Genomic DNA, 56,867 nt, shown 5'->3' with positions numbered 1-56,867 from the left:
ACGCGATTCTGTCGAGGTCATCTGCAGGGAAGCCTTGGTCATGCCGATCTCCTTCTGTCTGGCCGCAACGAGGCCGCAGTTGAGCTGTTCCAATTCGTCGCGTCTCAGTTTCAGCTGACAGGAACGCCGGTGTGGGGTGGGGGTTGCTCCGACGCCGAGTGAGGAGAGACGATTTGCAGATTTTGCCGACCCGACTACACGGATTGCTCGATTATCTCGTCTCCATGCTGGTGATCGCGCTGCCGTTCGTCGCAGGGTGGCACGGCGCTGCGCGTTGGAGCTTCATCGCTCTCGGCGGCCTGGGCATCGCCTATAGCCTGATGACCGACTACGAATGGGGCGTGGTTCGCGTGCTGCCGATGCCGCTGCATCTGGCGCTCGATGCGATCTTCGGAGCCGCCATGGTGGTCCTGGCGGCCGTGTTGGACCTGCCGGGCTATGTCTGGCTTGTCGTTGCGATAGGGATCCTGGCCTGGATTCTGGTCTTGATCACCGAGCGGCGACCGGGTTCGCCAGCTCCCGAGATCCGCGGCCGAGCGCCATGACCAAGACGCCCGAGGCAGTTGAGCCGATCAGGGACGCCGCACATCTGTGCATCGACATGCAGCGCATCTTTTCGGTGGGCGGGGTGTGGGAAACTCCCTGGATGGCTCGGGTCGGGCCGGCGATCGTCGACGTCGCATCTCGCTATCGGCATCGGACGATCTTCACGCGCTTCATTCCCCCTGAACGGGCGGAAGATTGTGCCGGACGCTGGCGACGCTACTATGAGCGTTGGAAAGCCGCGACCCGCGAGCAATTGCCGCCGGATCAGCTCGACCTCGTTCCGGAGCTGGCGCGCCTGGTGCCGCCCGGCGTCGTGGTCGACAAGCCCGTGTATTCCGGATTCAAACACTCGGGTCTTGCCGCTCTGCTGGGGCGGCTAGGCATCGGGACCGTCGTTGTCACCGGCGCCGAAACCGACGTGTGCGTTCTCGCCACGGTGCTGGACGCGGTGGATCTCGGCTATCGGGTCGTTCTGGTCGAGGACGCGCTGTGTAGTTCGTCGGATCCCGGGCACGATGCACTGATGACCATGTATCGCACCCGGTTCCACGAACAGATCGACCTCGTCTCCATCGACCAGCTGTCCGAACTGTGGAGGCCGGAGCGCGACGCGGCGTTTGGACCGGTTTGACACAGGAACTGTCGGGTTCAGGGCACGTTGAAGCGCGATCCACTTTCACCATGGCCACGGAGACAACATGGCACAGGACGTACGAGACATCTTCATCACCGGTCTGCGCAATGCTCATGCGATGGAGACCCAGGCGCGCGAGATGATGGAGCGGCAGTCCGAGCGGCTGGACGAGTACCCGGATGTCAAGGCGCGTGTTCAGGAGCATCTGCGCGAAACCGAGACGCAGCTGAAGCGGCTCGACGAGTGTCTCGCCTCGTGCGGCGAGACCGCTTCGACGATGAAGGACGCGACGCAATCACTGATGGGCAACATGGCGGCGTTGGCTCACACCGTGATGCCCGACGAAATCCTCAAGAATACGTTTGCCAACAATGCGTTCGAGCAATTCGAGATCGCTGCCTACAAGTCGCTGCTCTCGCTGGCCGACCTCACGGGTATGTCGTCGGCGAAGCCGCTGCTCGAAGCGTCGTTGAAAGAAGAAGAGGCGATGGCCGCCTGGATCGACAAGAACATCGACAACGTCACGCGGTCTTATGTCCGTGTCGCACAGGCCGCATGATGCGGCCGCGGGCAATCGAGTGATGGAGAAAGGCGCGGCCTCGACGGCCGCGCCTTTCTATTTCGGTTTGTCTGTGTTGGCCTGTTCTTTGCGCTCTGATCAGCGATCGTCCCGAAGCGCGCCTACACGCTACTGTCCCGGACAGTCCCGATCCGGTCGTGACTTTCGAGTTCTGCCATCGTCAGCAGGTATTCCAGATGACGCAACTCCAACTCGCGCGCCAGAGCGATGGCTTGCTGCAAGTGTTGGAGCAGGTCGATCCATTTAGAGCGGTCCAGAGGCATGCCGAAAACCCTTGGTCGTACAGGCGTCCGGCCAGGTCGCCGGACGCTTTGGTCCTAATCCGGGCGTGGGCACCCGTTACTTGGTGGATTGGCCGCTGGTCGGCGCAGCATTTTTCACGCCCAGCGCTTCTGCCATTTCGAGGTGATGCTTCAGTGCTGGCAGTGTCTTGGATGCCCATTCCTTCAATTCAGGGATGTCGCCTGCCTGCGCGTAACGCTGGAATTGCGCGATCGCTTCCTTATGGGCTTCGACCTGTTGCTCGGTATAGAGGACAGCAAAATCTTGGCCGCGCGCGTCGTTCAGCCGGTCGTATTTGGCTTGATGCGCGCTGTCGAGCTGACTCGGGAGGTCGACATTCACCGACCGCACAACCATGATCTGACGCAACTCGGAGGACGTTTTGCCGTGGTCTTCGATCATCTGATTGGCGAACGCCTTCTGCGCCTCGGTCCCCCGCGCCAGAGCCAAGCGCGCGGTGGCAATTTCGAACAAGTCCGAGACTGCCACACGGGTGATGAACTGCTGCGTCGCCGGGCTGACGGCCGGCGCGGTAGCAGCATTGGTTTGGGCCGCAGCGCGGTCAGCCAGCGCAGGGGAAGCGAGCAGGAGACAGCTCAACAGGATCGTGGTTGGTTTCATAGTGGCATCCTCCACTCGGCGGGACGGGGTGACGTATCAATTGATCTGACCGGGCTTTGCAGCAGAAAGATCTTGTGGGCAGTTTTCCGCCCAACGGCAGCCGCACCGCAATGTTCCACCTGAGGTCGGACGCCTAAGGCCATCTGCGACCCTGCGCGCCATGCTCACCATCCTTAGTTAGCCGCCCGTCGGCCGAGGCACTCCGCGCCGGGGCAGGCGGCCCGGTGTAGCGGTCCGTCGATAGGAACAACCGACATCGCCGACGTTTGTCACCGGCAACGCACACACTCGGAGATGACGATGAAGGCGCTGACTTGGCATGGCAAGAGCGATATCCGATGCGAGAGTGTACCGGACCCGAAGATCGAGCACGGCCGCGACGCGATTATCCGAGTGACCGCCTGTGCTATCTGTGGGTCCGATCTGCATTTGTTCGACGGGGTGATGCCGCAGATGAAGAGCGGCGACGTGCTCGGCCACGAAACGATGGGCGAGGTCGTCGAGGTCGGTCCCGATAATAAGAAGCTGAAGGTCGGCGACCGGGTCGTGGTGCCGTTCACCATCTCCTGCGGCGAATGCTTCTTCTGCAAAAACGGCTTTTTCAGTGGATGCGAGCGGTCGAACCGGGATGCCGAGAAGGCGGAAAAGTTGTGGGGGCATTCGCCCGCAGGATTGTTCGGCTACTCACATCTGCTCGGCGGCTACGCGGGCGGGCAGGCCGAGTACATGCGCGTCCCCTATGCGGATGTCGGTCCAATCAAGGTGCCCGACGGCCTCACCGACGAGCAGGTGCTGTTCTTGTCCGATATTTTCCCGACCGGGTTTATGGCGGCTGACTTCTGTGAGCTGAAGGGCGGCGAAACCGTGGCGATCTGGGGTTGTGGGCCGGTCGGTCAGTTCGCCATCAAGAGCGCCTTCATGCTTGGTGCTGAGCGCGTGATCGCGATCGATACGGTGCCAGAGCGTCTTGAAATGGCGCGTGCCTCCGGCGCCATTACGATCGATTTCAGGGCCGACGACGTGTACGATCGCATTCAGGATCTGACCAGCGGTCGTGGCGCCGATGCCTGCATCGATGCGGTCGGTACCGAGCCAGATACGGCCTCGGGCTTCCACGCTGTGGTCGACCGTGTGAAGGTGGCGACGTTCATGGGAACGGATCGACCTCACGTCCTGCGTCAGGCCATTCATTGCTGCCGAAACTTCGGAATCGTTTCCGTCGTCGGGGTCTATGGCGGCCTTCTCGACAAGATCCCGATGGGATCTGCGGTCAATCGCGGATTGACCTTCCGTATGGCCCAGACACCCGTCCAGCGCTATTTGCCGCAGTTGCTGGGGCGGATCGAAAAGGGCGAGATCGATCCGACGTTCGTGATTACACATCGGGCGACGCTCGAGGAAGGCCCCGAGCTCTACAAGACGTTTCGCGACAAGCAGGACGGATGTATCAAGGTGGTCATGAAGCCCTGATCGATGGCGCGTGTTCTGATCGGCACGTCGGGATGGCATTATCCATCCTGGCGCGGACCGTTCTATCCGGCCGGAATGCCGGTGAACCGGCAACTGCAATACTACGCCAGCCAGTTCAGCGCGGCCGAACTCAACGGCGTCTTCTATCGGACGCCGACCCCAGCTGCGGTGTCAGGCTGGCATGACACGACCGGCGACGATTTTGTTTTCGCCTGGAAAGCGTCGAAGTTCATCACGCATTGGAAACGCTTATCGCCGGCCTGCGCCAACAGTCTCGCCCTGATGGAGGCTCGGCTGAGCCTGCTCGGCAATAAAGTTGGACCCATCCTGTTTCAGCTTCCACCTCAATTTGTCGTCGACGAGCCGCGATTGGAATCCTTTCTCGGGATGCTCTCGCCCGGGCGACGCTACGCTTTCGAGTTCCGTCACGCCAGTTGGTACGCCGGGAACATCCAGCGACTGCTTCGGCGCGCCAACGTGTCGCTCTGCCTGTCGGACCATCACGACGCGCCTGCGCCGTGGAGGCGCACCGCAGACTTTGTTTATGTCCGCGGCCATGGTCCAGATGGTCGTTATCACGGGCGCTACAGCCGACAGACCCTCGAAGACTGGTCCACGTCGATCAGGGGCTGGCGGGGACGGGGATACGACGTCTTCGTCTTCTTCGATAACGACCAAAAGAGTGCGGCGCCGCTCGACGCGCTGCGGCTGCAGCAGATGCTCGGATCGCGCTGATCCGATGCAAGGAACGACGCTCGCATTGATCAATTGATACGGCATCCAACGGAGTCCGCCATGACGCAAAACTATCCGACCCCGCCGTTTCCCAAGCAACAGCAGCCAATGCCCGGATCTACTGCGGCAATGAACCCGCGGCCGGATCACGGCGAAACCAGCTACAAAGGGTCGGGGCGGCTGCAGGGTTTGAAGGCGATCATTACCGGTGGCGACAGCGGTATCGGTCGTGCGGTGGCGATCGCTTATGCCCGAGAAGGCGCTGACGTGCTCATTTCCTATCTGAACGAGGGCGAGGATGCCGCCGAGGTCAAAGCGTTGATCGAGCGGGAGGGCCGCAAAGCGGTTCTGGTCGAGGGTGATCTGCAGAACGCGGCGCACTGTCGGGACGTGGTGCAGAAGGCGATCGACGAACTCGGCGGTGTGGACATCCTGGTCAACAACGCTGCGCATCAGGCGACCTTCGGTGACATCGGCGAGATCAGCGATGAGGAGTGGGAGCTGACGTTCCGCGTCAACATCCATGCGATGTTCTACCTGACGAAGGCGGCTGTGCCGCACATGAAGCCGGGCAGCGCCATCGTCAACACGGCGTCGGTCAATTCCGATATGCCGAATCCATCCCTGCTTGCCTATGCGACCACCAAGGGCGCGATCCAAAACTTCACCGCCGGATTGGCACAGATGCTGGCCGAGAAGGGTATTCGCGCCAATGCGGTGGCGCCAGGGCCGATCTGGACGCCGTTGATCCCGTCGACGATGTCGGAAGACTCGGTCGCTAATTTCGGCAAGAACGTGCCGATGCAGCGCGCCGGGCAGCCAGCTGAACTCGCCACTGCCTATGTGATGCTGGCCGACCCGTTGTCGAGCTACACGTCGGGCACGACCGTGGCGGTCACAGGGGGAAGACCGTTTATCTGACGTCGGCGTCAGGTTCGACGTGGTTAGCGGCGGTCTCCCCGCGCGGAACGTCCCGGTTCGGGCCGCGTTGTTTCCTGTTCGGAGGCTTCGATCATGTTGCAGGCCACATCATGAACGATAGAACTCCAGGCGAAACACGGCCTGCCGCACGCGAGCGCCGGGTCTTCGAGAACTCCGAGGCGACAGCGGCCCGCGGCTTACCTAAGGAAGTGCGGTCGGCTGGCCACGGATCGTCGGGGTTCGGCGTCTCAGAACGCTCCGGATTTCACGGGCCGGATGCGGTCCCGAGCCGCAGGCCGCATCGGTTCGCCCCGTTTCTCGCCAAGGTGGCTGGGAGATTGGGCTTGCCGGAGCCCGACCAGGCGGCATTGCTGTCGGTTGCCCGTCCCGCCCGTCTCTTTGAAAAGGGTGAGTTCGTCACACACGAGGGTACGCGTGCTTCGGCACTGATCTTCCTGTGCTCCGGCACCGCATATGCGGTGCGGACGCTGGAGGACGGGAACCAGCAGATTGTGGCCGTCTTTCTGCCGGGCGATATTCTCAATCCGGGCGACCCTGTCTTAGGGGGCGCGAGGGTCTCGATCTACGCTTCGGCTTCCGCGGTCGTGCTGGAGGTGCCCCACGGTGAGCTGCTGCCGTTGATGGACAGCCGCCCGGCGATCATCAGGGGGTTATGGTGCGAGACCGCGCTGCAGGCCGCCATTCAGCGCGAATGGCTGATCTGGCTTGGTCGCCGCTCGGCGCAAGCGCGGCTCGCTCACTTCCTATGTGAGGTTTCGTATCGGATGCAGCAATGGAGCGGGAGCCAGGAGGCGGTAGCGTTTCCTTTCACCCAGCGCCAGCTTGCCGACGCCTTGGGCCTGTCTTACGTCCACATCAACCGCGTCCTGCAGCAGCTTCGAAGCATGGAGCTGATCGAGCTGGTGCAAGGTCGTTTGACCATTCGCAGCCGGCAATTGTTCGCCATCGCCGAGTTTGATCCGGGCTATCTTCACGCGGCGCCACCGGAACTTGCACGGAGACCGAGCAGCCGGTTTGGCGCGGCGGAAATCCGCACGTCGCCCGATCAGTAGTCGCTTGGCCGCGTGGCGCCGTCGCGATTCCACATCTCACGTTAATGCGGTTCCCGCTCCAATCGGCGATGATCCGGTCGGGACAACTGCCGCGAGCCTGCTGCGCCGAGCCGGATCGAAGGCTGGAATATGATGGATGCTCGATGGAACGCTGCAGATGACGATGGATCGACGCCGTGCCTGCCTTCATCAAGCGGAGCTCTGCCTGCAGCGCGCAGAAGTGGAGCCGGCACGGCGCGCATTCTGGACCGCTGAGGCGCGCAAGTGGGCAGCCAGGGCGGACGAGGACCTCGGCCCTGTCGCCGTCGTCGTGGAGCGATCTGCCAACCAGCGGCACTCTGGTCCGGGCCGCGGTCGGCGAACTTAGGTCACCCCGGCTACGGCGGCGCGCTTCATCTCATTTCTCGATCTCGCGCATGACCGCCTCCGGCGCCACGTCCTTTGTCACCTCAGCCAAATCGCCGTTGCGGTCTGCAAGCGCAACTTCCAATTTCTCGGCGATGGCATTCACCAGTCTGATCAAGGTGGTAAGTTCGTGTTCGGCGAGCAGGTTGATGTGAAGATCGAGATCGTCGCGCTTGTCCGTCGCCTTCATTGCCCGATTCTGGCTGATCAGAACGAAGGTCGACAGGAAGATAGCCTCGACAGAAGCCACCATCGCCAGCATGACAAATGACGGATCGAAATGCGGCAGGCCCGGGAGGACGTTGAAGACGATCCACGAGCCGTAGATCAGCAAGTGCAAGTACACGAACCTCATGCTGCCCGTAAAGGACGTGATCGCAGCGGCGACCTTCTCTTCGAGTCCCATGGCCAGATGCTCTTGACGCCGTTTTTCGCGGAGAGCATCGATATTGTGGTGCAGCGTGGCGCTTAGGCCCGCCGATTGATGGCGCTGATTCATTCGACCGCTCCGGTCCTTCGTGAAGTGGGACAAATACAGTTCACCGCCGCCGTTCCATGTTGTCTCTGAAAGCCGGCGGCGCCGGGCTGTAACGAAATTGTGGTGCTCGTTGATTTGGTAATCGTAGTGAGGAGGGACGATGACGGAGGGATGGCCAAGGATTGTTGGACGGGCCCGAACGGCGGTTTCACCCTGGCTGGAGATCATCACACGCGAGGTTCAGTTCGGGCCGGAGACGCCAGCCGAGACGTACTACGCGATCGGCCAGCGAGACTATATCGTTGCGCTCGCGGTTACCCCGCAATCGGAGATTTTGTTGGTCCGACAGTATCGTCCGGCAATCGAGCGAATGTCGCTCGAACTGCCGGCGGGGCTGCTTGAGCACGGCGAGGACCCGGCCGACGCGATGGTCCGGGAATTGAGGGAGGAGACCGGCTACACAACAGGTTCGATTGAGCTCCTCGGACAAGGGGCAACCTGCTCGAGCCGGATCAGCAACATCACTCATTCGTATTTTATTCGCACCCGCGAGCGCCAACCGAGCTTTATCGAGGAGGAGGGTGTCGGCGTCATCCTTGCTACGGCCGCAGAGGTGCGCGAAGCGGCGCTGTCGGGGCAATTCTGCGAGCAGACGCATCTCGGCGTGCTGGCGCTCGCCGTAATGAAAGGTCTGATCAGCATCTGAGAGCGACAGTAGTCCGCGGACCGGCAACGTCCTGTCTATGTCTTGCTGGCGAGGGAAAGTCGCCGGCGCACCGCTTTCCCGGAACGATGATCTGCCGGTGGCACCGAGGCGTCCGGCGTTGCGATGCGCAGCGCAAAGTGGGCGATCGTTGCCTCTAGCCCGTCTTGGAGAGCCACTTCCGGCCGCCAGCCCAGGGTTCGCATGGCGGTGTCGATCGCCGGCTTGCGGCGCTTGGGATCGTCCACCGGGAGCGGCTCGAACTGCAAAAGCGACGTCGATTGCGTGCGTTCGACGATCTCGCGGGCGATCGCCTCGACGGTCACCTCGTGCGGATTGCCGAGATTGCAGGGGCCTATGACTTCGGCGGGCGATTCCATCAGAAGCTCCAGGCCTCGAATCAGATCCGCGACGAAACAGAAGCTGCGTGTCTGTGATCCGTTGCCGTATATCGTAATCGGCTCGCCCCGCAGCGCCTGAACGATGAAGTTGGAAACGACCCGACCGTCGTTCTCCAGCATTCGGGGTCCATAGGTATTGAAGATGCGCGCCACCTTGATCTCGACGCCGTGGACACGATGGTAGTCGAACATCAGGGTCTCGGCGGCACGCTTGCCCTCGTCGTAGCAAGCACGCGGACCCGTGGCATTGACGTGCCCGACATAGTCTTCGGTCTGCGGATGGACTTCGGGATCGCCGTAAATTTCGCTGGTGGAAGCTTGCAGCACCCGAGAGCCTTTTGCCCGCGCGAGGTCCAGCACGTTGATGGTGCCGAGAACGCATGTCTTCATCGTTCCCACCGGATCGCGTTGATAATGCCGCGGCGACGCCGGACAGGCCATATTGAAGATGCGATCGAACTCGCCGTCGAGTTCAAGCGGTTCGCGAACGTCGTGCTCGATGAATTGGAAGTTCGGGTGATTGAGGAGCGGCCGAATATTGTGCATCGTGCCGGTGAAGAGATTGTCCAGGCATACGACCGTGTCGCCCCGCTGCAGCAGCGAATCGCACAGATGCGATCCGATAAAGCCGGCGCCGCCTGTCACTAGCGTTCGACGAGCGTGATCCGCTCGTGCGTGCCCGTTTCGATATTGGATTGTCATCACGCCTCCTTCAGAGTTCGGCCGCTTGCATCGGGCGCTCGACCGGACGAAGCGACTTCGTGCGGCGACGGCCTGAGGCTTCGGCGTAGTAGGCGACCAACTGGCGAGCACGATGAGCGGGTGTGTGGTCGGCCAGGATGCGTCGTCTGGCGGCTTCGCCAATGGCTGATCGTCGTTCGTCGGGCATGTCGCGAAGGATCTCGATCACGTCGCGGGCCTCGGACGCGAGCAGGATTTCGCTCGCCGGCTTGAAAACCGTCTCCAGTCCTGGCCAACGGTCGGAGATCACCGGCACGCCGCAAGCCGCGGCTTCGAACAGACGCACGCTGGGAGAATAGCCAAGAGCGCGCATGTCGGCGCGGGTGAGGTTCAGTGTGAAACGCTGCGCTCCATAGAAATCGGCGTGATGATCGGGAGACAGGTGCGCGATGCGCTCGACATTCTCCGGCCAAATGATCGCAGGCGGATATTGCGACCCGGCGACGACGAAATTCTGATCGTCGAGCGACGTGGCGGGCGCGATCAACAAACTCTCTAGTCCGGACTGACGGTCGTCACTGTAGGTGCCGAGATAGCCGAGAGACCACCGCTTTGCGATCTGACGAGGCTGATAGAGATCCGGATCGGCACTGCAGGGGAGCACGCATGCAAGCGGGCTGCCGTACTGTTTTTCGAGGAGTTCGGGGATCGGGCCGCCCGCGAACGAGAGATAGAGATCGAATCGTGGGATCAGCGGCGCGGTGAGATAGCTCAGCCCACGTGGCAGCCCCGCCAACGTCACCGGCGTGTCGATATCGTAGAATGCGGTGACGCCTTGGGCGGTACATGTCACCCAGTCGGCGATAGCGATGCCGTCCGGCACGTAGGAGCCGACGATCACCAGGTCGGCGTCGCGGATCAGCGCGGTGTGACGCTGCGGCAGCTCGGGCAGGGTCTCGTACAGCTCGATGTTCCAGTCTGCCGGTTCGACCAGATCGCGATGCGACCGATACCACGGCACGTCACGCTCCAGGAAGGTCGCGCGATGGCCTTCGCGCGCCAATGCGTTGATCAGCGCGCGGAAGGTCGTGGCATGGCCGTTGCCCCACGACGAGGTGACGGATAATCCGATGATGACGATGTCGAGGTTCATTCGGCGGCCTCGGTGGTTGCCAGGGTGGCGCCCTTGAACAGGCGATTGAACTGTTGCGCGCGGCGGGCGTAGGTGTGGTCGGCCAGGATGCGCCGCCGGGCTCGCTCGGCGATCTCGGCAGCGCGCTGCGGGCTCAGCTCGCGCAGATGCCGCACCACGTCGTCCGTGCTGGCTGCGACCAGCACGTCGCGGCCGGGGTCGAGAAACAGCTCGACACCTTCCCAGGCGTCGGTGATCAGGCAGGCGCCGCAGCCGATCGCCTCGAACACCCGGGTGGGTGGCGAGAAGCCGTATCGGGCCATGCTGTCGCGATTGACGTTGAGCGTCGCGCGCCCCGACGCAAAGAACGCGTTGTGATCGCCGGTGCCGACGTGGCCGACCGCTCGCACATTGGACGGCATCGCCTTCGACGCCCAGCCAGAGCCGCCGAGCACGAACTGCTTGTCCGGCAATTGCTGCGCGACGTCGAAGAAGAACCGCTCGATCCGCGTCTCGCGATCGGGCAAGCGATTGGCGAGCAGGCCAAGGTCGCAGGCGAAGCGCGGATCGGGGGTGGCGGGAAAATGCGTCGCCGGGTCGAGCGCGTTGTACAGCGGCACGCAGTCGCGCGCGCCGAAGCGGCGATAGGCGCTGATCACCGGCTCGCCGCCGCCGTAAGTCAACACTAGATCGAAGCGCGGAATGGCGTCGCGCAGATGGTGCATGGCATCGCGCTCGATGGCGTCGAGCGTCGCCGGCGCGTCGACGTCCCAATAGAACCGCATCGCCGGGCCGGGCGCCTGTGCGATGGCAGTTTCGAGGTCGGCATCGAACACGCCGACGCCGCTGGCCTTGATCAACAGATCGGCGGAGCCGACCGCCTCGGCCAGCGCACGCTGCCAGCCGTCTTTGGTGGCCGGGTAGACGTGAACGCGCGCGTAGCTCGGGTCCGGGATGTCGCGGTTAGCCTGGCGGTCAAACGCGTCCGGCTCGTAGAACGTGATGCTGTGGCCGAGCGCCGCGATCTCCTTGAGCATGCCGCGATAATAGGTCGCCGCGCCGTTCCAGTAGGAGGAGACCAGGCTCGAGCCGAAGAATGCGATTCTCATAGGTGAGCCTCTTCAAGTCGCGTGGGCCGTGCCTGCCGGCCGCGAATATTCTCGGTCAGCGTCAGCAATTCGAGGGCGCGGTGGCGGCAGGAGTGCCGCTCTGCGATGACCTGCAGGCCTGCGGCGGAGATGTCGGTCGCAAGGTCCGGGTCGGCGAGCAGCGTCCGCAGCACATCTTGCATCTCGCGGCCGGTCCGCGCCTTCAGGTAGCTGCCGTCCGGAAACAATCCTTCCGCGTCGTCCCATGGCGCCGACACCAGCGGGATGCCGCAAGCCATCGCCTCGAACATCCGGATGGTCGGGATACCCGGCAGTGCCTTGGCGTAAGGCGCGCGCGGCACATGCACGGTGACGTGCGCGGCTGCGAAGGCCTCGGGCACGCGGTGCGCCGGCAGCCAGCCGCGATAGGCGATGCCGGCGGCTTTGATGGCGCTGAGCGCCTCGCGCGAGTAGCGCACGCCGTGGATCGCGGCGCGCAGGCCGAGCGCTGCGACCGGACCAATCAAAAACTCCGCGAGCTCGGCGCTGCGCTCGCCGTCGCCCCAGTTGCCGATCCACACCAGATCGTCGGTGCGGGCGACGTCGGGCAGCGGGTGATACAGCGCGGTGTCGGCGGCTTCGTGCCAGGTGAAAGCGCGCCGCGCCCAGCCGCGCTGCTGATAGATCTGCCGCAGCGCCTCACCAAACGCCAGCACGCCATCGAAGCCGTCGAGCTCGAACCGCGCCATCTCGTCGGGCGCGGTGACGGCGCGGTGGTGGGTGTCGTGAAACAGCGCCACGAACGAGCCGCTCAGTCGCCGGCGGCCGATCTCGGCGATCAGCTCCGGGGGATTCCACTCATGGACGAGCACGAGATCAGCGCCGTCGAGGGCCTCATCGAGGTCGAGCGTCGGTTCGTAGACCCGGATTTCGACGTCGGCGAACAACTCCGTCACTTCAACCAACGCGTCTGCACCGCCATCCGCCAGCGCATTGCTGCGGCTCCAGCCGTCGCCAGGCTCATACACCACGACCTGGTGGCCGAGACTGGCGAGCTCCCGCGCGACGCCGCGGACAAAGTGCGCGTTGCCGTTATTCCAGCAGGAGCTGAAGGCGTGATAGAACAGGACGCATTTCATGCGGGCACCTTGAGATCGCGGGCGGCTGCGGCGACGAGCCTGTGATACAGCGCGTGATACGCGTCGGCCGTGCGGGTGAGGGCATAGCGGCGGGCGCGCTCGGCGGCCGCGTACTGCAGACGCTCGCGCTCGGCCCGGTCGGCGCACAGCTCCGCCAGCGCCTTGTGGAGCACCTGGGGATCTGACGCCGGCACAAACCGCGCCGCGCCGTCCCATAATTCGCGGAAGCTGGCGATGTCGGACAGCACCAGCGCGCAGCCAGCGGCCGCCGCTTCGAGAACCGCGAGGCCGAACGGCTCGTACTTGGCGGGGCTGGCGAAGATCGCCGCGCGCTGCATCCGGGCCGTGAGAGCCGCGTGCGGCAACCTACCAAGGCACGCCAGATTTTCCGCGCTCGCGGGTTCCGATGACTCGTCGCCGGCGACCAGCACCGGCCACGGCAGGCCGGCGGCAGCCTCGGCGAGCGCCGACAAATTCTTCGCCGCATCCCACATCCGGCCGGCCGCCAGGATAAAGTTGCGCTTAGGCGGCATCGCCGCCAAGGTATGATCGATGCCGTTCCAAATCACCTCGCTCGGCGAGCCCGGCTGATAGATCGCAAGGATCTCTTTGCGCAGAGCGGTCGTGGGGGCGACCCAGGCGTTCGCAGCGGCGAGGCCGGCCGCCACCGCGTGCGTGTAGTTCCGCCAGTGCGGCTGCTGCAGCCATCCGCCGTCGCCGCAGGCGCGGGACCAGGAGTTGACGCAGGAATGCGCGACGAGCAAGGTCGGCGCATGCCAGTCGTAGCTGGCTTCGCGGAAGCTGTTGAGGTGGACGACGGCTGGCCGCACCCGCGGCTCGATCCGGCGCAACAAACCGCGCGCCCGTGCGACATCGTCGCCGCCGGGATCGCGCCACTCCAGGTCGAGTTCGCTGTCGATCAACTCGATCCGCGCATCGGAGATCATCGCCCGCTGATCCGGCCGCGCCGGCGGTCCCATCGTCACCAGGTGAACCTTGACGTCGCGCTGCGCCAGCGCGCGGGCCAGGCTCGCCGCATAGGTCCACACGCCGCCCACGGTGTCGGCCGTCATCAGCAGCGTGAGGGGTGAGCCGTTCATCGCGCGGCCTGCAATTCGAGTTCGGCGAGCGGCACGGGACGCTGCTCCTGCACGTCGCTGAAGCGATCAAACAGCGCAAGATAATGCTGATGCGCGCGCTCCCAGGCGGAGTCGTCGGGCATGCCCCACAGCTTGCGATAGTCCGGCGAGCCCGGGTAGGGATACAGCGGCACCGGATCGTTGGCCCACACCCCGGCGTCGAGCATCCGGGCGCGCCAGCGCTGCACCACGGGGTCGTCGTCCTGCGGCATCTCGATCAGATTGGCCTGCACGAACGGCACGTGCCGCCGCGCCTCGATGAGGCGGTCGGCGAGCTGATTGGTGGTCATCCGGCAATTCTTGGCGAGCGCCTCGCGGCCCTCGGGCGTCAGGCTCTCGATGCCGGCTTCGATCGAGACGCAGCCGGCGCGGCCGAGCAATTGGAGCATTTCGGGCTTCCAGAGATCGATCCGGGTCTGCACGCCAAACTTCAGGCCGCGGCCGACCAGGCCCTGCAACAGCTCGGCGTTCGGAAGGAAGATCTCGTCGATGAAGTACACATATTCGGTGCCCTGGTCGCGTAGCGCCGCAACCTCGTCCAGCACCACGGCGGGCGGGCGCCGGCGATAGGCGTCGCGGAAATTCTCCTTGGCGCAGAACGTGCAGTGATATGGGCAACCGCGCGAAGCCTCGACCTCGGCGCCGGGACCGACCGGCTCCGCCTCGAAGCGGTGATGATGATGGTGATGGCGCCGGATCATCTCGTCCGGCCAGCTCAATGCCGGCTGGTCGATGAAAGGCGCCGCTTGCGGGCCGCCATTGACGCGGACGTCCTCACCTTCGGCGTAGCACAGGCCGGCGAAGCCGCGTTCGCCATTGGCCAGCCGCAGCACCGAGTGCTCGCATTCGCCCATCACCACGAACTCGGCGCCGAGCTTGCGCAATGCGGCGCGGGGCGTGGTCGAGCCGTGCGGGCCGACCGCGACGATCGTTGGCGCCAGATCGCGGATCGCCGTGATCAGCTGCTGCGGCACGCGAAGTTCGGGCGGCGCACAGCGCCAGAACAGATAGGTCGGCGCGGTGGTGATGACCACCAGATCCGGCTCGAACGACGCCAGCTCGGCGCGAATGTCGGAGGTGGTCAGCTCGAACATGTGGGCGTCGAGCAGCAGCGTCGCGTGACCGGCCCGCTGCAGCAGATGCTGCGAGACGCCGAGTTCGATCGGCAAATGCGGCGAGCGGCAGCCGAAATAGATGCTGCCTTCGAACTGCCAATGCGGGTTGATCAGCGCGACACGGCTCATGCGCTGGCCTCGCGCTTTGAAGAGGAGCCGAACCGGGTGGAGAGCCAGTCGTGCAGCGATGCGAGGCCTTCAGACAGGCCGATCTGCGGGCGCCAGCTTAGCGCGTCCTCGAGCGCGCGAGTGTCGGTGACGTACCAAGGCTGGTCGCCGGGGCGCCACTCGGCGAAGGAGTGCTGCACCTCGCGCCCGGTCATGCGGGCGATCCCCGCAATCAGCTCGCGCAGACTGGTGGAGTGCGCCGGCCCGCCGCCGAGATTGAACACGCGGCCTCTGAGCCGCTCGGCATGCTCCAGCGCGCCGAGCCAGGCGTCGACGGCCTCCGCGACGTGCAGGGCATCGCGCACCTGATAGCCGTCGCCGAAGATCGTCAGCGGCTGGCCCCGCAAGACGCTGAGCAGGAAGTGCGCGATCCAGCCCTGATCTTCCGTGCCGAATTGCCGCGGCCCGTAGATGCAGCTCATCCGCAGCACGATCGTTGTCAGCCCGTAAACGCGGGCATAGTCGTGTACGTATTGATCAGCGGTGCCTTTCGAGCAGCCATAGGGGCTGTAAAAGTCGAGCGGGGTGGCTTCCGAGACGCCGTTCGCCAGCGCTTCGGCGCGGGGCACGTAGCGGTCGCCGCGGCGCTCGACTTCGGAATCCTCGATCAGGCGGCCGTAGACCTTGTTGGTCGACGCGAACAGCAGTGGAGCATCGGGATTATGCAGCCGGATCGCCTCGAGTACATTCAGCGTGCCGCGGGCGTTGATCTCGAAATCCGTCACCGGGTCGTCGACACTGTCGGTGACCGCGACTTGCGCGGCGAGATGCAGGACGGCACGGCTGTCGCGCACCGCGTCGATCAACGGGGTCGGATCGCGAATGTCGGCATGGACGATCTCGACGCGATCGCCATGGCGCGCCTTCAGCCAGGTCGCGTTTTCCTGCACGCCGGCGCGGGCAAAGCTGTCCAGCGCGATGACGCGGCCACCCTGGCCGGCGAGACGATCCGCCAGATTGCAGCCGATGAAGCCGCAGCCGCCGGTGATCAGGGTCGGTTTGTCGAGGTCATGCCGGTTCACGCGACTAATCCCCGACGCAGCAACTCTTCGGTGGCCTGTTCGGCGCGATCTTCGGCGATCTGATCGGCCAGATAGGTGGCGAGTTCGTCGAGCCCTGTATCGAACGAAACGCTGGGGGCGAAGCCAAGTTCTGCCTTGCTGTGGCTGATGTCGGCGAAGCAATGCCGAATGTCGCCGGCACGATACTTGCCGGTGACCTCGGCCTGCAGGTTCGGCCGTCCCATCACCCGAGCGAGGTCCTGCGCGATCGACAGAATCGACCGGGACTGACCCGAGCCGACGTTGTAGACCGCGTCGGTCTGCTGGCTTTCCAGCGCCAGCACGCAGGCGCGGGCGACGTCGCGGACATGCACGAAGTCGCGCCGCTGCAGGCCGTCTTCGAATACGAGAGGCGGGCGCTCGTTGAGCAGCCGCGATGCGAAGATCGCCAGCACGCCGGTGTAGGGATTTGACAGCGCCTGGCGCGGGCCGAACACGTTGAAGAATCGCAGCGCCAGGGTGGAGATGCCGTAGGCCTTGCCGGTGATCAGGCTCATCCGCTCCTGCGCGTATTTGTTGAGCGCGTAGATCGAGCTGAGCGCAGGTTGCTTGGTTTCCGGGGTCGGAACTGGCTCGAGCGGCTGGCCGTCGTCGGCATGTAGCTCCCAATCGCCCTGGCGTAGTCGGCCGATCGGCCGCTCGGCAGGGGCAACCGTCGTGCCGTCCGATGCGCGGCACAGCCCTTCGCCGTAGATGCTCATCGACGAGGCGACGACGAGTTTGCCGACCGGGCGCTTGGCCAGCGCTTCGAGCAGCACCGCAGTGCCGAGCTCGTTGATCTGCACGTAGGATGCGATGTCGTACATGCTCTGGCCGACGCCGACCGCGGAGGCGAGGTGCAGCACCTTGTCGACCCCGCGCAGCGCGCGTTCCACCGCGATCGGATCGGTGACATCGCCGACGATCAGCTCGGCATCGTCGGCCAGATAGTCGGGCCGCTTGCGCGTCGTGCCGTGCACCTGCGGCGACAGATTATCGAGCACGCGGATATCGTAGCCGGCACCCAGCAGAGCGTCGGCGGCGTGCGAACCGATGAACCCAGCGCCTCCTGTAATCAGCACCCGTGCCACTGCGCGCATCTCCCTTGTCGTTGAAACTTTGCACGCACCCTGGGAGGGCGCGAACGCTCGTGCTCGGCGCACGCATCGTGGTACTTACATGAAGGTGAGAAGAGAGCGGCGGTGTGTTCGTTCCTATCGAACAGCTGATCTGACGCTTCCTTCATCTGGTTTACTAACCTGAGTGAAGTTCACGGCGCTGGCGCATCGGCCAGGATTGGAACGGGTGGGGCGCTGGCGCGGGTGCTGCTATCGCAATAGCGCTCGATCATCCGGCCGCAGAACTCCGCGAATGCTTCGGGCTGCTTCGGCGCGCTGGTGTGATGCGGCGCGACGCCGAGATGTTCGGGCGTGAAGCAGAACGTGACAGTGACGTCGAATTCGGCCAGCGCCTCCATCTGCCGGTCGAACCAGGACAGCGCATCGGGACGGAAGCTGTCGGCCCAGGACAGCCCGGTCCGCAATTGCTTCACGCCGAGACGGCGCAGCCAGCGCACCGCCTCGTCGAGGCGGTGGTCCTGATAGTGAAACCACTGGCACAGGCCGATGGCATGCGCATGCTGCTCGTACACGCTCAGCGCCTTCTTCGGGGTGCCGTCTTCGCGCAGCAGCCCCATGTGGAAGTGCCGATAATAACTGGAGCCTTCGGCTTCGCGATGCCGCGTGGTCGCTTCCCACGCGGTCGGCAGATCATACAGGCTGTACCAGTGGATCCGCGGCGCACGGCCGCCGAGCAGTTCCGCGGTGCGTTGCAGGCCCCAGGCTTGGACTTCTTCGGCGCCGAACGACGACACGCCAACCTCGGTCACCCACACCGGCAGTGCCACCAGCGCCTGGATCTCGGCGAGCTTCGCCGGCCATTCGTCGATCTGCCAGAGATTCCAGTCGAGCGGGAAGCCGTGCACCGCGACGACGTCGACATGCTCGAGGACGCCGCGTTCCTTCATGTTGATGATGAAGGCCGGATCGATCGGCGAAATGCCGCCGAGCACGCGCGGCAGCGTCGGATGCACCGCGCGGATCGCACGCCCCGCCGCGATCGCCATCTCGGCGAATTTCTCCCAGGCCGGGTCGAGTTCGAGATCCCAATGCGATTTGTTGTTGGGCTCGTTCCAGATCTTGGCGGCTTCGATCATCCGTGGCTCCTTCGCGCGGGATAGACGGCCCCGTCGGCCTGCGGGCGCGGCGCGGTCCGGCACAGATAGACTTCCTCTTCCGGATGCGCGGCGATCGCAAAGCCGGCGCTGCGCAGCATGGCTTCAACGCAGGCGCGGTTCGGCGCCCACCAATTGGTGGGATCCTCGGCGTAGCGCTGCTCGATGAAGTGCATCTTCGGATAGCCGGGGCTGTCGAACTGCGACACCGTCCAGAAATCATAGTCGGCATCGACGGCATCGACCTGCGGGCTGCCGCGCAGCATCGACTGGAACAGCATCATGTCGCCGGCGACGTGTTCGCGGATCAGGTCGAGCGCCAGCAATGGGTGACGCAGGTGGTAGAGCACGCCCATGAAGATCACGAGGTCGAAGGTCTCGCCGAGCTGACCGACGTCGTAAGTCGACATCTTGCGAAACTCGATGTCGAGGCCGTTGACGTCGGCGGCGAACTTCGCCTGCGCCAGATATTCGTCGTCGGTGTCGAGACCCAGCACACGATCGGCGCCGCGGCGCTTCATCTCCATGGCGTAGAAACCCGCGTTGCAGCCGATGTCGAGCACCGTCTTGCCGGCGAGCGTGTCGGGGATGACGCCGGCGAAGCGCTGCCATTTCACCCGCGGATAATCGCCGAGGAAATGCTTCGGCGCGGTCGGAACGCCGTTCAGCTCGATATTGTGAAACCACGGCCCCAGCTCGCTGACGCGGCGGCGAATTTCTTCGATCGACAAAGTGGTTGTCATGTCAGGCTCCCGCCGTTGGCAGTGGGGCGTCAGATCAGCCGCAGCATCACGCCGGGACCTGCCGGTTGATGTCGCGGATGCTGATCCGGTCCGGCCAGACCAGCAGCGTCGAGATGCTGGCGGGCTCGACCTCGACCGACAGGAAGTCGTCGAGCGATCGGTTCAGGTAGTACAGCAGCGCCGCGCGGATCGGCTCGGCATGGCTGACGATCGCGATCGTGTCGCTGGGGTCGTCGCGTAGCGCCTCGATGTGCCGGACGATCCGGCGCTGCAACTCGGCCATGCTTTCACCACCGGGCGGGCGGGCCGTGCCGCGCTGCTCGTTCCATGTCCGCCATCTGGGATCGCGCGCCAGATCGGCGAACCCCACTCCCGTCCAGGCGCCGACATCAATCTCGTCCGCGGCGCCGACGATCTCGATCGGCAGATCGAATTGCGCCGCCAGCAGCGAAGCGGACTGCCGGGTGCGCGGCTGCGGGCTGCTCTGGATCGCGTCGGGCGGCGGCGTCATCAGCTCGGCGCAGCGCCACATCTGCTCGCGGCCGCAATCGTCGAGATCGACGCCGGGCATCCGGCCGCACAGCTTCTTGCCGAGCAGGGCGTGATGACCGTGGCGGACGAGGTGCATGACCTTCACCATCGCGGCCTCACGCCTTGCCCTCGATGAAATCCTGGGTGGCGAGGCGGGCTTCTTCGTCGGTGAACTGGCGCGGCGGCGACTTCATGAAATAGCTCGACGGGCCGGTGAGGGCGCCGCCGATGCCGCGATCCATCGCCAGCTTGGCGCAGCGCACCGCGTCGATCACCACGCCGGCGGAGTTCGGCGAATCCCACACTTCCAGCTTGAGCTCGGCGCTGAGCGGCACGCCGCCGAAGGTGGTGCCTTCGAGCCGGATGTAAGCGAGCTTGCGATCGCTCAGCCACGGCACGAAGTCGCTCGGGCCGACGTGGACGTTGTCCGCCTCGAGCGGCACGTCGAACTGGCTGGTGACCGCCTGGGTCTTGGAGATTTTCTTCGACGCCAGCCGCTCACGCTCCAGCATGTTCTTGAAGTCGGCGTTGCCGCCGACATTGAGCTGGTAGGTGCGGTCGAGCTGGACCCCGCGCTCGCGGAACAAATTGGCGAGCATGCGATGCAGGATGGTGGCGCCGAGCTGGCTTTTGATGTCGTCGCCGACGATCGGCAGATTGGCGACCTCGAAGCGCGCGCGCCAGGCCGGATCCGAGGCGATGAACACCGGAATGCAGTTGACGAAGGCGCAGCCGGCGTGGAGCGCGCGCTCGGCGTACCATTCGGTCGCCTTCTGCGAGCCGACCGGCAGATAGGAGACCAGCACATCCGTGCGTGACTTGCGCAGCGTATCCACGACATCGGCTTCGGCGGCGTCGGAGAGCGGAATGTCGTCGTCCATGTAGCGGCCGACGCCGTCGAGCGTCGGGCCGCGGGCCACGATGGTTCCGGTCGGCGGCACCTGCGCGAAACGATGCGTGTTGTTGGGTTTGATCAGGATTGCGTCGGCGACGTCGCGGCCGACCTTGTCGGCGTGGATGTCGAACGCCGCGGCGATCTCGATGTCGCTGATGTGGTAGCCGCCGAGATCGACGTGCATCAGGCCGGGCACCGGCTCGTTCGACCGCGCGTCGCTGTAGTAGGATAAGCCCTGGACGAACGAACTCGCGCAATTGCCGACGCCGACGATGCCGACCCGGACGCGGCGCCGGTCTTGGAGACGTGAATGCATCGCGGGACGCCCTCCGAATGGCAGCACGGAGCGGCCGTGGACAAGGTAAGTACCTTCGCGAACGTGAGCATCTTGCGATCGTTCCTATCGCGAAGGCGGCAAATCGGCCGCGTCAGGCTCACCAGCGATGAATCCGCGCCATAACTTAACGCCGGATAAGTTTGCCGGCGAGCTAAGTAGAAGATGCGCGTGGGCCGACTGCCGCGACATTGTAGTAGAAGAAGCTGCACGCGAGGGCGTCAGCTTCGTTGCGCCGCGCTAGAACAAACCCGATTGCACCGCGTTCGAGTGGCGATGAGCATCCCAGGTGAAGCGCAGAGCGGCGAGGAGGGCGGTGATTGGACCGCCGCAATGCGCGCGGGCGATTTTGCGCGCGCCTGGCACATCACCGATCGCGACCTGCCGGAACTATGCCTCGCGGCACCGGACAAGCATGCCGGGCCTCGGCATCTGCAGCGGATCTGGCGCGGCGAACCGCTGGCGGGCCGGCGCGTGCTGGTGCGCTGTTATCATGGGCTCGGCGACACCATGCAGTTCGCGCGGTTCCTGCCGGCGCTTAGCGACATCGCCGCGGAGGTGATCGTGTGGTGCCAGCCGGAGTTGCTGCCGCTGATGCAAGCCGTTGCATCGGGGCGTGTGGTGCCACTGCATGACGGCACTCCGGACGTCGCATTCGACGTCGACATCGAGATCATGGAGATCCCGCACGCGATCCGTGCCGACGCCGACCTGGTCGGCATGCGGCAGCCTTATCTGCGACTGCCGACGACGTCGACCGCGTCATCGGCGGTTGCCAAAGACTGTTTTGCCGTCGGACTGATGTGGGAGGTCGGCAACTGGGACAAGCGGCGCGCCGTGCCGCCCGATCAACTCGCGATGTTGAACATCGGTGGAGTGGCTTTGTATTCGCTGCAACTGGGTGGAGGCGCCGCGGCGGCTCAGATCGGGGCGCTCGATATCAGCACATCGGATCTGATGGCTCTCGCGCAGCGGATCTGCGAGCTCGATCTGGTGATCACGGTCGACACGATGGTTGCGCACTTGGCCGGCGCGCTGGGGCGGCCGTGTTGGGTGATGTTGCATGCCGACTGCGATTGGCGATGGCCGCTGACTGGCGAGCGTTCGATTTGGTATCCGAGCTTACGTTTGTTCCACCAGCCCGAGCCGGGGGACTGGTCGAGCGTTGTAATCGAGGTGCGCGCGGCGCTCATGGCAGCGCGAGGCTGAAGTCACCGAGGCGAGGTCGCTGCGCTGCCGTTTCCCGCGGCGATGCCGCACCTATTGTCTCGGTGCCGCGCAACTGCAGGTAATCCGGCGTGAAACCCGACAGCCGCAGCAGCGCGTTCCAATCGGTGATGGTGATCGTTTTCGAGCGCCACTGCAGCGAGCCGGCGCGGCGCAGGTCCTGGACGATTCGATTGGCGTGGACGGCGGAGATCCCACACGCCGCGGCGAGATCCGACTGCGTGAACGGCGACGGGAACTGGTAATTGCCGGCGTGGCCGACGGCTTGAAGGCGAGTGACGATTTCACATAGAAGATGCGTGACCCGCATCATCGCGTTGCGGGTGCCGAGATTCACCACCCAGTTGCGCAGCACGCCGATATCGGCGAGGCTGAGCATCGACAGCGCATGCGCCATCTTGCGGGACTGCCCGGCGATGCGGTGGAAGAACACATGCGGCACCAGGGCCACCACGGCCGGCCCGAGCGCCGTCAGGGTGGCGTCGGCGCAGGGCATCAGTATCGCGTGCAGATCCGGAACATCGCCCGGGACGTGGATTGCGGTGATCTGGCGGTCTCGCCCGCTGCCGTCGCGCCAGCACAGATAGCCTTGTAGCAGCACACAGCAGTGCTCGGCCCGATCGCCTTTGCGCAGCAGGATTTCGCGCGGCGCGAAGTGATGGATCGCAGCCGGCATCTCCGCCAGCAATTGCAAGTCGGAATCGGTCAGGTCCGCGAGGCTCGTCAGTCGTTTGGCGAATTGAGAGAATGCGAAACCCGACTGCATCTGCTGATTGTTCCAACCGACGACCAAAATGTCGCGGCAGAGTAGTCGTTCGGTCGTCTGCGTCATTAACTTGTGACACTGTCAGCGCAGGTCGTTCCGGTTGGAACCATCCGACCCAGGTCGGTGCGCCACCGTGCGAGCGGGCCTTGATATTCGCGTCACCTCGTGGGTGCAGCAGTCGGCCGCGACGCCTAGCCGCTGCGGAGTTTGCGCAGGCGCAAACGCGAGGGGCGTTCCTGAGCTAGATTAAGCGAGTTCTGCCGTCAAAGCGGTGTGCCATGACGGTGAGTGCGCGACGCTATTGCTTCGACAGGGGACGACGACACTTGCCTGCCAACAGCGAGGCCGTCGGCATGTGATCAAATGATTGACTGGCCCGCCGCAGCCCGCGCCGTTCATGTGTTGTCCGTCGTGCATTGGATCGGCGGGCTGGCGTTCGTGACCTTTGTCATCCTGCCGAGCTTGCGCGAGTTCGAGGTCGAGCGCCGGCTTGCGGTGTTCGACGCGCTGGAGCGGCGCTTTGCCTGGCAGGCGCGCATCTCGGTGCTGCTGGCGGGAATCTCCGGCTTCTATTTGTTCGCTGTGTTCGGCCATTGGGATCGCATCACCGATGCGGGCTTCTGGTGGCTCCACGCCATGATCGCGTTGTGGGCGATGTTCATGCTGATGCTGTTCGTCGCCGAGCCGCTGTTTCTACACGCCTGGTTCGACGCCCGTGCGCGCCGGGATCCTGATGGCGCATTTCGCGTCGCGCTGCGCGGCCACCGCGTGCTGAGCACGCTGGCGCTGATCACCGTCGCCGGCGCCGTGGGCGGCGTGCACGGGCTGTTCTGACGGCGCTGCCGATCAGAAACGGCGGCTCGCGTCGGAGGGAAACGACGCGGCAAGCAAATGCGTGACCTTCGGCTCGGCGGCGGCGTGAAAGCGCCGCACTGAATCTTGGACGATGCGATCCGCATTGGTGACGCGCTGGTGCTGGCGCAGATGTTCGAGCCATGACGCGACCTGAAACACTTCCAGAAAGCGTCCCTTGTCGGCGGCGTCCTCGAACACGTCCCAGGCGTAGGCGCCGTCGCGGCGGCGCTGATGGCTGAGCTTGTGCAGCGCGCGCAGGAAGTCGTCGCGCTCGTCCGCAGCGATACGGTACTCGACCGTGATCAGCACCGGGCCCTGATCGGGCTCGGCGTCGATCGCCAGCACCGGCGCAGGCCAATGCATCGACGGCGCCAGATCCCGCGTAGCACCGCCGCGCAGTTTCCAGCGCCAGGTCAGCGCCACGCCGAGCACCGCGCCGGCGGCCGCCAGGAAATGCGCGAGCGGCAGACCGTAGGATGAAGCGAGCTGGCCCCAGAGCGCGCTGCCGGCCGTCATCGCGCCGAAAAACACCGTGACGAACATGGCGAGGCCGCGGCCACGCACCCAATCGGGCAGGGAGACCTGGACCGAGACGTTGAGATTGGCTAGCACTGCGATCCACGAGATGCCGGCCAGCATGCAGGCAGCGAAGCCGAGTTCGACCCTTGTGACGCTGCCGAGCAGCACCAAACTGATCGCGGTGCCGAGCGTGCCGGCGGCGACCATGCGGTCCGGGCCGAGGCGCTTCTTCAACGAAGGCAGCAGGAAGGCGCCGACGATGGCGCCGAGCCCGATCGCGCCGAGCAGGATGCCGTAGAGTTCGGGACCGCCAGCGATCTGCCGTCGCGCGACCAGCGGCAGCAGCGCCCAATAGGCGCTGGCGAAGAAGAAGAACGCCACCGCGCGTACCAGCGTGGCGCGCAGATCGGGGTTGTAGCGCGCGTGGCGGAAACCGATCACGATCGCGCTCATCAGCCGCTCCGCCGGCAGATTGGCAGTCCGCGTCGACACCGGACGCCACCACAGCAGCGCGCCGATCACCGCGAAATTGCTGAGCGCGTTGATCCAGAACGGCGCCGCCATGCCCATCACGCCGATCACCACGCCGCCGAGCGCCGGGCCGAGGGCGCGGCTGATATTAATGCCGACGCCGTTGCTGGCGACCGCCGAGGCAAGGTCCTGCTTCGGCACCAGATCCGGCACGATCGCCTGCCAGGCCGGTGCCGCGAACGCCGCGCCGGCGCCGAGCAGGAAAGTGAACAGCAACAGCAGCGTCGGGTTCATCAGTCCGAGCCACACCAGCAGCGCGCTGGCGACGGCGAACACGGTGAGGACGATCTCGATCAGAATCAGGAAGTGCCGCTTGTCGATGATGTCCGATAGTGCGCCGGCCGGGATCGCGAACAGAAACATTGGCAGGCTGGATGCGACTTGCACCAGCGAGACGGTGAGGGGATCGGCCTCCAGACTGGTCATCAGCCAGCCGGACGCCGCGTTGTACATCCAGGTGCCGACATTGGCGACAACGGTCGCGGTCCACACCACCGTAAAAGCGGTGTGGCGAAACGCCACCCACGCCGAGTTGCTGGCCTCGACCTGGGTTGAGCGTTCGCCGGCTGGCTGCATGCGGTCCTCGATCGGCGAACGCCGCGGCCGTGCGGCAGGGGTTGGCGGTCGTTCTCGGCAGAGTATCGGCGCCGCCGATCGCAGACTTGCAGGCTTCTGCGATGGTTTGAACGTTTGGGTGATCCGCGCCCACCGCGCGTTCGTGCAATCGGCGACGGGTTCGTCCAAGCCCTGTACGTCGATCTTGCGCAAGGTAGTGAACGAACCTGGCGCAGCCGCGTCGCTCACCCCACTTGGAGACCTTCGATGTCGAAACTGGATATGCTGACGCCCGACAACAGCGCGATCGCGTTGATCGATTATCAGCCGGCGATGTATCAGGGCGTGCAGTCCCACGATCGCCTGGGCGTGTTCAACAACATCCAGATTCTCGCCAAGGCGGCGAAGCTGTTCAAGATCCCGACGGTGATCTCGACGGTCGCCAAGGATTCGTTCTCTGGCCCGTTCATGCCGGAAGTCACCGACCTGTTTCCGAACCACGACATCATTGACCGCACCTCGATGAACTCGTGGCTCGACCCGAACTTCCGCAAGGCGGTGGCCGCCACCGGCCGCAAGAAGTTCGTCATCGCCGGCCTTTGGACCGAGGCCTGCGTGATGTTCCCCACGCTCGACATGCTCAAGGAAGGCTACGAGATCTACATCCCGGCCGATGCGTGCGGCGACCTGTCGATCGAAGCGCACAATCGCGCGATGGAGCGGGCGATCCAGGCCGGCGCGGTGCCGATCACCTCGTGCCAGTACGCCTTCGAATTGCAGCAGGATTGGGCGCGCTCGGAGACCTACGACGGCATGATGGACATCCTGCGCGCGCATTCGCCCTACGGTATCCAGGTTCGCTTCTCGAAGTGGGCGCTTGGCGAGCATGCCTCCGAGGGCGGCACCAAGGCCGCGTAACTCCGGCTTCACGCGGGAGAGCGCGATGAAAGTCTATCTGCTGTCCCTCGGCGCCGGCCTGCTGGTCGGCGTCATCTACAGCCTGATCAACGTGCGCTCGCCGGCGCCACCTCTGGTGGCGCTGGTCGGGCTGCTCGGGATTCTGGCGGGCGAACAGATCGTGCCGGTGGCGCGGCAGGTGATGGCCGGTCACGGCCTCGCTGCCGCTTGGCGGCAGGCGAAATGCGCGCCGCACATGTTCGGGATGCTGCCGGGCCAGGACGACGCATCGTCCAAGTCAGCCGCGCATCCCAATCCACCGGAGAAGACCTCATGACCGATGCACCGGATCTCATTCTGCACCGCGGCCTGTTCACGACGCTCGACCGCTCCAACCCGACTGCCAGCGCGGTGGCAATCAGCGGCGGCCGCTTCGTCGCGGTGGGACACGATCACGAGGTGCTGCCGCTGGCCGGGCCGTCGACCAAGGTGATCGACCTCAAGGGCCGGCGTGTGCTGCCGGGCCTGATCGACAACCATCTCCACATCATCCGCGGCGGTCTCAACTTCAACATGGAGCTGCGCTGGGACGGCGTGCGCTCGCTCGCCGACGCGATGAACATGCTGAAGCGCCAGGTGGCGATCACCCCGCCGCCGCAATGGGTGCGCGTTGTCGGCGGCTTCACCGAGCATCAGTTCGAAGAGAAGCGGCTGCCGACCATCGACGAGCTCAACGCGGTGGCGCCGGATACGCCGGTGTTCCTGCTGCATCTCTACGACCGCGCGCTCCTCAATGGCGCGGCGCTGCGCGCCGTCGGCTACACCAAGGATACGCCGGAGCCGCCCGGCGGCGAGATCATCCGCGACGCCGCCGGCAATCCGACGGGTCTGCTGCTCGCCAAGCCGAACGCCAACATCCTCTACGCGACCCTGGCAAAGGGCCCGAAGCTGCCGTTCGACTATCAGGTCAACTCGACCCGGCATTTCATGCGCGAGCTCAATCGGCTCGGCGTCACCGGCGCGATCGATGCCGGCGGTGGCTTCCAGAATTATCCCGACGATTATGCGGTGATCCAGAAGCTCGACGAGGAAGGGCAGCTGACGATCCGGCTTGCCTACAATCTGTTCACGCAGAAGCCGAAGGGCGAGAAGGACGACTTTCTCAACTGGACCAAGACGTCGAAATACCAGCAGGGCAACGACTACTTCCGCCACAACGGCGCCGGCGAGATGCTGGTGTTCTCGGCGGCGGACTTCGAGGATTTCCGCGTGCCGCGGCCCGACATGCCGCCGGAAATGGAGGGCGAGCTCGAGGAGGTCGTGCGCGTCCTGGTGCAGAACAAATGGCCGTGGCGGCTGCACGCGACCTATGACGAGACCATCTCGCGGGCGCTCGACGTGTTCGAGAAGGTGAATCAGGAGATGCCGCTGGAGGGGCTGCACTGGTTCTTCGATCACGCTGAAACGATTTCCGATCAGTCGATCGACCGCATCGCCGCGCTCGGCGGCGGCATTGCGGTGCAGCACCGCATGGCCTACCAGGGCGAGTATTTCGTCGAACGCTATGGCCTCGGCGCGGCGGAAGCGACGCCGCCGGTGAAGAAGATCCTCGACAAGGGCGTCAAGGTGTCGGCCGGCACCGACGCGACCCGCGTGGCGTCGTATAATCCGTGGGTGTCGCTGTCCTGGCTGGTCACCGGCCGCACCGTCGGCGGCCTGCGGATCACACCGCAGCGCAACTGCCTGGATCGCGAGACGGCGCTGCGGATGTGGACCGAGAACGTCACCTGGTTCTCCAATGAAGAAGGCAAGAAGGGCCGCATTGCCGTCGGCCAGCTCGCCGATGTGGTGGTTCCTGACCGCGATTACTTCGCCTGCAGCGAGGCGGAGATCGCCGACACGACGTCGCTGCTGACGGTGGTCGGCGGCAAGGTGGTGTATGGCGCCGGTGATTTCGCCAAGCTCGACGACTCCGCCCCGCCGCCGGCGATGCCGGACTGGTCGCCGGTGCGGCGGTTCGGTGGCTATGCGGCCTGGGCGGACGAGCCCGCCTCGGGCAACGCGGTAGCGCGGCAGGCGATCGCCTCCTGCGGTTGCGCCAATTCCTGCGGCGTTCACGGCCACGATCATGCGACAGCATGGTCGAGCAAGCTGCCGATCGCCGACCTCAAGAGCTTCTGGGGCGCGCTCGGCTGCGCGTGCTGGGCGGTGTGAGGTGAGACCGGCGGACCAGCCGCGGTGGGTGGCGACGCTGCTGGCGTCGCCGCTGCTGTGGCACGCCGCAAGGCTCGCGCTGGTCTCCGCCTATCTGCTCGGCGGCGTCGTGAAGCTGCTCGACTTCGCCGGCGCCGTCGCCGAGCAAGAGGCATTCGGCCTGCGTCCCGGCTGGTTGTGGGCGTCGCTGGCGATCGGGATCGAACTCGGGGGCTCGGCGCTGGTGCTCGCCGATCGTCTGGTCTGGCTCGGCGCCGGCGCGCTGGGCGTGCTGACTTTGGTGGCGATGCTGGCGGCGAATGCGTTCTGGACAGCTCCGGCCGCGGACCGCTGGATGCTGACCAATGCCTTCTTCGAACATCTCGGACTGATCGCCGGATTTGTCCTGGTGGCGATGCTGTCCTCCGGATGCGGCCGGCGTCCTGACATTTGCAAGGAGACTTCTATGAAACAGCTGTCGAAACCGATTCTGCTGCTGGCCCTCGCCGCGGCGCTGAGTTCGCCGGTGGCGGCGAAGCAAGCCAAGCCTGCCGTGGCGGTGGCGCCGCAATACGACACCACGCACGTCTATGTGGCCCCCGATGACGTCGACAAGTTCGTGGCGAGCTTCCTGGCGACCTTTGGCGGCAAGAGCACCAAGCAGGTGGTCGCCACGGTGACGCCGACCCCGAGCAGCACCACGTCGCAGCTGTTGCAGACCCCGGTCGGCACGGTCTCGCTGTTCGGCTTCAAGACGCCGATTCCGTATCCGTTCGGCGCCGAACGTAACGGCTATCTGGTTAGCGACATCGATGTGGCGATCAAGCAGGCACGAGCCGCCGGCGCTTCGGTGGTCGTATCGACCTTCCCAGACCCGATCGGGCGCGACGCGGTGGTGCAGTGGCCCGGCGGCGTCAACATGCAGCTGTACTGGCACACGACCAAGCCGGACTACGCGGCGTTCGAGAAAATTCCGGAGAACCGAGTCTATGTGCCGGCGGACCGCGCCGACGCCTTCGTGCGAAGCTTCCTGGCCTTCTCGCGCGGCAAGATCGTATCGGAGACGGACAAGGCGGCCGGCGCTGAGGTCGGCAAGCCGGCCGCGTCTATCAAGCGGGTGCGAATTGAATCCGCGTTCGGCAAGATGGTGGTGCTCGTCACCGACGGCCATCTGCCTTATCCTTACGGGCACGAGACCACCGGCTACGAGGTCGCGGATCTCGACGCGACCCTCGCGAAGGCGAAGGCGGCCGGCGTAACAGTGCTGGGTGAACCGGTGGCATTCGAGGATCGGAAGTCCGCCATGGTGCAGTTTCCCGGTGGCTATGTGGCGGAGATTCACGCGGTGACTGCCAAGCACGCCGCGGCAAAGTGATGGGGGACCGGGTGCGGAAGAGCGCGAGGTGAGGGGACGGATCAAGACTGGTGCCATGCGCGTGCTGCCCCTGGCAGGTGCGCTGGCGCTGGCCGTTCCTGCGCACGCTGCCGACGACGCGGCTGCCGCGACGCCCGCGCCGGCGACGCGTCCTGCGATTCAATCCAATCGCTGGGCAGAGGACTGGTCGGTGCTGGCCGACCCCAAGCTGCGCACCGAGCCGCTCGATGCACTGAAATATATCCCGCTGTGGGCGAGCGATCCGAAGAGCTACGTCTCGCTCGGCGCCACCTTCCGGCAACGCTTCGAGTCCAACGATGCGGCCGGCTTCGGCACGGCCGGGACGCGCTCGGACAGCTATTTCATCCAGCGTCTGCAGGTGCACGCCGACGTGCATTTCGACGAAAACTGGCGGGCTTTCGTCCAGCTCGAGGACGACCGTGCCCTCGATAAGCTGGTGGTCACCTCGGCCGACCAGGACCGCGCCGATCTGCGGCTGGCATTTTTGGAATACACGCGGCAGTTCGACAGCGGTCTGCTCAAGGCGCGCATCGGCCGGCAGGATTTCGCGTTCGACCTGCAGCGCTTCGTGTCGTCGCGCGACGGCCCGAACGTGCGGCAGTCATTCGACGCGATCTGGGCGGACTGGGAGACGGGGGCGTGGCGGTTCATCGGCTTCGTCAGCCGGCCGGTGCAGTATTTCGACGAGCGCCCATTCGACGATCGCTCCAACGATCAGTTCCGCTTCAGCACGATCCGCATCGAGCGCAAGGTGTTCGGAAGTGATGAACTGTCCGGCTATTACTCGTTCTACGAAAAAGCAGGCGCCAAATATCTCGACGCTTTCGGCGACGAACGGCGTCATGTGTTCGATATCCGATTCGCCGGCAAGGCCGAGCAGCTCGACTGGGATCTCGAGGCGATGGGGCAGCTCGGCCAGGTCGGCGCCAGCACGGCGCGGGCCTGGGCGGTCGGCGCGCGCGCCGGCTACACGTTGAACGCGACTTGGCAGCCGCGACTGGGGCTGCAGTTCGACGCGGCCTCGGGCGACAATCGGCCCGGCGACGGCGTGCTCGGCACCTTCAATCCGCTGTTCCCGAACGGCTATTACTTCACGCTAGCGGGCTACACCGGCTATGCGAACCTGGTTCACCTCAAGCCATCGCTCACCATCAGCCCTGCCGCCAAGTTGAAGGTGATGGCGGCGGCCGGCTTGCAATGGCGCACAACGACGGCGGACGCGGTGTACGTCCAGCCGAGTAATCCGGTGCCCGGAACGGCCGGCACCGGCAGCAGCTGGACCGGCGCCTACGGCCAACTCCGCGTCGACTACGCTTTCGATGCGCACCTCACCGGCGCGATCGAGGCGGTGCATTTCGAGATCGGCGACACGCTTCGCAACGCCGGCGGACGCAGCAGCGACTATCTCGGCGCGCAATTGCAGTATGGGTGGTGATCAGTGTACCAGTCCTCATCCTGAGGAGCCCGGCGCAGCCGGGCGTCTCGAAGGATGGGCCACGAGCGCCTGCGGCGCATGGTTCGAGACGGCGCTTCGCGCCTCCTCACCATGAGGTCGTGCTTGTTGCGAAGCTGAATGTTGGCGCCGGATGCCCGGCCTTGTGCCGGGCATCCACGCCTTGCTGAAGGAAATGCAGGAATGGCGTGGATGGCTGGGACAAGCCCGGCCATGACGAGTTCGTGAGCGCCTGGGCGACGGAAGGGCCGGCCGGAGAGAGGGATCTGGCTCCGGCCTCTCAGTCGCTCACTCTTTGACAAAGGCCAGTAGATCGGCGTTGAGCACGTCGGCATGGGTGGTTAGCATGCCGTGCGGATAGCCCGGATAGGTCTTGAGCTTGCCGTTCTTCAGCAGCTTGACCGAGAGGCGGGCGGAGTCGTCGATCGGCACGATCTGATCGTCCTCGCCGTGCAGCACCAACGTCGGCACGCTGATCGCCTTGAGATCGTCGGTCTGGTCGGTCTCGGAGAACGCCTTGATGCCGTCGTAGTGCGCGTTGGCGCCGCCCATCATGCCTTGCCGCCACCAATTGTCGACGACGCCCGGCATGGTTTTTACGCCGTCGCGGTTGAAGCCGTAGAACGGGCCGGCCGGCACATCGACAAAGAACTGCGCGCGGTTGTCGGCGAGCGCCTTGCGGAAACCGTCGAACACCTCGATCGGCAGACCGCCGGGGTTCTTCTCGGTCTTCAGCATCAGCGGTGGCACCGCCGACACCAGCACGGCTTTCGCGACGCGGCCGTGCGGCTCGCCGAACTTCGCGACGTAGCGGGCGACTTCGCCGCCGCCGGTGGAGTGGCCGATATGCACTGCCTTCTTGAGGTCGAGATGTTCGGCGACCGCGAAAGCGTCGGCCGCGTAGTGATCCATGTCGTGGCCGGTGTCGACCTGCGCCGACCGGCCATGGCCGCGGCGGTCATGGGCAACGACGCGATAGCCGTGGGCGCGGAAGAACAGCATCTGCGCATCCCAGTCATCGGACGATAGCGGCCAGCCGTGATGAAACACGATCGGCTGCGCCGATTTCGGGCCCCAATCCTTGTAGAAGATGTCGACGCCGTCCTTGGTCTTCACAAATCCGCTGCTCATCGGGTGGTCTCCATGCGAGGGGCCAGAAGGATGCGCAGGCTGCGCGACGGCGCTGCCTGGCAAAAGTGCGATACAGGCGGCACCGGCCATCATCTCCCGGCGGGAGAGTAAAGGACCGTGCTGCGCGTGGGCATCGGGTAGTCTGACGCCATCGTCGGCGGCGGTTTTGGTCACGTCAACCTCCGGGAGGGCGAGGAGCAGGTCACGATGCCGCAGCCACGGCGCCGACCGCTTCGATGATAACATCGGCAACCGCTTGTGGCTGTGACAGGATCGAGAGATGGCTGGACTGCAGCTCGGTGGTGGTGGCGCTGAGGCGTTTCGCGAGTTCGCGCTGCAAGTCGACACTGACCACGCGGTCGTTCGCTGAGACGATGTACCAGTTCGGCCGGGTGGCCCACGCGGCTTCAGTGATCTTGTCGCCAAAGGTCGATTCCGGCAGCGGCGGCTGCACCACCGCGAGCACGCGCGCATCGTCCTCCGATAGGTCCTGCGCGACGTCGCTGATCCAGCCCTCGGGGCTGAGCTTAAGCAGCCCGGGGCCGGCCTTGACGATTTGGCTCAGGCCGGGCGGCGCCGGATGCGAGCCGACGAGATCTCCGACCGACTCGCCGACCTTCGGCGGCAGAGCGGCGACGAACACAAGCGCCTCGACCTTCGGGTCGTTTCCGGCCTCTGCGATCACCGCGCCGCCCCAACTATGGCCGACCAGCACGATCGGCCCCTCGATCGCATCAAGCACCAGCTTTGTCGCCTCGACATCGGCCGCGAGGGACGTCGTCGGGTTCTGGACCGCGACCACCGGAATGCCCTTTTTGATCAGAAGAGGAACGACAAGCCGCCAACTCGATCCGTCGGCCCAGGCGCCGTGGACGAGAACGACGGTGGGGGACGACGTGGGGCTGCTCATGTGTGATTTCCTGCTCGGGATCGAATGCATCGCAGCTTATCTAGAGCACACTGAGCGGCGTCTCTTGTCGGTTCGCACGGTGGCTTGAACATTCACTCGATGCGATCGCCCGGATCAGGCGATGACCGGGGCAGCGAAAAGTGAAAGGCGGCGCCGCGCGGCTTGACCGACGTCGCCCAAAGTCGGCCGCCGTGTGCTTCCACGATCGACTTGCTGATCGACAGCCCCATGCCCATGCCGTGCGGTTTAGTCGTCACCAACGCCTCAAACAGCTGATCGATGCGGTCTTCATCGAAGCCGAGGCCGTTGTCGGCGACGGTGACCATGATGGTGTCGCTTTCGGCCGACCGCGTCGCGACGTGGAGCGTTCGCCGGCCTTCGATCGCCGCTGTCGACTCGATGGCATTCATCGTCAGATTGAGCAAAACCTGCTGGAGCTGGACTCTGTTCCCCAGCACCGTGCTGTCGGTATCGGTGAGGTCCGTCTCGAGTTGAACGGTGTGCTGGCGAAGCTCGCTTTGGATGATCGAAAGCATTTCGATGACGACATCGTTGATATCCACGGCGGACATCTTGGGCGACGATTTGACTGCGAGGCCTCGGATGGTTTGAACCACGTCCGCGGCGCGGCGGCCGTTTTCGATCACCCGGCGGGCCGCATTCCTGGCTTCCTCGGTCGACGGCTTGTCGTTGTTCAGCCATCTCACGCAGACCTCGGCATTGGTGATGATCGCGGTCAAAGGCTGATTGATCTCGTGCGCGATCGAGATCACCAATTCGCCGATGGCGGTGAGCCGCGACATCCGCATCAGCTCGGATTGAGATTTCTGCAGCGCTTCGACGAGCGCGTCCTTCTCCTCTAGCAGTGCGTTCTTCAACGACATCGCAGCCTGCGACGCCAGAAGCTTGAGTACTGTCAGCTTCGCGGGGGTAAAAATGCCGGCCGCGAGATTATTCTCGAGGAAGATGATGCCGACGAGCTTGGTGCGTTTAATCAGGGGCAGGCACAGGACCGATCGGCATTGGACGGAGGCGATGTAGGAATCGTCGACGAAAGCACCGCTGGCGCGCGCATCGTCGAGCATCACAGCTTCCCCGGTGCGGGTGACGACGTTGACGATCGTGATCGGCAATTCGGCGGCCGACACGCTCTCATCGCGTAGCGAAACGCGAATGCCCTCCTGGCTCGTTCTGGCTTCCGCGCGCACACGCAGCTCGTCGCCCTGCGGGATGATCAGCAGACCGCGCTGCGCGCCGGCGTGTTCGATCACCAGAGTCATCAGCGTTTCCATCAGACGAGAAACGCCCGGTTCGTTCGAGACCGCCTCCGAGGTCTTGACCACGGTCGCCAGGTCGAAGCTGTCGGCGAATTCCGGTGGCACAGTCGGCGCTGCCAGCAGGCCGAGGCCGGGGTGTTGTCGCTCGATCTGCTTCGCCTTCCCGACGGCGCCCCAGCGATGATAGCAGTCGCGCGCTCGCAGCAGATGCGTTTCGTAACCGGTTTGCAGGCCCTCGCGATGATAGAGACGGGAAGCCAGTTCGTGCGCGATCGCTTCGATTTGCAGAAAGCGGTGGCGCTGTGAAGATGAGATGGCGCGATCATAAGACCGGATTGCGTCGAACGGCCGGTTGTCGATCCGTGCGATCTCAGCGGCCAGCACGGCTGTGCGGCCCTCGAAATTCTCGTGGCAATGGATTTCCCATTCCGACATCTGGCGATGTGCTTCGACCAGTCCAGCCTTCAATGTCTCGCGCAGGCTCGCGGGCGCGGAGTCGTAGTAGGCGGCCTGAACAAGTCCACCATAGAAGCACATGACGACGTACTCGAAATGACCGAAGGTGGTCCACAGAAGAGGCGTGGCTTTCTCCAGCGCAACGTAGGCCTCGGCAAACTCGCCGGCGAAATAGCGAGCCTGCATCTTCCGGATCCAGAACCAGCAGGTCGCGATATCGAGGCTGGAATTGGTCGAGAGTTGCTGTTCGAACTCGGTCTCGTCGAAACGGGAATCGTTGAGCGAACCGAAGGCGTCGGTGTCGCCCTTCAGCATCCGTACGAGCTGAAGCTGGGTCGTCATAATGTGAACGATCAATCCGAATTTGGCGCGCTGCATCAGGTGGAGCCGGGCCGCCGCTTCGGGCTCGATGTCGTCGAGCAGGTCGCCGGCGTCCAAGCGGTTGGTGATCAGCGTGCAGGACGAAAATCCGGCATACGTCAGATCCCCGGTCTCGTTGGATTCGTCGAATGCGCGACGCAGGTATTTCTGCGACTCCGTCAGTGGTCTGGCCCAGGGCAGGACGTGAGCCCCATAGGTGAGGTCAACGCGTGCTTTGTATTTGTCGAGGCCGCGTTGTTCGGCGAGACGAAGGCCGAGTTCACCGAAACTGAGCGCAGCACGGTAGTCGCCGAAGGTCGGCCCGGCCACCATCCCGAGATACGCATAGGCCAGGGCGGAAGCGTCGCTGTTGCCGTGGTGGATGCTGAGATTCGCCATCCGGCACAGGATCAGGCAAACCAGATTGAGATCGGTGAAGAAGGCGGGCGCCAGCGCCGCAGTCATGACGCCGAGAGAGGCGCAATGCTTCGGATCGGTCGCGATCGGCAGATCCAGCAGCGCGGCGATCGAGAGGCCGTCGAGCCGCCGCGCCAGGCGTTGATACTCGGCGCGCGCGTCGTCGCGGCTGGGTCGTCGGGGCCAAACGATGCCGACCTCGCTCAGATAGTCGAGGCAAGTGCTCACGGCGTCGGCACTGCGATCCATCGCGGTGTAGAGCGTGATCTGCAATGCGACGACAGCAGCCTTGTCGACTTCGTCGGGCGCTTCGGGCCGCAGGCTCCGCAGCCGGGCCTCGGCGGTAGTCGGACGGCCGGTGAGGAATTCGGATTCTGCGAGCAGGTATTCGATCTGAAACGCTAGGTCGCGGTGCTCTCGCCATTCCTGCTTGGTCAGAAGAGAGCGGGCAGCCGTCAGGTAGATCAATGCGGATTGGTGAGCGATCGCCCGTCGCGCAGCGTTGCCGGCCTCGAGGTTGTATTTCGCCATCGTCAGCCGCTCCGCCGCCGCCGAGACGAGTGCGGCGCCCGAGTTGTAGTGGTTGACGATCTGAAAAATCACATCCGACGATGGTGACAGTCCCGCATCGGCCGCCAGCTGACGAGCGATGAACAGATGCTGCGCTGCCAGATCAGCCGCGGGTATCAGCCGATAGGCAGCTTCCCTCACGCGGTCGTGGACGAAGCGATAGTCGGATCCGGCGCGTAGTACCAATTCGCTGGCCACCAGTTCCTGCAGACCAGCGTGAACCCGATCTTCCGGCAACTCACACAGCCGGCCGAGCGTTTCGGCGTCGGCATACATGCCGAGACACGAGAATACCTTGACGATCTTCAAGGCGACCGGCGGCAGCTTGTCGAGCCGCCGTGACATCAGATCGACCACGTTGTCGGTGTAGCCCTTGGCGTCGATCAGATCGACGTTCCAGGTCCACTCGTGACGGAGCGCATCGAATACGAGAAGCTGCTCGTGAACCAGCGATGAGAAGAATTGAATGGCGAAGAATGGATTTCCATCGGTCTTGCGGTGGATCAGCGCAGCCAGCGGCGAGACGCGCTCAGGCTCACTGCGCAAAACGTCGGCGACGAGGCTCCGCACGTTCTCGAAGGTCAGCGCCGGCAATCGAACTTCGTCCAGGTGCGCCGCATGGCGTCGGATATCGTTCAACGCCGCGGCGAGGGGGTGGGAATCGCCGACCTCGTTGTCGCGGTAGGCGCAGATCATCAGGAGGTGGCTGATCTCCGGCGTGCCCGCGATCCTGACCAGGAATTCTGCCGTCGCGGTGTCGAACCACTGCAGGTCGTCCAGAAACACAACCAGCGGATGTTCCGGCCTGGCGAGGGCGGCGAGAAAACGGCTGAGCACGGCTTGAAACCCGCCGCGGCTTTCCTGGGGAGGCAGATCGGGGATTGCGGGTTGATCGCCGATCAGCAGCGCCAGCTCTGGAACGAGATTGACCATCAGTTCGCCGTTGGCGCCAAGGGAGTCGCAGAGCCGATCCCGCCAGCGTGCCAGCTCCGCCTCGTCCTCGCCGAGGATCTGCCGCACGAAGGATTGGAACGCCTGCGCCAGCGTGGCGAAGGGGATATCGCGGTTGTACTGATCGAACTTGCCGGAAATGAACAAGCCGTTGCTCGGCGTCAACGTCTTGCGTAGTTCGTTGACAACTGAAGATTTGCCCGCGCCCGAATAGCCGGAGATCAGCACCCATTCGGTCGATCCGGTGGAGGCGACGCGATGATAGGCGGAGAGAAGCCGGTTGATCTCGGCGTCGCGTCCGTAGAGCTTCTCGCTCATGCGGATGACGCCGCAGGCGTCCTGGGCCGTCAGCCTGACCCCGGCCGTCGTGTGGTACGCTTCCCAGGCGACGAGGCAGGATCGCAGGTCGCGCTCGACGGTGGCGGCGGTGAGGTAACGATCGTCGGCCGATTTCGATAGCAGCCGGAAAATCAGCTGTTCGATCACCACGGTCTCGGGACGCGCGGAGGGAAATGGATTGGGAGCTCGGGCGATGTGGTAGTGGATCCACTGCGTGGAGCTGCTGGCGACAAACGGCAGGTCGCCCGACGCGATCATCTGATACAGCACGATCCCCAAAACATAGAGGTCGCTGCGAGCGTCGATCGAGCGGTTTACGCGTCCGGTCTGTTCCGGCGACATGTAGATCGGTGACTCGACGAGCGATTCGTGGATTGCGAGATCGGGGCGTTCGCGATGAAATCGCGAGGCTCCCGCCAGCCCGGTCAGCCAAACGTGGTCGGCAGGGTCGATCCAGATGGTGTCCGGACTCAGATTGCGGTGAATGAAGCCTCGCAGATGGACGTAGCTCAGCGCGTGAGCCAGCCCGACCGCTCGCCGGAGAAACCGGGCGACGTCGAGAGGCTGATCGAGTAGTTCGGCAAGGGGACGCGCATCGCGATCGTCGACCAGAAGCCCGATTCGCCCTTCGGCGGAGACCAACTCGCGAGGATGAACGACGAGCTCCGGGTCGAGGTCGCGCGCGATGGCGAATTCCTGCGCCAGTCGCTGCACGACGGCGGGATCGCACGACTCTCCCATGAGGAGCAGCGACGCTGGGCCAAGATCGTCCTGTACCTGGTAGATGGCATAGCGGCCATTGCGCCTCATGAACCGCAAGGGAGCCGTGACGACCCGGAACGGGTCCGATCCGCTTGGGTGGTGCGCAGGATCCATCAGTCCGGTCCCCTCCCGCTCTGCGGGGTGATCGCGCGATGAATACACTGGACCAGAACCTGAGGATCGAAAGGCTTGCTCAGGAAGCCGACGGCTTGGAGAGCCAGCGCGCGTGCCTCAATCCTTTTGTCGGGGAAGGCCGTGATGAAGATCACCGGCGGCGCGCCACCTTCTGCGACCAATCGTGCATAAAGGTCGAGGCCATTGAGGCCGGCCATTTGCACGTCGGTGATCAGACATGCAGTCGCGGCGATCAGCCCAGACTCCAGATATTGCTGCGCCGAAGCAAAGCCACGGGATTCGAAGCCGAGTGATTTGATCAGTCCCTCGATGGCGATCCGGACATTTTCGTCGTCGTCTATCACCGAGATGATCTTGCCGATGGTCAAGTCTGCCATCCTCAAGGGGCGATCCAGCACGATCCGCCGGCTCCCGACAGTGCGGCAGCCATTGTGGCCTTATAAGTCATACGATGGTTTAATGTCGGTTCCGCCAGCGTCGCGGCAGATCAACTCCGCCATTCTCACCAGATCGGCGAGTGAGCGCGCGCTCATCTTTTTCATGACCCGACCGCGATGAATCTTGACGGTGATCTCGCTGAGGCCGAGGTCCGCGGCGACGATCTTGTTCATCGATCCGGCTACGACCATCTCGAAGATCTGCTTCTCGCGCGGAGTCAGCGTCCGGAAGCGTTGCAGAATCTCGTCGCGCCTACCGTCTGCCTCGCGACGTTTGCGATCCAGTTCGGTAGCGGCGGCCACCGCATCGAGCATCTCCTGATCTCGAAACGGTTTGGTGAGAAAGTCCACGGCTCCGGCCTTCATGCCGCGGACAGTCATGGGGACATCGCCGTAGCCGGTCATGAAGATGATCGGGATGCGGACATTCAGCCGCGATAGGATATCCTGGAGGTCGAGGCCGCTGGTACCGGGTAAGCGGACATCAAGGATCATGCAATTGGCGTCGGTTGGCACGCCCGCCGTCAGAAGCTGCTGAGCGGAAGAGAACAGCGCAACTCTGTTGCCTACCGAAAGAAACAGGCCGGCCAGAGCCTCTCTGATGTCGGCATCGTCATCGACGATCACGACGAGTGGGCCGGCCGCTGAAGTCATGAATCCCGCTGCTATGTTCCGATCCGCCCCACTTTACCCAAAGTCGTCGGGCGGCGCCAGTTAGCGGGATGCAGCACGCCGGACCGCGCCCATGCTGCAACCGCATCACTCGAACAGGTCGCTCCGCAATGCAAGTTCGAAGAGGGCGGGTCGACGGGATGCGCCTCGAGCAGCAAGCCTCGATGCGCAGCAGTCGGAGCCGCTGTGTCGGACGGCCGGCTCCGCGCCCACTATCGCACTACTTCGATTTCTGCCGATTCTTGCTGCTCTCAGCGGCCTTGGCGAGGGCGGCCGCGAAAGCACCACCACCTCCGCTGGTCTCGGGGCGTGGCCGATGGCGATCGATCAGCTTGGCCCCGGCTCCGCCGCCGCCCGACTGGCGACGCTCGCCGGCCTTCGGGATCGGGTCGGACATCCGCAGCGTCAGGCCGATGCGATTGCGCGGCACGTCGACTTCCAGCACCTTGACCTTGACTACCTGGCCCGGCTTGACGACCTCGCGCGGATCGTTGATCCGCCGCTCGGACATCGCCGAGATGTGGATCAGGCCGTCCTGATGCACGCCGATATCGGCGAAGGCGCCGAACGCGGCGACGTTGGTAATGGTGGCTTCGAGGATCATGCCGGGCTTGAGGTCGGTGATCTTCTCGACGCCTTCCTGGAAGGTCGCGGTCTTGAACTCCGGTCGCGGATCGCGGCCGGGCTTATCGAGTTCCTTGATGATGTCGGTGACGGTCGGGATGCCGAACTTGTCGTCGGCGAACTCTGCCGGCCGCAGCGTCTGCAGCGTCTTGGTCTGGCCGATCAGCGCCTTGATGTCGCTCTTGGTGGCCGCCAGGATCTTCTTGACGATCGGATAGGCTTCCGGATGCACGCCGGAGGCGTCGAGCGGATTTTCGCCGTCGCGGATGCGCAGGAAGCCGGCGCATTGCTCGAACGCCTTCGGTCCGAGCCGCGGCACCTCCTTGAGCTTGGCGCGGCTCGGAAACGGGCCGTTGGCGTCACGATGCGCGACGATGTTCTGCGCGAGCGTTTCGCCGATGCCCGACACCCGCGCCAGCAGCGGCGCCGAGGCGGTGTTGAGATCGACGCCGACAGCGTTCACGCAGTCTTCCACAGTGGCATCGAGCGCGCGCGACAGCGTGTACTGATTGAGGTCGTGCTGGTACTGCCCGACGCCGATCGACTGCGGCGGCACCTTCACCAACTCGCCGAGTGGATCCTGCAGCCGCCGCGCGATCGACACCGCGCCGCGGATCGAGACGTCGAGGTCGGGAAATTCCTTCGAGGCGAATTCGGACGCGGAGTACACCGACGCGCCGGCCTCGGAGACGATCGCCTTGGTGAGCTTGAGGTCGGGCTTGGCTTTCATCAGATCCGCGACCAGCTTTTCGGTCTCGCGCGACGCGGTGCCGTTCCCGATCGCCACCAGCTCGATACGATGCTTGACGCACAGCTGCGCCAGCTCGAGCATGCTCTCGTTCCACTTCCGCGCCGGCTCGTGCGGATAGATCGTGGTGTGATCGACGAACTTGCCGGTGCGGTCGATCACCGCGACCTTGACGCCGGTGCGGAAGCCGGGATCGAGGCCCAGCGTGGCGCGGCCACCGGCCGGGGCGGCGAGCAGCAGGTCGCGCAGATTGGCGGCGAACACGCGTACCGCTTCCTTCTCCGCCTGCTGCCACAGCCGCATTCGGACGTCGAGCGCCAGCCCGGTTTTGATCCGGGTGCGCCACGCCCAGCGCACGCAGTCGGACAGGAAGCCATCGGCCGGCCGGCCCTTGCGCGAGATCCCGAACGTGGCAGCGATACGGTTCTCGTATTGCGTCGGCTCTTTGGAGTCGGGATCTTCGCCGTCGCCGAAATCGAGCGACAGGATCTCCTCCTTTTCGCCGCGCAGCAGCGCCAGAATGCGATGCGACGGCAGCTTTTCGTAGGGCTCGGAGAAGTCGAAATAATCGGCGAACTTGGCGCCGGCGGTTTTCTTGCCGTCGCGCACGCTGGCCTTGATCTGACCGCGGCTCCACATCGCTTCGCGCAGGCTCCCGGTGAGGTCGGCGTGCTCGGAGAAGCGCTCGACCAGAATCGCGCGCGCGCCTTCCAGCGCGGCCTTGACGTCGGCGACCGGATGCTCGCCCTCGGCCTTTACATAGGCGGCGGCCTCGGCCTGCGGATCCTTGTCGGGATTCTGCAGCAGCAGATCGGCGAGCGGCTCCAGCCCGCACTCGCGCGCGATCTGCGCTTTGGTGCGGCGCTTCTCCTTGAACGGCAGATAGATGTCCTCGAGCCGCGCCTTGGTGTCGGCGGCGAGCAGCGCCTTCTCTATCTCTGGCGTCAGCTTGCCCTGTTCCTTGATGCTGTCGATGATGGCGAGGCGCCGCGCGTCCATCTCGCGCAGATAGGTCAACCGCTCTTCCAGCGTGCGCAATTGCGCGTCGTCGAGCATGCCGGTCGCTTCCTTGCGATAGCGCGCAATGAACGGGACGGTCGCCCCACCGTCGAGCAGGTCGATGGCAGCCTGAACCTGTTCTTCACGGACGGCGAGTTCGGTGGCGATGATGGACGCGATTTTCGGCACTGGAAGTCTCTCGGAACGATGGCAAGGACGTCGACGCTTCGCTGAAGGGCGCGGCGAATCGAAGGCAACCTACGACATCTCGGCAGCGAGGTGGACGGCCTGGATGCGGTGGCCCACAGGCCTGTTCGGATCGTGCCTGCCGACTCGGCGCCCGCGGATGATCAGCGGGCCGGCACGCCTCGGACGCGCGGAGAGAGCAGACTGCGGACGCTCCTCCCGAGACGAATACCCGGCAGTTCGACGAAGCTGTAGCAGATATAGGCCAACGCCATCGCCGCCATGGTGCTGGCCGCAAAGATCAGCAAGGCGATCACCGGTCTCGGCAACCCCACCGTGTCGATCAGCCAGGCCAGGAACTCGGGGTGATTCCAGACCGGCGTGATCGTCAGGAAGTGAAACAGGTAGTAACTGAACGACAGTTTGCCAAGCCAGTGCGCGATCGGGTGGTCGAGCACGTTGAGAAGCGAAGCGCGAGGACCATAGGCGACGAGATAGATCATCGCCCAGGCGCTCAGCGAGTTGACCAGGAATCGCCAGGTCGATGCGGGTCCGAGCAGCGGACGCGCCGTGAAGAACAGGATGATGAATATCGCGATCGCGATATTGGCCTGCATCGGAGTCAGCCGCGACGCCAGGCGGCCGGAGGCCGCGGCGCAGAAACAGCCGAATGTGAAGGCATAGAACAGCTGCAGCGGCGGTTCGCCGAGGATTTTGTGGATGGACGGATCGAACGACATCACGACCAGGCTCAGTGAAATCGTGATCGATGCGATGACCGCAAGGCGTGTCCCCCGCAGCAGCAGGAGATACATCACGTAGATCACGGGAATGGCCAGCAGCTCGAGCTGCAATGACCACATCACGCCGTTGAGGGATGTACTGATCAGCGCCATGTTCTTGAGGATAGTCGAAAGCGCGGGTGGTGCGCCGAGCAGCGCTGACGCGGCAGCGAACGATCCGATCGCGAAGATGATCGCCGGATACAACCGGAACAGGCGCGCAATGACGAATTCGGCCGCCTGCGCAGGGGAGGGGCTCGGCTCCCGCAGCAGGGAGCGCGTCAGGACAAATCCACTGAGCACGAAAAAGAAGATCACGGCCTGCAGACCATCGACCGCGTGCACGATCGTCGCATAAAGCACGCGACTGCCGGTGCTGAGTTCGACGCCGGGATGCGTCAGCAGTTCGGTCGTTGGACCCGTCGGGGCCTGCACCACATGAGATGCTGCAACCAACAGGGCAGCGATGCCGCGCATCGATTCGAGGCGCGGGATGAAAGTCTGAGGTCGGTTCATTCGGAAGGCGTTCGCTGATCTGAAGGTGACGTTAGAAGCCGGGCGCGAGGCCGTAAAGAGCTTGGCCTGCGCCGGCTCCGCGACGGGGTTGTCGGATTGGCGGTAAGTTGATCTGCGGCGCGCCTGGCCCGTTGATTTGAGGATAATTCGCACCCACCGATTGCGCGGGGTGGGTTAGCGCATGGCCAACCACCGTTGGAACTTAGGCTTTTCCTTCAGCCGCGGCGGGTGCATCACAGTCGTCAGAAGCATCGTCCTGTTGAGCCACTTTGACGACCACCGGCTTAGCCAAGGACCTTCGTCTTCGCAATGCGCGCCTCCGAGCTCGGTCCCTCAGTCGAAGCCCGAAGCACTCGTTGCGAACCGACTTGTCAGCGCCGAGACCTCCCCCGGTCGGCGGTGACCCAGCCCCGGGGCTTTCCCCGCCCAGCCCCGGGGCTCCTTCTTCTCCTGTCCGGCTTCGGCATTCAGTTCTCGCTTTACTGTTGCATTCGGCCAATCGATCTGTTCTTTTAATGCAAATAAGTCGCATGTGCATATAGGCGGCCTTGGCGGGCTCAGGGAAGGCGGAGGTCAGGGTGACCGGGAGACTAGGGGACGAGGCGCTGGCGGGCGCCCCGGGAACGCGGATCTCGCCGTGGCTGTCGGCGGCCTTGCTGTCGTTCGGGGTGCTCTGCGATGCGCCGACGGCATTTGCCGAGGAAGAGCGGATCCAACGAACCCCAGGGGGGCCGCAGCACGCGCCTTTTCGCATTAGCAGGCGGCGAGGCGCCTGGACATGCCGAAGGCGCCGACACCGAGCACATCTTCGGTTTCACGATGGGGTCCGACATTGGCCGGGTCGGCGAGATTGAACTTGAAATGGAGAATGTCGCAGCATTCGGAAAGCGTGATGGCCGCTATGCCACGCTCGCGACGTTGAACCAGATCAAATACACCCTGTCCGATCGTTTCCGTATCGCGCCCGGCTTCGCGCTCGGTGCACAGCGGATCGATGGGGTTGCCGGCTTCGACGATCGCCACCATGTCAGCTTCAACGGCGCCACCCTGGAATTTCGCGCCAAGCTGATCGACAGAGCAACGGCTCCTTTCGGATTGACCCTGCATGCGCAGCCGGGATGGAACCGGATCGACGACGGCAGTGGTCTGCGCGTCGAGCAATACGGCGCAGAGTTCGCGGCGCTGTTCGACAAGGAACTGGTCGAGGATCGCTGGTTCGCCGCGTTCAACGTGTGGTACGGGACGGGCGTCACGCGAACGCATGCCACGGGGGTGACCGCCCACGACTCCGAGTTCGCCCTGCACGCCGCTCTATCTTATCAGTTGAAACCCGGCTTGCTGATCGGTGTCGGGACCCGCTACCTCCGCAGCTATGATGGCGGCGGCCTCGATCGCCTCGTGGGAGAGGCTGTCTATGTCGGACCGACGTTCTCCTACAGTCTCACCAGCACACTTGGACTGTCCGGCACCTGGCAGATCCAGGTCGCGGGGCGTGCTGCCGGAGACGCTCGATGGCTCGATCTCGACAATCACGAGCGTCAGCAGGCGATGCTGCGGATCAACGCACATTTCTGAGGTCATGACGCGGTGAAGAGCGTACGCTACCTCACCACAATCTGGTCCGAATTCACAACTAAGCGTTGCGGAGTATGAACCCGCGGGGGGCGTTGGTCGTGCGCAATTGTCGCATCATCCGGATATGCTCATGCCCCTTGCCGCCGAACCGGCCGCTGTTCCGTCATCCTCTGCTTCCGCCGCTCACGCCGGCAAGCTGGTTCCCTCGTCGCTGCTTTTGTCGCGCGGGGTCGACCGTCTCGAAGTGATGCTCAAGCTGACCACGGCGATCCTCGCGCTCGGCGCGGGCGTCTACACCTATCTGGGCGTGCGCGAGCTGCTCAACGGCAGTCCGACGACGGTGTTTTTCGCGGCGCTGATCTACTCCGTTGCGGTGTCGGTCGGGATCTACGCGTTCTGGGTGTTCCTCATGCAGTTTATGCCGCACGTGGTGGATCGTACCGGGCGGGCGCTGATGTTCGGCTGCATGATCTTTGGATCGCTGATGATCGTGGCGATGTCGTCCTGGCTGAACGCGTCGGCGCTCGCCGGGGCCGCTGCGATCCGCCAGCATCTCTCGATCACGGTGCAGGACTACACGCGCGATCTGGATGCTGCAAACACCAACGCTATCGCTGCGCAGGGACTTCTGCCGGATATCCAGATCGCCGCATCGCGCTTCGCGAAGCTCGCCGACGCCGAGCGCGCGGGCTCGCTGACCGGCACTTCCGGCTCGGGTACGGTGGTGCAATTGCTTACGCAGATGTCGGCCCAGCTCGACAGCCTCGGCAAGGAAGTCGAAGCCTCGGGCAAGCGCGTCGCGGTGCTGTTCGAAGAGGGCGGCAAGCACCTCGCCAAGATGCGGGAGCTGGTGTCTGATCGCGGTCCGATCAGCGAGCGCAGCGACGGTTTCGCTACTGAGTCATTGGCGCTGATGGGGGTAATCGCCAATCTGCAGCAGACTTCGGTCGCTCCTGCGGTGAAGCGCGCCGCAACCTCGTTATCATCGAGCTTCATCGCGCCGTCGGCCGGCGGCCGTAGCGTCGATCTTGCCGAGCGGCAGACGGCGGTGGTCGGCAAGGTCGAGACCGCGATCGCTGCGCAGGCGGCGTCGCTCGCCAGCGCCGCCGACAAAATCCTCGACATGCGGCGGATTGAGCCGGCCCGTTTCCAGGCGATGTCGCCGGCCGAGGCCGTGCTCCGATATGCCGGCGACTTCATCCCGAGCTGGGCTGGTGCAATCTCGATCGACCTGATGCCCGCAGTGTTGGTGCTGATCCTGTGTGTCGTGCACGCGGCGATCCGTCGCGAAGGCCTGCCGGCGGCCAGTGCCTCGGCGATGACCGCAGCCGAGATGATGGCCGCGTTGAAGATGGCACGCGAGGTGGAACAGGCGAGCCGGGCCGTCCAATTGACGGCGGAGCCGGCCAGGTCATCGCCAGTCGAGTCAGCCGCAGAGCCGGTCGTCGCAACCGACGAGAATGTGACCGCGCTGTCCTCGGCACGACACAACAAGTAAGTGTTGGCGGATCGATGACCGGTCTGACGCAACGCTTCCACGACTGGCTGTCCGGCAATCCGGAAGACGCCGTGCTGCGCTTGGTGTTTCGCGGTCTGGTGGTCTTATCGATCGGTGCGCTCGGCTTCGATCTCGCCAGTGCCAATGGCTGGGGAGCGACCGAAGCGGGCGAAGTGGCGCCGGCGCAGCGTGAGGCCCCGGAGGGCTTACCTTCGCTGCCCGCGATCCTGTCGCCGTGGCTGCCCGGACGCGATCGTCTGGCACCGCTGCCGCAGCCGGACGGTGCCCTCGGCAAGCCGATGACGTTCGATCTGGTCGGCGGCAACAGGTTGATGGCCTCGGGCACGATCACACCAGGCACGGCGGGCGCCTTCGCGGCGGCGATCGAGCGGCACGGCGAGTACATCAAGACGGTGGTGCTGAATTCTCCTGGGGGCTCTGTCAGCGACGCGATGGTGATGGGGCGGCTGATCCGCGAGCGCAAACTCGCGACCGCCGTGGAGGCCGGGAAGTACTGTGCCTCGTCCTGTCCGCTGGTGTTCTTCGGAGGCGTGGAACGCCGTGCTGGCGACAAGTCCTCGATCGGCGTCCACCAGGTTTTTGCGGCGAAGTCCGCCGACGCCGATTCTGTGCCGCGCGATGGGATGAGCGACGCGCAGCGGATTTCTGCCCGGTGTCAGCGCTATCTCGGAGAAATGGGCATCGATCTGCAGGTCTGGGTCCACGCGATGGAAACGCCGAAGGATCGGTTGTTCGTATTCAAACCGGACGAACTGACCAAATTCAACATCGTCACCGCTCAGCCGATCGGCGTCTCGAAACCCTGATCGAGCCATCTAAGGCTCTCCCTCCCCGAGGCTCCGCCTGCGGTGCGCCGAGCGAGCGTTGCCGTACGCTTTGCGTGTTGCAGGGCTGCGGTCGCGTGGTTCCAGCAACCTTTCAAATAATGCGCGGTTATGAAGCAACGGTAACCTCGCGAAGGGAGTCGATATGAAGAAGACAGCTTTGGTTCTCGGTGCAGCAGCTACTCTGGCGGTAGTCACCGCCTCAGCGCCCGCGCATGCGCAACGCGGCTGGGGGCCGGCCCTCGTCGGTGGCATCGCTGCTGGCGCGTTGATCGCCGGCGCCGCATCCGGCGGTTATGGTTGGGGCCCGGGCTACGGATATTACGGCGGCGGCCCGTATTACGGCTATGGCCCGAGCTATGCCGGCTACTATGGCGGCCCGGGCTATTACGGCGGCTGGGGCTACGGCGGCCCGCGCTATTACGCCCGTCCGCGCGCGGTCTACTACGGCGGCTATCGCCCCTATGGGGGCTATCGGTCGTCCTACGGCTACTATCGTGGACCGGTGATCCGCGCTGGTTATGGCGGACCGCGGTTCGGCCATGGCCACTTCCATCGCCACTGGTAAGCGAAGCTCAGCCGTTACGGATCGGCTGGAACTGGATGCGGCGGCGCCCGGCGCCGCCGCATCGTGCTATTCGGCGGCGGTCGACCGCCCATGCAGGGCCTGGACAAGTGCCTTGCGCAACGCTTCAAGCGTGTAAGGCTTCTGCAGAAGCGGAAATCCTTCGGCCAGCGCAGATGCGCTGCGGTCGCTGTAGCCGGAGGCCAGCACCACCGGCGTCTCCGGATGATGGTCGCGGATCAGCCGGGCGAGTTCCAGACCACTCATGCCCGGCATCACGATGTCGCTGAACACCAGGTCGATATCGCGATGGCTGTTCAGCAGTTCGAGCGCCGCCTCCGCGGAAGCAGCCTTCACGACCGCGAAACCGCATTGCTCCGCGTAGTCGGTGGCAACAGCTGCGACGTCGGGATGATCTTCGACCAGCAACAGAGTCGCAGTTTTGTCGGCCTGCGCCGGCACCGCGGCTGCATCCGCCGCTTCATCGGCAGGCGCTTCTGCCGAGCGCGGCAGGAACAAGTCGAAGCGGGTGCCCCGGCCGATTTTGCTTTCGACCGTGATGGCGCCACTGGACTGCTGGACGAAGCCGTAGATCTGACTGAGTCCCAGACCGGTGCCACGGTCGACCGGTTTGGTGGTGAAGAAGGGCTCGAAGATGCGGTCGCGAATTTCCTCTGGAATGCCGACGCCGGTGTCGGCGAAGCCGAGGATAGCGTAGTCACCGGTCAGCTTGCGGGGACCGAAATTCTTCAGCGTCTCGGTCCGGATCGAGACGCTGATGCGGCCGCCGTCCGGCATCGCATCGCGCGCATTCAGGGCCAAATTGAGCAACGCGATCTCGAATTCGTTCGGATCCATCTCAACGACAATTCGCTCTGTCGGCGGCTCGATGTCGATGGCGATGTCGCTGCGCACCGATTGGCGCAACACGTCGGCGAACTTCGTCACGCTGTCCCCGAGGTCGACGAGCTTCGCCGCGACGTTGTGTCGCCGCGAAAACGACAGCAACTGCCGGGTCAAGCCGGCGCCTTTGGCGACCGCGGAATCGATCATATCGAGAGTGCGGCGATCCTGCAGGTCGGTGTGGCGCCGCCGCAGCTTCTGAACCGAACCGCCGACCACCATCAGCAGATTGTTGAAGTCGTGGGCGACGCCACCGGTCAGCCGGCCAAGCGATTCCAGCCGTTGTGACTGCTTCAGCGCGTTCTCGGCGGTCGCGCGGCGGTCCGCTTCTTCGTAAAGCCGGCGGGTTCGGGCGAGCGCCAGCATGACGATCGCAATCAGAGCCGCGGTCGCCGGCAGGCCGACCAGCAGATAGGCCCCGAGCTGCGACAGCCACATGTTGCGGATCGTGCGCGTCTCCAGGCCGGCGTAGACGTAGATCGGCAGCTTCGGCAGCTTGCGATAAGCGACCCGTCGTTCGATTCCGTCGAGCGAAGACACCTGGGTGATCGTGCCTTCGGTACTGCCGGCGATCATCGCTCGTCCGATCAGGCCGTCGGTCTTCACCGTCGCATCGGTGTGCTCGATCGCGGGATAGCGGGCCAGGATGGCGCCATCTTCGCGAACCAGCGCCGCGTAGCTACCGCTTTCGCGGCCGACCTTGGCGTAAAAGCCCTCGAAGTAATCCGGCAGCACCGACGATTCGATCACGCCGGCGAAACGACCATCGGGCGTAGCGCGGCGAACGCTGACGCTGAAGAACGGCGCGCCGCCGAACGGCGGCCGGGGCTGCAACGTTCGGCCAACGAACAATCCGATATCCCGGGGCAGATGCGCCTGAAAGTAATCGCGATCGGAGAAGTCGCCGGGCGGCGAGGGGTACAGCATGCTGTTGACCAGCGTCCGCCCGTGCCTGTCGAAGATCCACATCGACTTGATCTGTTCGGAGCCTTCCGCCAAACGCTTCAGCCGCTCGTGGAGCGCCGCCTCGTTGGCTCGGATCTGATCGTCCGACATGTCGCGGATGATCTCCGAAGTTTCGGCGATCGATCGCTCGACCGATTCGAAGATCTTCAGCGCATGTTCGGTGACGATATCGCGGGTCTTGTCGATCTGCCGCTCGGCGCTGTCCTCGTTCGAGCGATAGGCGAGCCAGCCTGCGTAGCTGAACAGGGCCGCCGGCAGAATGACCGACGCAACCAGGATCGCACGCAGCAGCCGGAGGGAATCGCGCTGTGCGGTCAGCATGGGAGAGAAGCGGTGGAACTAGTTGCCATTGATTATCAATTAAGCATCTTTCTTCGCCGCGCGAAACCTCTTGCAAGCCGCTGCGGGATTGGCGGTATTCCCGGTCGAGGGTCTAACTATCGTGAGTGGAACCTTTCCAGTAAATAGCATGTGCCCCGCCGCTCATTTCGCGGCCGCCCGGCGGACCGTTGCACAAGAGGATTGAAGATGCGTGCACTGATGCTCAGCCTGTTGCTTTTGCTCGCCCCCCAAGCCGCCCCCGCAGCGGATGCCGTGAATGGTGAGACGCTGGCCAAGCGCTGGTGCTCCGGTTGCCACTTAGTCTCGGAGGATCAGCGCAAGGGCAACGATCTGGTCCCTTCGTTCGCCTCGATCGCTTCGCGGCCCGACTTTGACGAGGACAGGTTGGCCACGTTTCTGCTCGAGCCGCATCCCAAGATGGAGAGCATGGCGCTCAGTCGGATCGAGACACGGAATATCGCGGCCTTTATTGCGGAGCAGAGGCGGCGCTGAGGCATCTGCGCGCTCCCCGATCGCGACGATCCGCCATCAGCGTCTCGACGCAAGTGACGCCGACGCTTTCCCGGCATCCTCGCCGCGCAACTGCCGGGTGCCGCCTTGACCAACTCGCTGTTTTACACTGCCGATCACGTCGCCTTTCGCGACGTCGTGCGCCGCTTCGTTCAGAAGGAAATCGAACCGTTCGCCACCGAATGGGACGAGGCGGGCGGGTTTCCCCGCGAACTCTACGAGAAGGCCGCCGCGATCGGGCTGCTGGGGCTCGGCTTCCCCGAAGAATATGGCGGCACGCCGACCGACCAGTTCATGTGGATCGTGGCGACGCAGGAACTGGCACGGGCAGGTGCCGGCGGCGTCAGCGCCAGCCTCAACAGCCATTCGATCGGCGCGCCGCCGATCGCGCGCGCCGGCTCGCCTGAGCTGAAGGCGCGGGTGCTGCCGGAGATTTTGTCCGGCAAGAAGATCTCGGCGCTGGCGATCACCGAGCCGTCCGGCGGCTCCGACGTCGCCAATCTGCGCACCCGCGCGGTGCGCGATGGCGACCATTACGTGGTGAACGGCGAGAAGACGTTCATCACCTCCGGCATGCGTGCCGACTACATCACCACCGCGGTGCGCACCGGCGGCGACGGGCCGGGCGGCGTCAGCCTGCTGCTGATTCCCGGCGATACGCCCGGGCTGAGCCGGACGTCGCTGAAGAAGATGGGGTGGTGGGCATCCGACACCGCGACGCTGCACTTCGACAATTGCCGCGTGCCGGCCGGCAACCTGCTCGGGCAGGAAGGCGCCGGCTTCATGATCATCATGCAGAACTTCAACAGCGAGCGCCTGACGATGGCGGCCGGCTGCATCGCGGCGTCGCGGGTCTGCCTGGACGAGTCGATCGCCTACGCCAAGGAGCGCGTCACCTTCGGCAAGCCGTTGTCGAAGCATCAGGTAATTCGCCACAAGCTGGTCGACATGGCGCAGAAGGTCGCTGCGTCGCAGGCGATGCTGGAGCTGCTGGCCTGGCGCGTGCAGCAGGGTGAGAGCCCGATCGCCGAGATCTGCATGCTGAAGAACCAGGCGACGCAGACCATGGCGTTCTGCGCCTCCGAAGCGGTGCAGATTTTCGGCGGTGCCGGTTACATGCGCGGCGTCAAGGTCGAGCGCATCTACCGCGACGTCAAGGTCAACGCCATCGGCGGCGGCACCGAGGAGATCATGAAGGACCTCGCCAGCCGGCAGATGGGATTGTGATCAATCTCCCCGTCATTGCGAGGAGCGAAGCGACGAAGCAATCCAGCGCGGTGCACTGAGCTGGATTGCTTCGCTTCGCTCGCAATGACGGGGCCGAACCTGTAGTAAAAAGGCAAAACCTCGATGCTATTCAGCCAAGAACACGAAGAACCGCGCCGCGTGCTGCAGAAGTTCATCGCCAGCGACATCAATCCGCATGTCGAGGAATGGGAGAAGGACGGCATCTTCCCGGCGCACGAGCTGTTCAAGAAGCTTGGCGATCTCGGCTTCCTCGGACTCAACAAGCCGGTCGAATATGGCGGGCAGGGGCTCGACTACTCCTACGCGCTGATGATGGCCGAGGAACTCGGTGCGATCAATTGCGGCGGCGTGCCGATGGCGATCGGCGTGCAGACCGACATGGCGACGCCGGCGCTGGCGAAATTCGGCTCGGACGAGCTGCGCAAGGAATTCCTGGCGCCGTCGATCGCAGGCGACTACGTCGCCTGCATCGGCGTGTCCGAGCCGAGCGCCGGCTCCGATGTCGCGGCGATCAAGACCACCGCACGCTCGGACGGTGACGACTACGTCATCTCGGGCGGCAAGATGTGGATCACCAACGGCACCCAGGCCGACTGGATCTGCCTGTTGTGCAACACCGGCGACGGCCCGGTGCATCGCAACAAGTCGCTGATCTGCGTGCCGATGAAGACCAAGGGCGTCAGTATCGCACGCAAGCTCGACAAGATGGGAATGCGCTCATCCGACACCGCGCAGATTCATTTCGACGAGGTCCGGGTGCCGAAGCGCAACCGGATCGGCGAAGAGGGCAAGGGCTTCGTCTATCAGATGGTGCAGTTTCAGGAGGAGCGCCTGTGGGGCGCCGCCGCCTGCCTCAAGTCGCACGAGAAGACGATCCAGGACACCATCGATTACACCCGCAGCCGTAAGGCGTTCGGCAAGCCGCTGCTCGACAATCAAGTGATCCACTTCCGGCTCGCCGAATTGCAGACGGAGGTCGAGTTGCTGCGATCGCTGGTCTACCGCGCCGCCGAGCAGTTGGTGGCCGGCGAGGACGTCACGCATCTTGCCACTATGGCCAAGCTGAAGGCTGGCCGACTCGGCCGCGAACTGCCCGACGCTTGCCTGCAGTTCTGGGGCGGCATGGGCTTCATGAACGAGACGCTGGTGACGCGCTCCTATCGCGATAGCCGCCTGACCTCGATCGGCGGCGGCGCCGACGAGGTGATGCTCGGCATTCTCTGCAAGGCAATGGGCACACTGCCGGGGAAGGCGTAACGTCGCCAGGAATGAGCGTCGTTCACCTCTCCCCGCGTGCGGGGAGAGGTCGGATTGCGCAGCAATCCGGGTGAGGGGGCGTCTCCCCGCGGCCGAGCGTTAGTTTGTTTGACGAGCGAGAGTCAGCGACTCGCGGCCTGCCCCTCACCCCAACCCTCTCCCCGCAAGAGCGGGGCGAGGGAGCGCGCTGTGCGCGGCGATGTTCTTCGACTTACACCTGAAACGACCTCGTGCAGGAGGCTCTGCGCTCACTACCCCTGCTCCTGTCCCCAGCGCTGCACGGTGAATCGCGTCAGCGTTCGGAAGATCAGGCCTTCGACGACGAGGCCGATCAGGATGACGGTGAGCAGGCCGGCGAACACGCTGGCGGTCTCGAGTTGGGCGCGGCTGGTGTAGATGAACCAGCCCAGCCCGCCGGAGCGGGCGCTGACGCCGAACACCAGTTCGGCCGCGATCAGCGTTCGCCACGCGAACGCCCAGCCGATCCGCAGCCCGGACAGGATCTGCGGGAAGGCCGCCGGCACTAATATCTCCGCCACGAACCGGCCGCCGGACAGGCCGAGATTGCGCCCGGCCATGCGCAGCGTCGGCGGCACCGCGAGGAAGCCGCCATAGCAGGCCAGCGCCACCGGCCACAGCACCGAGTGCACGATGACGAAGATCAGGCTCGGCGTGCCGACGCCGAACCACAGCAGCGCGACCGGCAATAGCGCGATCGCCGGCAGCGGGTTGAACATCGAGGTGAGTAGCCCGAGCGCCTCGTTGCCCCAGCGCGACAGTGCCGCCAGCGTCGTCAGCACCGCCGCAACCGCGACGCCCAGCGCGTAGCCGGTGATCAGCACGCGCAGCGAGGTCGCCGTCCGGTCCGGCAGTTCGCCGGACAGGATCGCCGACCACAGTGCCGCGAAGGTCGCGCCCATCGTCGGCAGCAGCAGCGGATTGTCGAGCCAGCGCGCATACAGCTCCCAGATCAGCGCAAAGCCGATCAGGATCACGGCGCGCCGCCACGGCGTGCCGGTGAGCGCACGGTGCAGCGCCGGCGCGCGGATCGGTTTCGGTGCGGCGATGTCAGACATGCGCAGGGACCGGATCGGCGAAGACGCTCTGCTGGATCTCCTGCTCCAGTGCGGCGAAGCTCGCGGTGCCGCGGGCGCGGCTGGCGGGCGGCACCTCGAAACTCGCGGCGATCCGCCCGGGCAGCGGCGACAGTGCGATGATCCTGGTGCCGACCCGGATCGCCTCGTCGATGCCGTGCGTGACGAACAGTGTAGTCGTGCCGGTTTCCTCGGCCAGCTTCAACAATTCGTCCTGCATTTGCCGGCGGGTCAGCGCGTCGAGCGCGGCGAACGGCTCGTCCATCAACAGCAGCGCCGGCTCCAGCGCGAAGGCGCGCGCGATCGCCACGCGCTGCTTCATGCCGCCCGACAGCGTGTGCGGAAACGCCTCGGCGAAATTCTTCAAACCGACGCGCCCGAGCCAGTGCCGCGCCACCGCGTCGGCCTCGCGGCGCGGCAGCCCCTTTCCACGCTGCAACGCGTAGCGCACGTTGCCGACCACGCTGCGCCACGGCAGCAGCTGATCGAACTCCTGAAACACCGTCATGCGGTCCGGGCCGGGCGCGACGATGCGGCGGCCGCTCAGCCGGATCTCGCCGGAGCGCGGCTTGAGGAAGCCGCCGACCGCGCGCAGCAGCGTGGACTTGCCGCAGCCGGACGGACCGAGCAGCACCAGCCGTTCGCCGGCCGACAGCGTGAAGCCGACCTCTTCCACCGCCGTCAGCTCGCCGCCGGGTGTCGCGTAGCTGATACTCACTTGGTCGAGCACCAGCAGCGGCGCGGCGGTGCTCTCGATCAGCTCGCTGAGGCGCGGCGCGACGTTCATCTCAGCTACCGGGCTTTTCTCCGAGCCCGGACCAGAACAGATCGCGCCACGACGCCGGCGCCTGTTTGATCAGGCCGAGCTTGGCCTCGAAGTCGGCGAATTTCTGCGCGCCTTCGGGCGCGGTGGTGAAGTTGACGTCCTTGTCGCGGATGATGCTCTCGATCAGCTCGGGCGCCAGCTTGGAGTTCTCGGCCTTGATGTAGAGCGCGGCGGCATCCTTCGGGTTGGCCTTGATCCAGTCATTGGCGCGGTCGAGGCCGCGCACGAACGCCTGAATCGTCTTGGGGTTATCATTGACGAACTTGGTCGTCGCATACACCACGTTGAAGGTGTGCGGCCCGCCCAGCACGTCGTAGCTGTTGAGCACCTGGTGCACCTTGCCGCTGGCGAGCTCCTGCTGCGAGAACGGCGGCGAGGTGAAGTGCGCGGTGATCTCGGAGCGGCCCGACAACAGCTGCGCCGCGGCGTCCGGATGCGGCATGCTGACGGTGAGGTCGTCCAGCTTGTCGTATTTGCCGAACGCCTTGTCGGCGGCCATCTGCAGCACGATCGGCTGGAAGCCGACCTTCACCGACGGCAGCGCGATGCGGTCCTTCTCGGTGAAATCCGCCAGCGTTTTGACGTTCGGATTGTTGGTGGTGAGAATGTTGGCCATCGAGCCGAGCGCGGCGACGCCGATGATCTTGGCGGTGCTACGCGTCTTGTCCCAGGTCAGGATCATCGGCGCGATGCCGGCGGTCGCAAAGTCGAGGCTGCCGGAAATCAGCGCCTCGTTCATCGACGCGGCGCCGGACAGCCGCAGCCATTCGATCTTCGGCGGCGCGATGCCGAGCGCCTTGGCTTCCTCTTCGATCAGTCCGTTCTGGCTGGCGACGATCAGCGGCAGATAGGCGATGCCGAATTGCTGGGCGATGCGCAGCTGCGCGGTCTCGGCGCGCGCGTGGGTGGCCGTGCCGGCGGCGAGCGCAGCGGCGAGACTGCCTGCGCACAGATAGTTGGACGTCTGCATGGGTGTCTCTCGATGGCCGTGCGTGGGTGCGAAGCGGACTGATCTGATCAGATTTGAGCAAATCTACGGTGTGGTCCAGCACGCAAACGGAGCAGGGTCGTTTTAGAAACGGCCATGCTGGTAGAGACGTTATCGGCAGATAGTTGTTCTTGGAACTGCAGTCGTTAGCGAATGTCTTTCCGGCTCTCGCTATTCCGCTTCCCCGAACTTGTGGTCCGCCCAGCCCCAAGCACGGCGCAACCTCTCCCCGCGGGCGGGGAGAGGTCGGATTGCGCAGCAATCCGGGTGAGGGGGCGCCTCAGCGCGGCCGAGTGCTACTGATTATTCGTCAACAGCAGCGCGGTGCTCGCGTCGCCCTCACCCCAACCCTCTCCCGCAAGCGGGAGAGGGAGCGCGCCGTGCGTGGTGTTGGCCGTCATTGCGAGCGCAGCGAAGCAATCCAGAGCCCCGAGCACTGCCCGACCTCTCCCCGCGTGCGGGGAGAGGTCGGATTGCGCAGCAATCCGGGTGAGGGGGC

At 64.6% G+C, this 56,867-nt stretch carries 51 protein-coding genes and 1 pseudogene (1 of these 52 running past the window's edge); 23 read left to right on the top strand and 29 right to left on the bottom strand.

The features are described from left to right. Nucleotides 1–42, bottom strand: the start of a protein-coding gene (locus IP86_RS02305; RefSeq protein ID WP_156332357.1) for a hypothetical protein. Its footprint begins 375 nt before the window's first position; the window shows 42 of its 417 coding nt (coding positions 1–42); it begins with the start codon at nt 40–42; its stop codon lies beyond the left edge, outside the window. Between the two features lie 131 nt (nt 43–173). On the opposite strand from IP86_RS02305, the gene IP86_RS02300 reads away from it, so the two are divergent. The 3 genes from IP86_RS02300 to IP86_RS02290 all read left to right on the top strand — a co-directional run bounded on the left by IP86_RS02300 (nt 174) and on the right by IP86_RS02290 (nt 1,739). Next, nucleotides 174–545 (top strand): hypothetical protein, encoded by a 372-nt coding sequence (locus tag IP86_RS02300; RefSeq protein ID WP_156332356.1) that lies wholly within the window; start codon nt 174–176, stop codon nt 543–545. Further along, entirely contained in the window at nt 542–1,177 is a 636-nt protein-coding gene (locus tag IP86_RS02295; protein ID WP_054160954.1) for a cysteine hydrolase family protein, read from the top strand. The genes IP86_RS02300 and IP86_RS02295 overlap by 4 nt, the downstream gene beginning before the upstream one ends. Before the next feature lie 67 nt (nt 1,178–1,244). Next, a complete protein-coding gene (locus IP86_RS02290) occupies nt 1,245–1,739 on the top strand; it encodes a ferritin-like domain-containing protein (protein ID WP_054160953.1) in 495 nt (164 codons plus the stop codon). Nucleotides 1,740–1,861: 122 nt separating this feature from the next. Here IP86_RS02290 and IP86_RS28420 read toward each other — a convergent pair whose 3' ends face one another. Then, nucleotides 1,862–2,023, bottom strand: coding sequence for a hypothetical protein (locus IP86_RS28420; protein ID WP_156332355.1), 162 nt, complete (start codon nt 2,021–2,023; stop codon nt 1,862–1,864). A 76-nt stretch (nt 2,024–2,099) separates the two neighbouring features. Further along, on the bottom strand, nt 2,100–2,663 hold the full coding sequence (locus IP86_RS02285; protein ID WP_082363794.1) for a DUF4142 domain-containing protein: 564 nt from the start codon (nt 2,661–2,663) through the stop codon (nt 2,100–2,102). Nucleotides 2,664–2,963: 300 nt separating this feature from the next. On the opposite strand from IP86_RS02285, the gene IP86_RS02280 reads away from it, so the two are divergent. From IP86_RS02280 to IP86_RS02265, 4 genes are all read left to right on the top strand, one after another. After that, nucleotides 2,964–4,133, top strand: a complete 1,170-nt coding sequence (locus tag IP86_RS02280; RefSeq protein WP_054161061.1) for a zinc-dependent alcohol dehydrogenase — start codon at nt 2,964–2,966, stop codon at nt 4,131–4,133. A 3-nt stretch (nt 4,134–4,136) separates the two neighbouring features. After that, complete coding sequence (locus IP86_RS02275) at nt 4,137–4,868, top strand: DUF72 domain-containing protein (protein ID WP_054160952.1); 732 nt, start codon at nt 4,137–4,139, stop codon at nt 4,866–4,868. A 60-nt stretch (nt 4,869–4,928) separates the two neighbouring features. Continuing rightward, nucleotides 4,929–5,789, top strand: coding sequence for an SDR family oxidoreductase (locus IP86_RS02270; RefSeq protein WP_054160951.1), 861 nt, complete (start codon nt 4,929–4,931; stop codon nt 5,787–5,789). A 344-nt stretch (nt 5,790–6,133) separates the two neighbouring features. Then, nucleotides 6,134–6,862, top strand: coding sequence for a Crp/Fnr family transcriptional regulator (locus tag IP86_RS02265; RefSeq protein WP_245290508.1), 729 nt, complete (start codon nt 6,134–6,136; stop codon nt 6,860–6,862). Nucleotides 6,863–7,259: 397 nt separating this feature from the next. Here the strand turns inward: IP86_RS02265 and IP86_RS02255 are convergent, their stop codons facing one another. Next, nucleotides 7,260–7,766: a DUF1003 domain-containing protein gene (locus tag IP86_RS02255; protein WP_054160949.1), complete on the bottom strand. Its 507-nt coding sequence runs from the start codon at nt 7,764–7,766 to the stop codon at nt 7,260–7,262. 139 nt (nt 7,767–7,905) lie between these two features. Here IP86_RS02255 and IP86_RS02250 point away from each other — a divergent pair, with 139 nt between their 5' ends. Beyond that, a complete protein-coding gene (locus IP86_RS02250; RefSeq protein ID WP_054160948.1) occupies nt 7,906–8,451 on the top strand; it encodes an NUDIX hydrolase in 546 nt (181 codons plus the stop codon). 35 nt (nt 8,452–8,486) lie between these two features. On the opposite strand, the gene IP86_RS02245 is transcribed toward IP86_RS02250, so the two are convergent. From IP86_RS02245 to IP86_RS02190, 12 genes are all read right to left on the bottom strand, one after another. After that, a complete protein-coding gene (locus tag IP86_RS02245) occupies nt 8,487–9,551 on the bottom strand; it encodes a UDP-glucuronic acid decarboxylase family protein (RefSeq protein WP_054160947.1) in 1,065 nt (354 codons plus the stop codon). Nucleotides 9,552–9,561: 10 nt separating this feature from the next. Further along, entirely contained in the window at nt 9,562–10,683 is a 1,122-nt protein-coding gene (locus tag IP86_RS02240; RefSeq protein WP_054160946.1) for a CgeB family protein, read from the bottom strand. Beyond that, nucleotides 10,680–11,771 carry a CgeB family protein gene (locus IP86_RS02235; protein ID WP_054160945.1) on the bottom strand — a complete coding sequence of 364 codons (1,092 nt, stop codon included), beginning with the start codon at nt 11,769–11,771 and terminating at the stop codon, nt 10,680–10,682. Before IP86_RS02235 ends, IP86_RS02240 begins: the two co-directional genes overlap by 4 nt. Next, nucleotides 11,768–12,889 (bottom strand): CgeB family protein, encoded by a 1,122-nt coding sequence (locus tag IP86_RS02230; protein ID WP_054160944.1) that lies wholly within the window; start codon nt 12,887–12,889, stop codon nt 11,768–11,770. The genes IP86_RS02235 and IP86_RS02230 overlap by 4 nt, the downstream gene beginning before the upstream one ends. Continuing rightward, nucleotides 12,886–13,989 (bottom strand): glycosyltransferase family 4 protein, encoded by a 1,104-nt coding sequence (locus tag IP86_RS02225; protein WP_054160943.1) that lies wholly within the window; start codon nt 13,987–13,989, stop codon nt 12,886–12,888. Before IP86_RS02225 ends, IP86_RS02230 begins: the two co-directional genes overlap by 4 nt. Then, nucleotides 13,986–15,272 carry a TIGR04295 family B12-binding domain-containing radical SAM protein gene (locus IP86_RS02220; protein WP_054160942.1) on the bottom strand — a complete coding sequence of 429 codons (1,287 nt, stop codon included), beginning with the start codon at nt 15,270–15,272 and terminating at the stop codon, nt 13,986–13,988. The genes IP86_RS02225 and IP86_RS02220 overlap by 4 nt, the downstream gene beginning before the upstream one ends. Next, nucleotides 15,269–16,333, bottom strand: a complete 1,065-nt coding sequence (locus IP86_RS02215; RefSeq protein ID WP_054160941.1) for an NAD-dependent epimerase/dehydratase family protein — start codon at nt 16,331–16,333, stop codon at nt 15,269–15,271. The genes IP86_RS02220 and IP86_RS02215 overlap by 4 nt, the downstream gene beginning before the upstream one ends. After that, nucleotides 16,330–17,442 (bottom strand): NAD-dependent epimerase/dehydratase family protein, encoded by a 1,113-nt coding sequence (locus IP86_RS02210; protein ID WP_054161060.1) that lies wholly within the window; start codon nt 17,440–17,442, stop codon nt 16,330–16,332. Before IP86_RS02210 ends, IP86_RS02215 begins: the two co-directional genes overlap by 4 nt. A 179-nt stretch (nt 17,443–17,621) precedes the next feature. Then, complete coding sequence (locus IP86_RS02205; protein WP_054160940.1) at nt 17,622–18,566, bottom strand: glycoside hydrolase 5 family protein; 945 nt, start codon at nt 18,564–18,566, stop codon at nt 17,622–17,624. Then, on the bottom strand, nt 18,563–19,327 hold the full coding sequence (locus IP86_RS02200; RefSeq protein WP_054160939.1) for a TIGR04290 family methyltransferase: 765 nt from the start codon (nt 19,325–19,327) through the stop codon (nt 18,563–18,565). Before IP86_RS02200 ends, IP86_RS02205 begins: the two co-directional genes overlap by 4 nt. Nucleotides 19,328–19,373: 46 nt before the next feature. Further along, nucleotides 19,374–19,967 (bottom strand): histidine phosphatase family protein, encoded by a 594-nt coding sequence (locus IP86_RS02195; RefSeq protein WP_054160938.1) that lies wholly within the window; start codon nt 19,965–19,967, stop codon nt 19,374–19,376. A gap of 7 nt (nt 19,968–19,974) precedes the next feature. Beyond that, a complete protein-coding gene (locus tag IP86_RS02190) occupies nt 19,975–21,069 on the bottom strand; it encodes an inositol-3-phosphate synthase (RefSeq protein WP_054160937.1) in 1,095 nt (364 codons plus the stop codon). A 294-nt stretch (nt 21,070–21,363) separates the two neighbouring features. Between IP86_RS02190 and IP86_RS02185 the strand changes: the two genes are divergently transcribed. Continuing rightward, nucleotides 21,364–22,296: a hypothetical protein gene (locus IP86_RS02185; protein WP_054160936.1), complete on the top strand. Its 933-nt coding sequence runs from the start codon at nt 21,364–21,366 to the stop codon at nt 22,294–22,296. Here the strand turns inward: IP86_RS02185 and IP86_RS02180 are convergent. Continuing rightward, entirely contained in the window at nt 22,277–23,146 is an 870-nt protein-coding gene (locus IP86_RS02180) for a Crp/Fnr family transcriptional regulator (protein ID WP_245290507.1), read from the bottom strand. The two genes, IP86_RS02185 and IP86_RS02180, sit on opposite strands and share 20 nt — an antisense overlap. Before the next feature lie 297 nt (nt 23,147–23,443). On the opposite strand from IP86_RS02180, the gene IP86_RS02175 reads away from it, so the two are divergent. Continuing rightward, nucleotides 23,444–23,914, top strand: coding sequence for a hypothetical protein (locus tag IP86_RS02175; RefSeq protein WP_054160935.1), 471 nt, complete (start codon nt 23,444–23,446; stop codon nt 23,912–23,914). Nucleotides 23,915–23,926: 12 nt separating this feature from the next. Here IP86_RS02175 and IP86_RS02170 read toward each other — a convergent pair whose 3' ends face one another. After that, entirely contained in the window at nt 23,927–25,561 is a 1,635-nt protein-coding gene (locus IP86_RS02170) for an MFS transporter (RefSeq protein ID WP_054160934.1), read from the bottom strand. Nucleotides 25,562–25,807: 246 nt separating this feature from the next. On the opposite strand from IP86_RS02170, the gene IP86_RS02165 reads away from it, so the two are divergent. The 6 genes and pseudogenes from IP86_RS02165 to IP86_RS02145 all read left to right on the top strand — a co-directional run bounded on the left by IP86_RS02165 (nt 25,808) and on the right by IP86_RS02145 (nt 31,461). Next, a complete protein-coding gene (locus IP86_RS02165) occupies nt 25,808–26,458 on the top strand; it encodes a hydrolase (RefSeq protein WP_054160933.1) in 651 nt (216 codons plus the stop codon). Nucleotides 26,459–26,483: 25 nt separating this feature from the next. Further along, nucleotides 26,484–26,774, top strand: a complete 291-nt coding sequence (locus tag IP86_RS02160) for a XapX domain-containing protein (RefSeq protein WP_054160932.1) — start codon at nt 26,484–26,486, stop codon at nt 26,772–26,774. Beyond that, complete coding sequence (locus IP86_RS02155; RefSeq protein WP_054160931.1) at nt 26,771–28,651, top strand: amidohydrolase; 1,881 nt, start codon at nt 26,771–26,773, stop codon at nt 28,649–28,651. Before IP86_RS02160 ends, IP86_RS02155 begins: the two co-directional genes overlap by 4 nt. Before the next feature lies 1 nt (nt 28,652). Continuing rightward, nucleotides 28,653–29,054: pseudogene (locus IP86_RS28940) on the top strand (DoxX family protein); the annotation flags it as partial. Between the two features lie 42 nt (nt 29,055–29,096). After that, nucleotides 29,097–30,005 carry a VOC family protein gene (locus tag IP86_RS28935; RefSeq protein WP_054161058.1) on the top strand — a complete coding sequence of 303 codons (909 nt, stop codon included), beginning with the start codon at nt 29,097–29,099 and terminating at the stop codon, nt 30,003–30,005. A 55-nt stretch (nt 30,006–30,060) separates the two neighbouring features. Further along, nucleotides 30,061–31,461 carry an alginate export family protein gene (locus tag IP86_RS02145; RefSeq protein ID WP_054160930.1) on the top strand — a complete coding sequence of 467 codons (1,401 nt, stop codon included), beginning with the start codon at nt 30,061–30,063 and terminating at the stop codon, nt 31,459–31,461. Nucleotides 31,462–31,767: 306 nt separating this feature from the next. On the opposite strand, the gene IP86_RS02140 is transcribed toward IP86_RS02145, so the two are convergent. The 7 genes from IP86_RS02140 to IP86_RS02110 all read right to left on the bottom strand — a co-directional run bounded on the left by IP86_RS02140 (nt 31,768) and on the right by IP86_RS02110 (nt 43,904). After that, the gene (locus IP86_RS02140; protein WP_054160929.1) at nt 31,768–32,610 is read right to left on the bottom strand and encodes an alpha/beta fold hydrolase; all 843 of its coding nucleotides are present in this window, start codon (nt 32,608–32,610) and stop codon (nt 31,768–31,770) included. Nucleotides 32,611–32,812: 202 nt separating this feature from the next. After that, nucleotides 32,813–33,520, bottom strand: a complete 708-nt coding sequence (locus IP86_RS02135; protein ID WP_156332354.1) for an alpha/beta fold hydrolase — start codon at nt 33,518–33,520, stop codon at nt 32,813–32,815. A 92-nt stretch (nt 33,521–33,612) separates the two neighbouring features. Continuing rightward, entirely contained in the window at nt 33,613–38,766 is a 5,154-nt protein-coding gene (locus tag IP86_RS02130) for a trifunctional serine/threonine-protein kinase/ATP-binding protein/sensor histidine kinase (protein ID WP_054160927.1), read from the bottom strand. Continuing rightward, complete coding sequence (locus IP86_RS02125; RefSeq protein WP_054161057.1) at nt 38,766–39,155, bottom strand: response regulator transcription factor; 390 nt, start codon at nt 39,153–39,155, stop codon at nt 38,766–38,768. The genes IP86_RS02130 and IP86_RS02125 overlap by 1 nt, the downstream gene beginning before the upstream one ends. 69 nt (nt 39,156–39,224) lie before the next feature. Further along, nucleotides 39,225–39,878 carry a response regulator transcription factor gene (locus tag IP86_RS02120; RefSeq protein WP_054160926.1) on the bottom strand — a complete coding sequence of 218 codons (654 nt, stop codon included), beginning with the start codon at nt 39,876–39,878 and terminating at the stop codon, nt 39,225–39,227. Nucleotides 39,879–40,116: 238 nt separating this feature from the next. Beyond that, complete coding sequence (locus IP86_RS02115) at nt 40,117–42,456, bottom strand: Tex family protein (protein ID WP_054160925.1); 2,340 nt, start codon at nt 42,454–42,456, stop codon at nt 40,117–40,119. A 161-nt stretch (nt 42,457–42,617) separates the two neighbouring features. Next, complete coding sequence (locus IP86_RS02110; RefSeq protein WP_197279593.1) at nt 42,618–43,904, bottom strand: acyltransferase family protein; 1,287 nt, start codon at nt 43,902–43,904, stop codon at nt 42,618–42,620. 525 nt (nt 43,905–44,429) lie between these two features. Between IP86_RS02110 and IP86_RS02105 the strand changes: the two genes are divergently transcribed. The 4 genes from IP86_RS02105 to IP86_RS02090 all read left to right on the top strand — a co-directional run bounded on the left by IP86_RS02105 (nt 44,430) and on the right by IP86_RS02090 (nt 48,237). Then, on the top strand, nt 44,430–45,326 hold the full coding sequence (locus IP86_RS02105) for a DUF6662 family protein (RefSeq protein WP_156332353.1): 897 nt from the start codon (nt 44,430–44,432) through the stop codon (nt 45,324–45,326). Nucleotides 45,327–45,456: 130 nt separating this feature from the next. Beyond that, a complete protein-coding gene (locus IP86_RS02100; protein WP_502693982.1) occupies nt 45,457–46,824 on the top strand; it encodes a hypothetical protein in 1,368 nt (455 codons plus the stop codon). Nucleotides 46,825–46,838: 14 nt separating this feature from the next. Further along, entirely contained in the window at nt 46,839–47,651 is an 813-nt protein-coding gene (locus IP86_RS02095; protein ID WP_054160922.1) for a COG3904 family protein, read from the top strand. 163 nt (nt 47,652–47,814) lie between these two features. After that, a complete protein-coding gene (locus tag IP86_RS02090) occupies nt 47,815–48,237 on the top strand; it encodes a hypothetical protein (protein ID WP_054160921.1) in 423 nt (140 codons plus the stop codon). A 66-nt stretch (nt 48,238–48,303) separates the two neighbouring features. Here IP86_RS02090 and IP86_RS02085 read toward each other — a convergent pair whose 3' ends face one another. Beyond that, entirely contained in the window at nt 48,304–50,424 is a 2,121-nt protein-coding gene (locus tag IP86_RS02085; protein WP_054160920.1) for a hybrid sensor histidine kinase/response regulator family protein, read from the bottom strand. 207 nt (nt 50,425–50,631) lie between these two features. Between IP86_RS02085 and IP86_RS02080 the strand changes: the two genes are divergently transcribed. The 3 genes from IP86_RS02080 (at nt 50,632) to IP86_RS02070 (ending at nt 53,460) form a co-directional block, all read left to right on the top strand. Next, nucleotides 50,632–50,937 (top strand): cytochrome c552, encoded by a 306-nt coding sequence (locus tag IP86_RS02080; protein WP_054160919.1) that lies wholly within the window; start codon nt 50,632–50,634, stop codon nt 50,935–50,937. A 105-nt stretch (nt 50,938–51,042) separates the two neighbouring features. Next, nucleotides 51,043–52,182: an acyl-CoA dehydrogenase family protein gene (locus IP86_RS02075; protein ID WP_054160918.1), complete on the top strand. Its 1,140-nt coding sequence runs from the start codon at nt 51,043–51,045 to the stop codon at nt 52,180–52,182. A gap of 123 nt (nt 52,183–52,305) precedes the next feature. Next, a complete protein-coding gene (locus IP86_RS02070; protein WP_054160917.1) occupies nt 52,306–53,460 on the top strand; it encodes an acyl-CoA dehydrogenase family protein in 1,155 nt (384 codons plus the stop codon). A gap of 251 nt (nt 53,461–53,711) precedes the next feature. Here the strand turns inward: IP86_RS02070 and IP86_RS02065 are convergent, their stop codons facing one another. From IP86_RS02065 to IP86_RS02055, 3 genes are read right to left on the bottom strand one after another with little or no spacing between them, the layout of a single operon-like run. After that, nucleotides 53,712–54,536, bottom strand: coding sequence for an ABC transporter permease (locus tag IP86_RS02065; RefSeq protein ID WP_054160916.1), 825 nt, complete (start codon nt 54,534–54,536; stop codon nt 53,712–53,714). Beyond that, complete coding sequence (locus IP86_RS02060) at nt 54,529–55,341, bottom strand: ABC transporter ATP-binding protein (RefSeq protein WP_054160915.1); 813 nt, start codon at nt 55,339–55,341, stop codon at nt 54,529–54,531. Before IP86_RS02060 ends, IP86_RS02065 begins: the two co-directional genes overlap by 8 nt. Before the next feature lies 1 nt (nt 55,342). Beyond that, nucleotides 55,343–56,350 carry an ABC transporter substrate-binding protein gene (locus IP86_RS02055; RefSeq protein ID WP_054160914.1) on the bottom strand — a complete coding sequence of 336 codons (1,008 nt, stop codon included), beginning with the start codon at nt 56,348–56,350 and terminating at the stop codon, nt 55,343–55,345. Nucleotides 56,351–56,867: the final 517 nt, after the last annotated feature.

The sequence above is a fragment of the Rhodopseudomonas sp. AAP120 genome, assembly GCF_001295845.1.
In the GTDB taxonomy this organism is placed as follows: Bacteria; Pseudomonadota; Alphaproteobacteria; order Rhizobiales; family Xanthobacteraceae; genus Rhodopseudomonas.
Note: the sequence above shows the minus strand (reverse complement) of the source record. Positions and strands in the feature narration are given on the sequence as shown.

Excerpts from the sequence above, each read along its gene's own strand:
- IP86_RS02295 (WP_054160954.1), top strand. The coding sequence starts at position 542 with ATGACCAAGACGCCCGAGGCAGTTGAGCCGATCAGGGACGCCGCACAT.
- IP86_RS02290 (WP_054160953.1), top strand. The coding sequence starts at position 1,245 with ATGGCACAGGACGTACGAGACATCTTCATCACCGGTCTGCGCAATGCT.
- IP86_RS28420 (WP_156332355.1), bottom strand. The coding sequence starts at position 2,023 with ATGCCTCTGGACCGCTCTAAATGGATCGACCTGCTCCAACACTTGCAG.
- IP86_RS02285 (WP_082363794.1), bottom strand. The coding sequence starts at position 2,663 with ATGAAACCAACCACGATCCTGTTGAGCTGTCTCCTGCTCGCTTCCCCT.
- IP86_RS02280 (WP_054161061.1), top strand. The coding sequence starts at position 2,964 with ATGAAGGCGCTGACTTGGCATGGCAAGAGCGATATCCGATGCGAGAGT.
- IP86_RS02275 (WP_054160952.1), top strand. The coding sequence starts at position 4,137 with ATGGCGCGTGTTCTGATCGGCACGTCGGGATGGCATTATCCATCCTGG.
- IP86_RS02270 (WP_054160951.1), top strand. The coding sequence starts at position 4,929 with ATGACGCAAAACTATCCGACCCCGCCGTTTCCCAAGCAACAGCAGCCA.
- IP86_RS02255 (WP_054160949.1), bottom strand. The coding sequence starts at position 7,766 with ATGAATCAGCGCCATCAATCGGCGGGCCTAAGCGCCACGCTGCACCAC.
- IP86_RS02250 (WP_054160948.1), top strand. The coding sequence starts at position 7,906 with ATGACGGAGGGATGGCCAAGGATTGTTGGACGGGCCCGAACGGCGGTT.
- IP86_RS02245 (WP_054160947.1), bottom strand. The coding sequence starts at position 9,551 with ATGACAATCCAATATCGAAACGGGCACGCACGAGCGGATCACGCTCGT.
- IP86_RS02240 (WP_054160946.1), bottom strand. The coding sequence starts at position 10,683 with ATGAACCTCGACATCGTCATCATCGGATTATCCGTCACCTCGTCGTGG.
- IP86_RS02235 (WP_054160945.1), bottom strand. The coding sequence starts at position 11,771 with ATGAGAATCGCATTCTTCGGCTCGAGCCTGGTCTCCTCCTACTGGAAC.
- IP86_RS02230 (WP_054160944.1), bottom strand. The coding sequence starts at position 12,889 with ATGAAATGCGTCCTGTTCTATCACGCCTTCAGCTCCTGCTGGAATAAC.
- IP86_RS02225 (WP_054160943.1), bottom strand. The coding sequence starts at position 13,989 with ATGAACGGCTCACCCCTCACGCTGCTGATGACGGCCGACACCGTGGGC.
- IP86_RS02220 (WP_054160942.1), bottom strand. The coding sequence starts at position 15,272 with ATGAGCCGTGTCGCGCTGATCAACCCGCATTGGCAGTTCGAAGGCAGC.
- IP86_RS02205 (WP_054160940.1), bottom strand. The coding sequence starts at position 18,566 with ATGATCGAAGCCGCCAAGATCTGGAACGAGCCCAACAACAAATCGCAT.
- IP86_RS02200 (WP_054160939.1), bottom strand. The coding sequence starts at position 19,327 with ATGACAACCACTTTGTCGATCGAAGAAATTCGCCGCCGCGTCAGCGAG.
- IP86_RS02195 (WP_054160938.1), bottom strand. The coding sequence starts at position 19,967 with ATGGTGAAGGTCATGCACCTCGTCCGCCACGGTCATCACGCCCTGCTC.
- IP86_RS02190 (WP_054160937.1), bottom strand. The coding sequence starts at position 21,069 with ATGCATTCACGTCTCCAAGACCGGCGCCGCGTCCGGGTCGGCATCGTC.
- IP86_RS02185 (WP_054160936.1), top strand. The coding sequence starts at position 21,364 with ATGAGCATCCCAGGTGAAGCGCAGAGCGGCGAGGAGGGCGGTGATTGG.
- IP86_RS02180 (WP_245290507.1), bottom strand. The coding sequence starts at position 23,146 with ATGACGCAGACGACCGAACGACTACTCTGCCGCGACATTTTGGTCGTC.
- IP86_RS02175 (WP_054160935.1), top strand. The coding sequence starts at position 23,444 with ATGATTGACTGGCCCGCCGCAGCCCGCGCCGTTCATGTGTTGTCCGTC.
- IP86_RS02170 (WP_054160934.1), bottom strand. The coding sequence starts at position 25,561 with ATGCAGCCAGCCGGCGAACGCTCAACCCAGGTCGAGGCCAGCAACTCG.
- IP86_RS02165 (WP_054160933.1), top strand. The coding sequence starts at position 25,808 with ATGTCGAAACTGGATATGCTGACGCCCGACAACAGCGCGATCGCGTTG.
- IP86_RS02160 (WP_054160932.1), top strand. The coding sequence starts at position 26,484 with ATGAAAGTCTATCTGCTGTCCCTCGGCGCCGGCCTGCTGGTCGGCGTC.
- IP86_RS02155 (WP_054160931.1), top strand. The coding sequence starts at position 26,771 with ATGACCGATGCACCGGATCTCATTCTGCACCGCGGCCTGTTCACGACG.
- IP86_RS28935 (WP_054161058.1), top strand. The coding sequence starts at position 29,097 with ATGAAACAGCTGTCGAAACCGATTCTGCTGCTGGCCCTCGCCGCGGCG.
- IP86_RS02145 (WP_054160930.1), top strand. The coding sequence starts at position 30,061 with ATGCGCGTGCTGCCCCTGGCAGGTGCGCTGGCGCTGGCCGTTCCTGCG.
- IP86_RS02140 (WP_054160929.1), bottom strand. The coding sequence starts at position 32,610 with ATGAGCAGCGGATTTGTGAAGACCAAGGACGGCGTCGACATCTTCTAC.
- IP86_RS02135 (WP_156332354.1), bottom strand. The coding sequence starts at position 33,520 with ATGAGCAGCCCCACGTCGTCCCCCACCGTCGTTCTCGTCCACGGCGCC.
- IP86_RS02130 (WP_054160927.1), bottom strand. The coding sequence starts at position 38,766 with ATGGATCCTGCGCACCACCCAAGCGGATCGGACCCGTTCCGGGTCGTC.
- IP86_RS02120 (WP_054160926.1), bottom strand. The coding sequence starts at position 39,878 with ATGACTTCAGCGGCCGGCCCACTCGTCGTGATCGTCGATGACGATGCC.
- IP86_RS02105 (WP_156332353.1), top strand. The coding sequence starts at position 44,430 with ATGCGCCGACGGCATTTGCCGAGGAAGAGCGGATCCAACGAACCCCAG.
- IP86_RS02100 (WP_502693982.1), top strand. The coding sequence starts at position 45,457 with ATGCCCCTTGCCGCCGAACCGGCCGCTGTTCCGTCATCCTCTGCTTCC.
- IP86_RS02095 (WP_054160922.1), top strand. The coding sequence starts at position 46,839 with ATGACCGGTCTGACGCAACGCTTCCACGACTGGCTGTCCGGCAATCCG.
- IP86_RS02090 (WP_054160921.1), top strand. The coding sequence starts at position 47,815 with ATGAAGAAGACAGCTTTGGTTCTCGGTGCAGCAGCTACTCTGGCGGTA.
- IP86_RS02085 (WP_054160920.1), bottom strand. The coding sequence starts at position 50,424 with ATGCTGACCGCACAGCGCGATTCCCTCCGGCTGCTGCGTGCGATCCTG.
- IP86_RS02080 (WP_054160919.1), top strand. The coding sequence starts at position 50,632 with ATGCGTGCACTGATGCTCAGCCTGTTGCTTTTGCTCGCCCCCCAAGCC.
- IP86_RS02070 (WP_054160917.1), top strand. The coding sequence starts at position 52,306 with ATGCTATTCAGCCAAGAACACGAAGAACCGCGCCGCGTGCTGCAGAAG.
- IP86_RS02065 (WP_054160916.1), bottom strand. The coding sequence starts at position 54,536 with ATGTCTGACATCGCCGCACCGAAACCGATCCGCGCGCCGGCGCTGCAC.
- IP86_RS02060 (WP_054160915.1), bottom strand. The coding sequence starts at position 55,341 with ATGAACGTCGCGCCGCGCCTCAGCGAGCTGATCGAGAGCACCGCCGCG.
- IP86_RS02055 (WP_054160914.1), bottom strand. The coding sequence starts at position 56,350 with ATGCAGACGTCCAACTATCTGTGCGCAGGCAGTCTCGCCGCTGCGCTC.